A 57,671-nucleotide genomic window follows, 5' to 3' on the forward strand; every position below is an offset into this window, starting at 1 on the left:
TTCTAAAACGTTTGACAGCCCATGGCCGATCCCCGATGATTGACGGGTTCGCCATCGGTGCGCGGCTGCCGCATGGTGACGTTCAGATAACGCTGAACCATTCCATGTCGCTTGCATCATTTTAAAATAATCACGGCGGCCTTCCGGCCGCTGTCAGCCCTGATCGATTTCCATTCATGAAACCAGAAGTTGCCCGTTCCGCCCCGCTCGATACCAGCGCAGGCGCGGCTATCTATTCCTCCTTTGTGCTGAAACTCTACGATGCCTGGGTACTGGGCGTTTCCAACCGCTGGGCCTGGTTATGCCCGACTGCCAGCGTGTTGCTGCCGTTTTATCGCGAACACGCCGGCCAGCGCCACCTGGATGTCGGCGTCGGCACCGGCTTTTATCTGGCGCGCTCCAATTTTCCTCAGGGACAAGAAGTTTCCCTGCTCGATTTAAACGAAAACAGCTTGCGCGCGGCGGCGCGGCGCATGGGCCGGCCCAACAGCGGCCTGTACGTGGCCGACGTGATGCAGCCGGTCGCGGCCCTGGACGGACAGCAGTACGATTCGATCGCACTGTTTTATTTGCTGCATTGCCTGCCTGGCAATATGTCGGACAAGGCCAGCGTATTTGCCAACCTGAAGCCGCACCTGGCCGCTGGCGGCGTGCTGTACGGCGCCACCATCATCGGCGATAGCGCGGGCCATAACGGCCTGGGGCGCAAATTGATGAAGGTGTATAACGGCAAAGGCATCTTTGGCAATCGCAACGATACCGTCGAATCGCTGACTGCGGCATTGCGACTGCATTTCAGCAAGGTGCAGATCAAGCTGGTTGGCAAGGTGGCGCTATTCAGCGCGCGCGGGCCGATCGCGTAGCATTGAGCGGTGTTGCATCGATGGCAAGGCCGGCACGCTGGCCGCCTTCGCCGACGATTTCGGGCGCCGCGTGATCTTATAACTTCAGCACTGCCTTTTTCGGGAATTCCAGTGAAAACGTGGTGTGGTGGCCGAACTCCGATTCGACCCGGATGCTGCCGCCGAACGCGGTCAGCACGCGGTGGCAAAACGCCAGTCCCATGCCGGTGCCGCCGCCGGCCGGGCGTGTCGTGAAGAAGGGATCGAAGACGTGCGGCAGCACGTCGCGCGGGATGCCGTTGCCGGTGTCGGTGACCAGCAGGCGGTTGCCGCCGGGGCCGCAGTAGAACGCGATTTCGATGATGCCGCGGCCGGCCGCCTGGATCGCGTACAGCGCATTTTGCAGCAGGTTGTACAGCACATAGACCAGCAGCACATCGGAACCGTAGAACCAAAAATCGCGCTGTTCGCCGCGCGCCACCTTGGCGCGCGCGCCGGCATCGAAGGGATAGCGGGCCAGCGCATCGTCGACGCATTGCTTGATCGAATGCAACGCGAACTTTTGCTTGTCGAGCGATTCGATGCGGGCCGAGGCCAGCATCATGTCGACGATGAAGTTCGAGCGCGTCACTTCGGCGTCGATTTCCTGCGCCAGCACCAGCAGGTGGGCCAGCTGGCAAGGCTGCAGGCTGGCCGCGGCGGTGTCCGGCGCATCGCGTCGCGCGTGCTGGTAGCCGGCGATCAATTCCGGCAAATGGCGCTTCAGCAGCCGCGCCTGGGCGCGGATGGTCAGCAGCGGGGTGCGGATTTCATGCGCGATGGTGGCGGCCGCCAGCAGCGGGTTGGCCAGCAGGTTGTGGCGTACCATCGCCTGGGCGATCAAGGCCATGCTGATGGCCACCAGCAGCACCCCCGGCGGATAGATTTCCAGTCCGTAGTTGCACAGGTAATCGACCGAGGCGAAAAAATAAATCAGCAGGCTGACCAGGCAATAACGCAGCCTGGCCCGCTCGGTCGACAGCGCGACGCGCTGGCGCAGGTACAGCAATTGCAGCGCGCGCACCATCACCACCAGTGTTTGCAGCAAGTGCAGCGGATGACAGGGGCCGGCTTGCGGATAGTAGCCGAAGAAATAATGGTGCACGCCAGAAATGAGCTGGTCGCTGCTGAGCAGCAACACCGCCAAGGCCAGCGCCGCGCCGTACGACAGCCGCAAGCGTCTCCGTTCGCCCTGCGCGCCGGTCAGTTCGATGACGAAGTGATATAGCGTGGTCGGCAAGAACAGAATCAGCACATAGGCGAATTTAACCACCAGCAAGGCCAGCGCCGGCTCGCCGACCTGGAATAGCGCAGCCCACGCCAGCTGCCAGAAAAAGGTGGCGCTGCAGACCATGAAAAAAGCCAGCGTGACGCGGCTGATGCCGCGCGACGCGAGTACATAGATGCCGTTGCCCAAAAAAAGCAGGGACACCAGTGCTGGCAAGATCGAATACATGAATAGGATGGGTAGATGCAGCCGATATTGGCATGTGAAAAATATAACAAGCCGTATTGCGCGTGTCTATGTTTGAGGTGGGTATATCTGATATTTGTTTGAGATATATCAGATGAGCTTGATTCATTTGCGCTTTTGATGACGATATGCCCGGCATATTGCCGGGTTGCGTATGCCTGCTTGACTGAGCAGACGCACTCACGTCTTTTTGAAAACGGAACAAAACATGCATCCATACTCGAATGCCGTCATTGATACGCCAGCCCCGGTCCCGGTCCCGGATCAGCCCGCTGCCGCCAACCTGCATGACGGCAGCGCCGATAAAAAAACCGGACTGACCTTTCGCCATAACCTGACGATATATCTGAAGGACTCGAATGCCTACGGCAATACCTACTTTGCCCGTTATTTCGAATGGCAGGGGGTGTGCCGCGAGCGCTGGTTTTACGAATGCATTGCGCGCGACATGCTGCAGGCGCATGGCGTGTTCATCACCAAGCATGCCGAGCAAGACTATTTGCAGGAAACTTTTCCCTTCCAGGAAATCAGCTGCGAAGTGAATGCCTACCGCATCAAGCGCTGTTCATTCTGGCTGGAATTCCGCTTCTTCGCCGACGGCCAGCAAGTATCGAGCGGGCGCCAGCACATCGTGTTCGCCAACCATGACAAGCGCATCACGGCCTTGCCGGAACTGGTGATCAAACGCATCGAGCGCTATCAATTGGCGGGGACGGAAATCAGGAAGTAGGGAGGACCGCCCGGAGTGACCCGGGTGCGGATGCGGCCGCCGCGATCAGGGCGGCGGCCAGCAGGGCGGAAGCGTGGGGAAATTAAGCGAACGGCGCCAGCAAGGTGACCAGTTGGCCGAAGATTTTCGGGCTGGCGGCGATCACGTCGCCCTTGTACAGGTACTCGGATTCGCCGTTGAATTCGCCGACGATGCCGCCCGATTCGGTGATCATCAGCGCGCCGGCCGCGATATCCCAAGGCTTCAAGCCTTTTTCGTAGAAACCGTCGAGGCGGCCGCAAGCGACGTAAGCCAGGTCCAGCGCGGCCGAACCGGCGCGGCGCACGCCTTGGCTGCGTTCGCCCATGATCTGGTACATCTTCAGGTATTCGTCGAGCGCTTTGACGCTGCCGGCCACGTAGCCGGTGCCCAGCAAGGCGTTGGCGATGCGGTCCAGCTTGGTGACCCGGATGCGTTTTTCATTCAGGTAGGCGCCGGCGCCCTTGGTGGCGGTGAACAAGTCGTTGCGCACCGGGTCGTAGATCACGGCTTGCGTGACGACGCCGCGCTGCGCCAGCGCGATCGAGACGCAATATTGCGGAAAGCCGTGGATAAAGTTGGTGGTGCCGTCCAGCGGATCGATGATCCACTGATATTCATTCTCGTCGTGGGTATTGGCGGAAGCTCCCGATTCCTCGCCCAGGATCGCGTGATCCGGGTACGCTTTGGACAGCACTTCGATGATGGCCTGTTCGGCGGCCTGGTCGACGTCGGTGACGAAATCGTTATGTTGTTTTTCGGTCACGGTGACGCGATCGAGGTCGAATGAGGCGCGATTGATGACGGCGGCGCCGCGGCGGGCGGCTTTGATCGCCGTATTGAGCATTGGGTGCATGTGAGCTTCCGTTAAAAGCACGCGAGCGCCCAGCCGAACTTCGCGGGACCGGAGCGATAGCGTGCAAGAATGAATTAAAGAGCGTAGCGGTCGCGAAGTGGTTAAAATCCCGGGCTGGAGCTGGCGTTGTGCACCTCCATATTCCGTTATTCCTTGTATCGATACCGCGCAATAGCGCTATTTTAAATGAATCTGCCCGAAATCAACACGTCTCTTGCGTCTCTTTTTACGCGCCTGCGATTTATTCTGGTCGAAACCAGCCGCCCGGGCAATATCGGCGGCACCGCGCGCGCCATGAAAACGATGGGTTTTTCCGAACTGGTGCTGGTCAATCCGCGCTTCCCCGATGCCTTGCAAGACCCGGAAGCGGTGGCCTTCGCCAGCGGCGCGCAAGATATCCTGGCCGGCGCGCGCATCGTCGGCTCGATCGGCGAAGCGCTCGACGGCTGCAATTTCGCCGCCGCCGTGTCGGCCCGGCTGCGCGAATTCTCGCCCCCGTTGCTGACGCCGCGCGCGCTGGCCGGGCAACTGGCGGCCAGCCCGGACTTGCATGCGGCGCTGATTTTCGGCAATGAACGTTTCGGCTTGCCGAATGAAATCGTCGAGAAATGCAATGTGCTGATTAACATTCCCGCCAATCCCGATTATTCGTCGCTCAATTTATCGCAGGCGGCGCAAGTGCTGGCCTATGAATGCCGGGTCGCGGCGCTGGGCGATGAAACAGCGGTCACGCCGATCGGTTTCCATGGCGAGTCGGCCAGCCTGACGCAAGTCGACGGCATGTATGAACATCTGGAGCGGGCGCTGGTGGCGATCGATTTCCTCGACGCCAACAATCCGAAAAAGCTGATGCCGCGTCTGAAACGGCTGTTCTCGCGCACCGGGCTGGAAACCGAGGAAGTCAATATCCTGCGCGGCATCGCGCGGCAAATCCTGGCCAAGGCCAAATAGCCAGGCGCGATATCGCACTCCGCCTGCGGTGCGCGCAGTTGCTGGTCCAGCATCGCTGCCGGCTGGTGTTTTTCCATCGCTTGGTGCCATCGGAACTTAATAGATATAACACTCTATTGTATAAGTTTTTTGTGGCGTACACTGCTCAAGGAACAAGCTGGAGGGAGACATGGGCAACCTCGTGCAGCGCTTTCTTGAACGCCGGGCCGGCCGCAACGCTGGCCGCCATATCATCGCGCGCCTGTTAAAACTGCTGTTGCTGCTGCAGGCGCTGGCCGTGCTGGGCTTGTGGTGGCTGATTGACGGTTATGCCGATTTGGCGCGGACTGAGTTGGCCTTATTGCTGGCGCTGCTGGCCGTGCTCGGCTTGCGCGCGGTTCTCTGCGGCCAGAATTTCTGGCTGAGCCGCCATTTCGGCAGCGCCGCGCCGCCGCAATTTCGTCCCGGCCCGCTGCGCTGGCTGCGGCTGGCCAGCCAGGAATTCCTCGCTAATTTGCGGATGTCGTCGCGCGACATGGCGTGGCCGCGGCTGGTCCCGCCGGCCACGCGGCGGCAAGGCGGCTTGCCGCTGCTGCCCGTATTGCTGGTGCACGGCTACGTGTGCAACCACGGTTGCTGGAACCGGTTCAGCGCACGGCTGGCGCGGGCCGGCATCGAACACGACGCGGTCGACCTGGAGCCGCCCGGCGCGGACATCGACGACTTCGTGCCGCTGCTGCACGACGCCGTGCAGCGCCTGTGCGCCCGCAGCGGCAGCGCACGAGTCATCATCGTCGCGCACAGCATGGGCGGGCTGGTGGCGCGGGCGTATTTGCGGCGCCATGGCGAAGCGCGCATCGCCCGCGTGATCACGCTCGGCACGCCGCACCATGGCACGGCGCTGGCCGGTTTCGGGCTGGGCCGCAATGCGCGCCAGATGAGCCGCAAGCAGCACCAGCCGAGCCCGTGGCTGCAGCAATTGGCGGCCGCCGAAACGCCGCGCCGGCGCGCCTTGTTCACGTCGATCTTTTCGCATCACGACAATATCGTCGCGCCGCAAACCTCGGCCTGTTTCGAGGACGCCAAAAATATAGCCTTCGGCGCCATCGGCCACGTCACGCTGGCATGTCACCCTATCATCTTGCAATGCGTTATCGATGAAATAAGCAGCGTTTCCATAGCCGCCGCTTACACCGATTTCACGGCGTCTCACTCGGCAAATTTGCCGTGTCGCTTTTAAGTCCGCTATTGTAATTATTTAACATGACCCGCGATGGACAGTGCTGTTTTCTATCGGTAGACTAGATTAAATAGAAGCAATACATAGTTTGATTATCAATATTTAACCGCTGGGCATCCGTTGCCGAATGAGCGGCGGGTGGCGTGAAATTTGGTGAGTTTGTGCCGTGCGGCTTGATGTATTGTGATGATGGTGTTGTAGGATTGTTATCTGAATGTCAGGGTAGTTGCGCTAAATAAACCGTCCGACCTGGGCCGGACATGGTATTAATGCTGCTTTTTTTGCTGGAGCCTTAATTGTCGGCACGCATACTGATTATTGAAGACAACGCCACCAATATGGAATTGATGGTGTATTTGCTGCGCGCCTTTGGCTACACACCGCTGACCGCCTACGATGGCGAGGAAGGGGTACGCATGGCGCGCGAGGAAATCCCCGACCTGATCATTTGCGATGTGCACTTGCCCAAGCTCGACGGCTACGGCGTGGTGGCCGAACTGAAAAAAGACCCGCTGACCAGCAAGATTCCAGCCTTGGCGGTGACCGCGCTGGCCATGCTGGGCGACCGCGAACGCCTGCTGGAAGCGGGCTTCGACGGTTATATCGGCAAGCCGATCGAACCCGATTTGTTTGTCGCGGAGCTAGAATCTTTTTTGCCAGCGGCGCCGTCAGCGCCAGTTAAAAATGACATAGCCACCATACTGATCGTCGATGATCATGTATTGAACCGCGAATTCCTGATGGCGCTGCTCGGTTACGGCGGCCATCGGCTGCTGGAAGCGTCGAACGGCGCCGAAGGCCTCGAGATCATGCGCGGCGAGTGTCCCGATCTGGTCATCTCCGACATCCTGATGCCGAATATGGACGGTTACGAATTCGTCACGCGGATACACCAAAACCCGGCCACCGCCGACGTGCCGATCATTTTTTATACCGCCACCTACCGCGAACAGGAGGCGCTGGCGCTGGCCGAGGCATGCGGCGTGCGCTGGGTGCTGCCGAAACCGTCGGACCCGGAAGTGATCATACGCACCGTCAACCAGGCGCTGGGGCTGGCGCCATCGGCCGCGCCGCCGTCCTTGCCGCCGCCGGCGCAGAGTGAGGGCCAGTTGCGCGGCATCGACAACAAGGTCAGCGAATACCTCGATGAACTCGAATCGAGCAGCCAGCTGATCACCAGCCTGGCCCAGCAGGACGACCCTGCCGCGCCGCCGGAGCACCTGTCGGTGATGACCGAACGGCTGTCGCGCTCGCTATCGAGCCTGCAGGCGGTCAGCTTGCGGCTGACCGCGCTGATCGAGCTGGGGATAGAGTTGGGCGCGGAACGCGATCCGCAGGCGCTGATCGAAGTCGGCTGCCGCGTCGCGCAAAATATCTGCGTGTCCAAATATGCCTGCATCGGCGTGCTGCAGGAGGGCGCCGACAAGCTCAGTTATTTTTCCAGCTGCGGTTTGGAACAGCAACTGGACGCGATCAGTCTGGAACCACGGGCCGGCCTCCTGAATCAACTGCTGCAGGAGCGCCAGCCGCTGCGCATCAACAATCCGGATGGCGATCCGGCCGCGCTGGGCTTGCCGGCCAGCCACCCGCCGGTGCATTCCTTCCTCGGCGTGGCAATCGCGTCGCGCGAGCGCAGCCATGGCTGGCTGTACCTGGTCGACAAGCTGGGCGCGGACGAATTTTCCGAGGTCGACGAGCGGGTCGCCGCCACCGTCGCGGCGCAGATCGCGGTGGCCTACGACAATTTGCATCTGTATGACGAAATCAAGCGCCACCATGAACAACTGACGCAAGACATGTCGGCGCGCATCCGCCTCGATGAAGACTTGCGCCGTTTCCGGCTGGCGATGGATGCCACCGCCGATGCGATTTTCCTGGTCGACCGGGCCGGCATGTGCTTCGTCGACGTCAACCTGACCGCGTGCCGCATGCTCGGCTACCAGCGCGAGGAATTCCTGAAAGTCGGGCCGGGCGGCGCGCACGAGGGTGCCGATGCCAACGCCGACGCCAATCTGGAAGAGTTGTATGACAAGCTGCTGGCCGGCGACCAGGGCGGCGCGATGACGGAGCTGCTGTTGCAGCGCAAGGATGGCTCGCCGCTGGCGGTGGAGGTGCAGCGCCGCACGCTGCGTTCCGGCCAGAGCTGGATACTGGTGGCGGTGGCGCGCGACATCACCGAGCGCAAGGACGCCGAGCAGCGGCTGATGAAGCTGGCCCATTTCGACACGCTGACCGGGCTGCCGAACCGCACCCAGTTTTACGAATCGCTGAGCCATTCGCTGGACCAGGCCGCCGAGCACCACTGGTCGGTGGCGGTGCTGTTCCTCGATATCGACCGTTTCAAGAATATCAACGACACGCTGGGCCACACCATCGGCGACGAATTGCTGCGCCAGTTTTCCAGCCGGCTGGTCGATTGCCTGCGCGTGCGCGACACCATCGGCCGTTTCGGCGGCGACGAATTCGCCGCCATCCTGGTGCTGCCCGACGGCGCGCAGCACGCCACCTCGGTGGTCGACAAGATCCGTGAAGCGATGCGCCGCCCGTTCGACTTGAAGGGCCATGAAGTGACGGTCACGTCCAGCATCGGCATTTCCGTCTACCCGGACGACGGCCTCGATCCGGATGTGCTGATCCAGTACGCCGACACCGCCATGTACCGCGCCAAGGAAGCGGGCAGCGACGCGTTCCGTTTCTTCACCGCCGAAATGAACCTGCAGTCGCTGGCCCGGCTCGACCTGGAGAATGCGCTGCGGCGCGCCATCGACAATGAAGAATTCGTGCTGTTCTTCCAGCCCAAGGTGCATATCGTATCGGGCCGCATCAGCGGCGCCGAAGCGCTGATACGCTGGCGCCGTCCCGGCCACGGCATGGTGTCGCCGGCGCTGTTCATCCCGATCCTGGAAGAGACCGGCCTGATCGTGCGGGTCGGTACCTGGGTGCTGAACGAAGCGTGCAAGAAGATCAGCGAATGGGGCGCCGGCGGCATCGGCCCGGTGCATTTGTCGGTCAACGTTTCGGGCATCCAGTTCTTCGTCGGCGGTATCGAGGAAGAGGTGCTGAAGGCGATCCGCACCCACGATATCGCGCCGGACTTGCTGGAACTGGAATTGACTGAAAGTTCGCTGATGTCGAACGCGGAAGAAACCATCACCGTGCTGCGCAACCTGAAAAGCCTCGGCATCCAGATCTCGATCGACGATTTCGGCACCGGTTATTCCAGCCTGGCTTACCTGAAGCGCTTCCCGATCGACAAGCTGAAGATCGACATCGCCTTCGTGCGCGAAGTGACCAGCAACCCGGACGACGCCGCCATCGTGCTGGCGATTATCAGCATGGCGCACAGCATGAAGCTGGAAGTGATTGCCGAAGGCGTCGAAAACGATGCGCAACTGGCCTATCTGCGGCGCCACGGCTGCGATGAAATGCAGGGCTATTACTTCAGCCGGCCGGTGGCCGAAGAGGAATTCCAGTCGATGCTCAAGAATGGCAAGCTGCTGCAGGCGCCGCAGGACGACGACGATCAGCAGGAGCAGCAAACCCTGCTGATCGTCGACGACGACAGCTTCATGCTGGACGTGCTGAGCGATTTCCTGGCGCAGGACGGCTACCGCATCCTGACCGCGCAAACGGCGGCCGAAGGCTTCGACATCCTGGCGCGGCACCGGGTGCAAGTGATCCTGTGCGATCAGTGCATGCCGATGATGAGCGGCACCGAATTCATGGAACGGGTCAAGCACCTGTGCCCGGACACCTTCCGCATCATGCTGTCGGCGTACGCCGACCTGACGCCGATCATGGCCGCCATCAACCGCGGCGCGGTCGACCGTTTTTACACCAAGCCATGGAAGGGCGCCGTGCTGCGCGAGAACATCCGCGAAGGATTCCGCCTGCACGGACTGTTGCACGGACCGGTGCAGGCGGCGGCGTGAGGGCATCAGCGCATTTAGAATGCCGGCTCTAGTTTTGCTGTCTAAAATGGATTTGTCGCATGGGCATATCGCATGGACACATTCAAGCGCAATCCACCGGAGCCTGGCATGGTAAAGAAATTAAAAGCACAGCTGAAAGACGAAGAAAAACAATTGGCCAGCGCCGTGCGCACGTCGGCGCAGCAGATCTGGCAAGCGGGCCTGGGCGCATTCGCCAAGGCGCAGGAAGAGGGCGGCCGGGTATTTTCGAAGCTGGTCAAGGAAGGCACCGAATTCCAGAAGCGCGCCGAAGACAAGGTCTCCGGCGTGGGCGATACCGTCGGCAAGATCGCCGACGGCGTCAGCCAGCAGGCGTCCGGGTCGTGGGACAAGCTGGAACAAGTGTTCGAAGAGCGCGTCGCGCGCGCGCTGGCTACCATCGGCGTACCGACCCGGAAGGAACTCCAGGCGCTCAACAAGCGCATCGAGCAATTGAGCAAGGCGGTCGCCGAATTGTCCGGCGCGCAGGGGGACAAGGCGGCCAGGCCGGCCAAGGTCAAGACGGCGGCGGCCAGGCCGGCCGCAAAAACCGCGCAAAAAGCAGCCGTCAAGCCTGCGCTGAAAGCCAAGCCGTCAGCCAAGGCCGCCGCGCCAAAAGCCGCGATCAGGAAGCCGGCGGCGAAGAAGCCGGCCAGTCCAAAATAGCCATTGGCATGCGCGCTACGCATGGCACGGGCTTGTGCATGGCACAGGCCCTTTTTTATGCGGCGCGATGTGGAAAACGCGCAGGAACATGGCTGGATTATGGAATCAGGCGGAGAGTTTCATAACAGCGTTTTTCAGTGTTATGCTTGCGGCAGAAGAACAGGACAGAGACCGCCCCCATGCTACAAAAAGCACCACGCCGTACCCGTGAACGTATTCTGGAATTATCCTTGCGCTTGTTTAATGAGTTTGGAGAGCCGAATATCACGACCACCGTGATTGCGGAAGAGATGAATATCTCGCCGGGGAATCTGTATTATCACTTCAGGAACAAGGACGATATCGTCAATTCGATCTTTGTCCAGTTCGAAGCCGAAATCGAACGCATCCTCACCGTGCCGGACGGGCGCCGCTCGAATATCGAGGACGTGTGGCTGTATCTGCACCTGATGTTCGAATTGATCTGGCGCTACCGCTTTTTCTACCGCGACTTGAACGACCTGCTGTCGCGTAACCGCAAGCTCGAACTGCATTTCAAATTGATCCTGGCGCACAAGATCAAGGTGGCCAAGCAATTGTGCGAAGACTTGCGCACCGAGAAATCGCTGGAAGCGTCGGACATGGAAATCGATGCGATGGCGACCAATATGGTGGTGGTCGCGACGTATTGGCTGTCGTATGAATATGTGCGCAATCCCCGTAAATACACCGAGCAGCAATCGATGTCGGATGCATTGGCGCGCGGCTGCTACCAGGTGTTGTCGCAAATCGGCCCGTATCTGCGCAATGAAACCCATTTGCTGTTCCAGAAACTATCCGAAGAGTACTTGAAGAAATTAAAATAGAGGAGGGTGCCGCCATGGCCTGGAATACATTCCGCTATCCTGAATCCGCGTATCTGCATACGCCGGCCAGCCTGGAACAAGCGTGGGCCAGGCTGCATGCGGGCGATGCCGAACCGTTCCCGGTCCATGCGGCGCTGGTGCAGGCGTGGATCGCCTTCCATGCCGGCGATTTTGAAAAAGCCACCAGGCTAGGCCTGGCCGCCGGCGTCAAGGGTTACTCGGTGGCGCACAAGGCGACTTGCGTTTACGCGAGCTGCCTGGAAACCAGCGACAAGGCGCGCATCGCCACCTTTGAGGAAGTGGCCGAGCGCTGCGAGCGCCAGCAAGCCGAGCAGCCGGACAATCCGGCCGGTTTTTATTGGCACGCTTACAGCCTGGGCCGCTATGCGCAAGGCATTTCGGTGGTCAAGGCGCTGGCCCAGGGCATCGACATCAAGGTGCGCAACAGCCTCGACACCGCGTTGGCACTGGCGCCGTATCATGCCGATGCGCATATTGCGTTTGGTGCGTATCATGCGGAAATTATCGACAAGGTCGGTGCGCTGATCGGCGGCCTGACGTATGGCGTCAAGAAGGAGCAAGGCTTGCAGCATTTCAAGACCGCGTTGAAACTCAATCCCGATACGGCGCTCGGCCGGATCGCGTATGCGAAGGCGTTGCTGATGTTGGATGGCAAGAAGAAGATGGCGGAGGCACTCGCCTTGTACCAGGAAGCCGCCGCATGCGTGGCGGTGGACGCGATGGAGCGCCTCGATGTTGAGGCGGCAATTGAAGAACTAAAGGAGTAGCGTGATTAAATCGATCTGTGTGTATTGTGGCGCCAATGGCGGCGTCACGCCGCAATATGCGGCGGCGGCGCGCGAATTGGCGCGGGTGTTGGTGGAAGAGAATATCTCGCTGGTGTATGGCGGCGGCAATGTCGGCTTGATGGGCGTGATCGCCGATGAGGTACTGCGCCTGGGCGGTGAGGTGACCGGCGTGATCCCGACCCAATTGGTGGAGCGCGAAGTGGGCCATACCGGCTTGACGCGCCAGTTCATCGTCAAGGACATGCATGAACGCAAGGCCATGATGGCGCAACTGTCGGACGGTTTTATCGCCATGCCGGGCGGCCTGGGTACGCTGGAAGAATTGTTCGAGGTGTTGACCTGGTCGCAGCTGGGCATCCACAGCAAACCGATCGGCTTGCTGAATGTCGACCATTTTTATGATGGCCTGGTCAGCTTCATCGAGCATGCCAAGGGCGAAGGTTTTGTGCGGCCGCAACACGCGGCGATGCTGCGGGTCGAGGCGGACGCGCTGGCCTTGGTGCAGCGCCTGAAAGGTGGCCAAGGCTAAGCTGGACTTGGCTGTAATAAAAACGGGCCATGCAGTGATGCATGGCCCGTTGTCTTGGCGGAAAAGGATTCCGATCAAGGCGTTCGGCTACGGCCGGGTATCGCGTGAAGGCTTGAGTGGCGATACGCTGCAACTGACCCAATCCGCTTCGATGCGCATGCAATTGGCGGGCAAGGTCGGCCGGCTCGATGTCGAGCGCACTGGCTCGGGCGATATTACGCTGACCGCGAGCCGCAAATTGCAAGCCCGTGCAAATGGTTCTGGCCGCATCACGGTACGCGGCAACCGGCCTCAGCGCAGCGTCATCGGCTCGCGCGTCAGCATCATCGAGTAAACGCGGCGCGGCGCCTTACCACAGGCGCTGGCTGGACATATCGAGCTGGGTCAGGTACAGCCGCAAATCAAATTCATACTGGTGGTAATTCGGTTCCATGTAGGAACACAGCTTGTAGAACGCCTTGTCGTGCTGCTTTTCCTTGACGTGGGCCAGCTCATGCACCGCGATCATGCGCAGAAATTCCAGCGGCACGTCCTTGAAGATGGTGGCGACGCGAATCTCATGTTTCGCCTTCAACTTTCCTCCCTGCACCCGTGAAATCGAGGTGTGCAAACCCAGCGCGTGATTGATCACGTGGATCTTGTTGTCGAACGCCACTTTGTTGATCGGCTCGGCATTGCGCAGGAATTCGTTTTTCAAATCCTGCACGTATTGATACAAGGCCTTGTCGTTACGGATGTCGTGCGCCGCCGGGTAGCGCTTGAGCAATACCTCGGCCAGTTTGTTTTGGTCGATCAGCAAGGACACTTGTTGGCGGGTTTGCTCGGAATAGGCGCTCAGGTACTTCAGGGCATGCATGGCGGCGATGGTTCGGAAAAGGACAGGCCGGAATGTAACACAAACGCGCCAGCCGGTCCGGCTGGTGTTGCGGGTCTCACGCATAGATCGGCGGATGTCGGCTTGTGAGGTTGGCGGCATTCTGGCATGAGTGCGATTCAGCCAGCACCAGGGCATTTAACTTTCCGAACTGCTGAATTTTAAAATAATTGCCTTTAAAATATCATTACTTGTCCTGTTCTGATAAACCATGGCTTGCCTGTGGATGAGATGGATAACTTGAAATTGACACACTACGGACTTGCCGAAATGACCGGGTGGATTAAGCATTTCATTCATTCTTATTAAAAACATGCAATATAATTTTAATAATTAAATATGATTTTCATCGCTGCTTATATACTTTATTCTTTTGGAAATAGTCACGAATTGTAACAAAAATAAAATTTCTAATAAAATAATGATTTACCTTGCTTTGACATTGTAAACATGGAATTATCTGCATCGGTTCAGAGGCTGTAAATAAATCAGAAAGTGGCAACCGGAGAAGCTTTTCTTTGCCAAATGAAATGGTTGATTGTTTTGATTTGTATTGTGGGGTGATGAGGCGTTGATATTCGAAAATTGACATTGCTTATGCGATTTTTAAATGAGGTCCGATAAATATGGCATGCCTGGCAGCTCTGGTAACGCCGGCAGCGACGGTTCCCGGTGGCGCCTCGCGCTGCAGAGTCGCGTCGCAGCGCATCCGCTCATATGCTTCAGCAGTTCACGGTGACATGATGGGAATAAGCTCTTCGTATTTTAATTTTTTCTAAACCCCCTTTATTCATTACTAAAAAGGCTCAGCGAGTCTTTGGCGGAACTCGTCTAATGGAATTCGATGAGCCGTCGTCTGGTCCGTGCGGCGCCATGTATTGTCACGGAATTTTTTAATCATCAAAGGAGTCAGGATGGCATCAGAAGATTTACAGCAAGACGAAGTGCTTTTCCAGGTAGTCGTCAATCACGAAGAACAGTATTCGATCTGGCCGCAGCACAAGTTGGTGCCGCATGGCTGGTCTGGCGTCGGCACTTCCGGCGATAAGGCGACTTGTCTCGAATGGATACGGAAAGTTTGGGTCGATATGCGTCCGCTCAGCGTACGTTAGTCCTGCCGTGCTAAGTCTCAATGCCCTTGGCTTGCGGGTATATAAACACAGCGAGCTCTCATATTTAACAATTTCGGGATTGGCATGGCAGTCGATAAAGAGTTGGGCGGGTTATTGAAAACCTGCAAGGTTGGGCAGTTTATTTATCTTCAGAGCTTTTTCAACGTCAATTTTGAATCCCCGCTGTGCATTGAAACACTCACTGGGGCTTCTGGCCGGCAGTCTTTTTCCATAGAACTGCCTGATGCCTGCCCGGCACGCCCAAGGCGCCGCAGCCAGCCCGAAAAAATCCGCCGTGTAGCCGCTCTTGTCCAGCGCTTTTGCCAGGACGAGCGCAGGCATTCATCCGACTTTCCCATCATCGGTTTGCAGGCTTGAACCATGGAGAAATGCATGATCATCGATATTCCACGCTTCAGCCATGACCAGTATCCAGACTTGCGTCACGTGTTGAAAGGAAGGGACCGGCCAGCAGTGCTGGAAGGATATTTGGAGCATTGGCAAGCATCGGGACGCTGGACGCCGTCCTTTTTCGCGCAGCAGCACGGGGAGTGCGTGGTCCAGGTCGAAAGGTCCAGGATGTCGCCGGTGCCGACAGACCCGGCCGAGTATCTCGGGCAACGCCACTATGCCAAGGAAAAACTGGGCACGACGATATTGGGCATGCTGGAACTGGGAAGCGCTTATGGCGGCTATATCACCTATGCGTCGATTTTTTCGGAGCTGCCCGAGCTGAAGGCGGAGATCGCGCCATTGCATGAAGACTCCGGTTTTCCGCGCTGGATGCCGCGCTGGCTGCGCAAGAAATTGGTGCTGCGTCCCGGTTTCTGGCTCGGACCAAAGGGGATGTCGTCGCCGATGCACTTCGACCGGCACGAAAACCTCAATGTCCAATTACACGGCAGCAAGCGGTGGGTATTGTTTTCACCGGATCAGTCCGCCAACGTCTATTACGGGCAAGGCCGCGACATACCGGTCATTTACAGCCCGGTCGACATGAGCGCGCCGGATCACGAGCGGTTTCCTCTGCTGGCCGGCGCAGAACGCTACGACTTCGTGCTGCAAGCCGGGCAAGTCTTGTATCTGCCCCCGGGATGGTGGCATTACGTCGAATCGCAAAGCGACGCGATCAATGTCAACTATTGGTGGTGGTCGCCGCGCGCGGTGCGCACCGTATGCCGGGTCGAATGGGCCAGCTTGTGGCGCACGCTGCGCGACAGGCTGGCACGTCGAGCAGACCCGGACGGCGGCAGAAACAAGCCAACCTCGATGCCGTTGTGACGCCGGCGGCAAGCCGGCCGGCGCCTTTGGCTCATCTTGAAATTGTCTGAGTAATTATTTTTTGTGGAAAACTTTAATGCAGAAAAAATTCGATTTTACGGTCATTGACAGCTTGTATGAGTCGGGATACCACGGGCCGCGGGCGCTGGACCAGCCGGAGTTCTATTGGCGCTCGATGCTAGGCGCCCTGGTGCCGTACCGCGACAGCTATTTCAGGCCGCTGGGCGAGGAAATCGCGCCCAAGGATGCGCGCGAAGGGGTCGACATCGAGGGCGTCCGCTGCAACTACGAAGGCAGCCGCCACCATCACGAGCTGCCGATGAATCTGACATCGCTGCGGCAGTTTGCCAATCATTGGGATGCGGTGCTGCCGACCATCTCGGCGATTCGTGAAAACTACTGCGCCAGCCGTGGCCGCGACGGCGTGGTTTCCACGCTGGACCTGTGGTTCATCAGCAAGCTTTGCCAATTGCTGCCGGCCTATCTGATCCGGCGCCGCGACGATACCATCGACCCCGACGATATTCCGGTGGTGCCGTCGATTATTTATCGCATGTCGCTCGGCATGCACCGCATTGTCCATATTTCGCTGGTCAAGATGATGGCCTCCGGCGGCGATCCCGGCGCCGCGTGCCTGGAGGCGGGTAAGTATTATCACATTGCCGAAGGCGCCGGCCTGCTGATCGGCCGCAACTCGGTGTGCGCCGGCCCGCAGGCCATGGTCGGGCAGGCCTATGGCGCCATGATCGGTCCCGGCGCACGCAGTCCGGCGGAGAGTTCCGCCGATGATCCGGGTTTTTATCGTTACTGCGCGCTGTTCATGAAGCTGGAAGCGGAAAAATACATGTTCGCGGTACAGGCCGCAATTCAGTTGAATGGCTTGATCGATGCCTTGAAGGACTTGCCCGACAGTCCGCGCGCTCAGCCGTTCCGTGAGGAATTGCTGCGCTTCGAGTCCTGGTCGGCGGCCAATACCAGCCCCTTGGCGCATGAAATCGCCCGTGAAGATTTGCCGATGCTGCTGCAAGGCGACCGTGACGCATGCGATGCGGCATCGCAGTTGCCGGCCGGTGCAGTGCGCGAGCGCATGCTGGCGGGTCTTGCGCACATCGTTGAGACAGCCGATCAATTGTGCCGCGCCAATCTGGGCGCCGAAGGGGACAGTTTGCTGGCGCGGATAGACGAGCTGAGAAACCGTCCGGCGCAGACCGGCTTGTCCGAGCTGGGCGATCTGGTCGGGATGGGTCTGGAGCGGGCTGCCGCCGACCTGGCGATGACGGCCTTGCGCACATACCGTCAAAGTGAAAGTGCCGCGATGCAGATATTCCAGCTGTTGCAAAACCAGTTGAACCAGTCGCTCGGCTACCGCGACGACGCGCTGGTGTTTGACGAACGCGATATTGCCGCCGTCTTCGGACCGCGGCTGACCCATTGTTACGGCGATTTCTTCAAGCCCGCATTTTCCCGGCAAGACGCGGAGATGACGGCGTGACGGCGCACGCCTGATCGGGCCGATATGCAAGGGCACCCCGGAAAACCGTCACGAGCAAGCTCAATGCCGGGTCGAGTAGCGCAGCTGTACGGAGGTACAGCGAGCAACACAGACCCGGAAGTGGGCTGCGCAGCAGGTTTTTCGAGGTGCTTTCAACGCATCCATGTGAACTAACCTCAGGGCTTACCCATGCGTATTACCTTACCTTCCACTTACCAATATCGTTTTTGGCTCGAATGGTCGTTAAATCCAGCGTCTTCGGCTTACACGACGCCGCTGGTCTTCCGTCTTTCCGGCAATTTGCAGCAGGAGGCGCTGCGCCAGGCGCTCGATGCCTTCGTCCACGACTACGATGAAGGATGCCGCTCCATTTTCAAGGCCGACGGCGAGCAGCTGCTGCGCCATGTGGCGGAGAAGGTCGACGTCGCGATTGAGTTTGTCGACGCCAGCGCCGAAGCAAGGCGCGGGCAACTGGCGGAACAAGCTACGCAACAATGGATAGCGAACAAGACTTCGGAAGTATTTGCCCTCGACCACGCACCGCTGTTCCGTTTTTCATTGCGCCGCATCGCCGACCAGCAGCATATTCTGGTATTGGCTTTTCCGCATATTATCTCGGATGCGTTTTCGGCAGCCTACATCATTCAATGCCTGGCGCTGCTGTATAACCACTACGCGGCCGGCGGCCCGCTGCCGGTGACGGAGCGGGCGGATTTCTCCGATTACCTGGCGCTCGAAGCGCAATACCTCGATTCGCCGCAACAGCGGCAGGATATTGCGTATTGGCGCAATGCGCTGGAGGGACGCCAGCTGGGCGTGGCCCTGCCATCGCCCGGCGCCGAGCAGGAAGGAGGCTGGAGCAGCCATCGCTTTGCCCTCGACGCCGGCACGCTGGCGGCGCTGAAAAGCAGTACCAAGCAGAACCGCACCACCTTGTTCCTGGTCATGTCCAGCCTGTATGCGGTGACATTGGCGCGGGTGTACGACCTGAATAACTTCATCGTCACCTATCCGGTCAACATGCGGCCGCGCGGCTTCAAGGGCGCCAGCGGCTGCTACGTGAACAACCTGCCGATGTGGGTTGCGCTGCAGCGCGGACAGACGCTGGCCGAGGTGGTGGCGCAGATTACCGCCCAGCGCGGGCAAAGCAAGCTGCACCAGCAATTGTCGCTGACCGAAATGGTGGCGGCGCTGCGCGGCGCCGGCGCGCTGGCGGAGACGACGATTTTCAATGTCAGCATTTCCGAAGCCTTTTTTGTCCAGGATGCGCCGATTACCTTCGATGGCCTCGGCGCGGAACTGCTGCCGGTCAGCAGTAACGAGCGCCCGTTCGACCTGAACCTGGCCTACCAGGTGACGGATGATGGCATTGCGCTCAATATCGAGTTTAACCGTGCCCGCATGTCGGGTGAGCAGGCGGCGGCTTTCGCCGCCAGCTTCGAACTGGTGGTCGCGGCATATCTGCGCGAAGAAGCGAGCGGCGTGTATGCCATCGAGGTGCAGCCTGTGGCCCAACGGGCGCTGCTGGAGCAGTATTGGCGCGGCGCCGACAGCACCGCCGACGGTTTGAACTGGGTCGAGCGGTTTATCGCACAGGCGGCGCGCACGCCAGACGCCCGGGCGCTGGGCTTTGGCGGCGAATGGCTGAGCTATCGCGAGCTCGATGAGCAGTCGGCACGGCTGGCGGCTTACTTGCGCCAGCGCGGCGTCGCGGCGCATGCGCTGGTCGGACTGTGCTGCGTGCGCTCGATTGAAATGGTGCTGGGCATCGTCGCCATCCTGCGCGCCGGCGCCGCCTACGTGCCGCTGGATCCGGAGGCGCCGCCGGAACGGATCCGGCAGATCGTCAGTGACGGCGGCCTCAGCGTCTTGCTGACCCAGGCGGATTGCCCGCCGCATCTGGCCGGTCTCGGACTGGCGACGTACGCGATCGGCGACCGTGGGCAATGGTGCTCAAGCGAGCCGCTGGAGTACCAGCCGATTCATCCGGATAGCTTGGCCTACGTCATTTATACCTCCGGCTCCACCGGTACGCCCAAGGGCGTGGCGAATACGCATCGGGCCCTGATCAACCGGCTCGACTGGCATGGAACGCTGCTGGAACCGGGCAAGGCGCCGCGGGTGCTGCAAAAAACGCCGTATTACTTCGATGTCTCCGTATGGGAATTCCTGTGGCCGCTGCAAAATGGCTTTGAGCTATTGGTCGCGCCGCCGGCGATCCACAAGGATCCGCAAGCCTTGCAGACTTTAATGCTGGAGCAGAACATCGGCGTGGTGCATTTCGTGCCGTCGATGCTGAGCGCCTTTCTCGATGCGCTCGATGGCGAAGGCGCGCATGATTTTCCGCATTTGCAACTGGTGGTGTGCAGCGGCGAGGCGCTATACGCGGAACAGGCCGACCTGTTTTACCGCAAATTGCCTGACTGCCGGCTGTACAACCTGTACGGCCCTACCGAAGCGGCGATCGATGTCAGCAGCTGGGCTTGCCTGCCCAGCAGTACGGCGACGCTGGCATGCGTGCCGATTGGCCGGCCGATCGACAATGTTGCGCTGTATGTGCTCGATTCCAATTTTGATCCTTGCCCGCTGGGCGTGCGCGGCATGCTGTATATCGGCGGCGCCGGCCTGGCGCGCGGCTATGTCGGCCGTGCCGACCTGACGGCCGAGCATTTCATGCCCGACCCTTACGCGGCGCACGCCGGGGCGCGCATGTACCGCTCCGGCGACCTGGCGACGCTGGACGAAAACGGCGTCATCCATTACCTCGGCAGGCTCGACGAGCAAATCAAAATCAATGGCAACCGGATCGAGTTGCGCGAAGTCGAGGCTTGCCTGCTGGCGTTCCCCGGCGTGGCCTTGTGCGCGGTGGTGCCGGTCGAAATCGATGGACGCATCCGGCAGTTGCATGCCTACGTGGAAACGGTGCGCGATACCTCAGGCTGGCATCCGGAGCACTTGCACGACCACGTCGCCGCCTGCCTGCCCGACTATATGCGGCCGCAGCACATCGAGGTGCTGGACAGCATGCCGATGCTGCCGACAGGAAAAATAGACCGTGGCCGCCTGCGCCGCACCTCGATGCCTGACGACCGCCAGGCTGCGCCGCCGGAGCGCGCCATGACGACGTTCCAGAGCGAGGTCGCCAGCGAATGGGCGGCCGTGCTGAAAACCACGCAGATTGTTTATAACGACAATTTCTTCATGCTCGGCGGCAGTTCGATCCAGGTCATCCAGATGACCGGCAGGATCAACCGCCGTTACGGCCTGCTGCTGTCGCCGCAAGCGCTGTTCGCGTCGCCGCGCCTGAACGATTACTGCACCGACGTGCTGATGGCGATTGCGATGGATGCAAAACAGCAACACCGGCTTGAAAGCTTATTCCAGCAACTGGCTCCGGAAGAGATGGATGCCTTGCTCAAAATTGTGTCACCTTCGGGAGTATCGGTCTGATGTCGTTGAATGAATCCATCGAAGCAAAACGCCAGAAATTACTGGCGGCTTTTTCAAAAATTTCCTCTGATCAAACAACTGCCGGCATTGCTCGCCAAGCGCGCCCTGCGGCGATTCCCGCCTCGGACGAACAAGCGCGTTTATGGCTGCAGATCGCCATCAGCGGCGGGTCCAGCCATTTCCATATTCCGCATATCCTGGATGTGCGGGGCAGCCTGGACCGGGCCGCGTTCGGCGCCGCGGTGCAGGCTATGGTGGCGCGCCACGAGGCGCTGCGCAGCAGCTTTAGCGAAACCGCGGGCGCGCTGCATCAGGTGGTGCGGCCGGCGCTTGAGCTGACCATCGCCGAACATCATCACGACGCAAGCGTGGACGAAGAACAGATCGCGCGGCATATCGCCGCCGACGTCGCGCTGCCGTTTGACCTGGCCGCCGGACCGCTGTTGCGGGTAAGCCTGCATCATCTCGGCGAACAGCGCCGCTTCATCGTGCTGACCGTGCATCACCTGGTCGCCGACGGCTGGTCGCTCGACCTGATGCTGGAACAGCTCTGGAGCAGCTACGATGCGCTGGGGCAGGGCGCCGCATTGGCCGCGCCGGACCAGCAGGCATTGCAGTATGCGGATTACGCCCTGTGGCAAAAACAGGCGCTGAAAGCCGGAACATTTGATGCCAGCCTGGCTTACTGGGGGGGCAAGCTGCGCGGCGCGGCGAGCCTGAATTTGCCGTTCGCGGCCAGCAGGCCGAAAGTGCAGTCGCATCGCGGCGACCTGTCTTTCTTTCAGATCGCCTTGCCGCTGCGGGGCCAGGCGGATGCCCTGGCGCGCCGCCATGGCACCACCCTGTTTACAGTGATGCTGGCGGCCTGGCGCCGGCTGCTGGCCGATTATTCCGGCCAGCAGGATTTTTGCATCGGCACCACCGCCTCCAACCGCTTGCGCCCCGGTAGCGAGCAGATCGTCGGTTTTTTTGCCAATTTGCTCGCCTTGCGTACCACGACCGCCGATTGCCTCTCGTTTGCCGATTTGCTGCAACGCGAACACCAGACCGCGCTGGAGGCGCTGCAGCATCAGGAACTGTCCTTTGACCAGGTGGTGGCGCATATCGATCCTGAACGGGACTACAGCCGCAGCCCATTGTTCCAGATTAATTTTGTATTGCAAAACACGCAGGACGCGACCGCGGCCATGCAGCCGGCGCGGCCGCAGGATCGCGCGCTGACCATGGTGCGGCGTAACGACCTGTACCGTTATGCGCAATACGACATCAGCCTGTTTGCCGAGCAGACGGCGGCCGGACTCGATTGCTGCCTGGTGTTCAATACCGACTTGTTCGAACCGGCCGACATGGCGCGCCTGGGACAAGCCTACAGCCACTATTTGCAGGCGCTCAGCGGCGCGCCGGAACTGCCGATGCGCGATATCGGACTGTTGCCGCCGGCATTGCGGCCGCTGCTGGACGGCTGGCAGCACAACGATCCCTGGCCGCTGTTGCCGGCGTCGGTCGGCAGCGTCATCGCGCAACTGGCGCAGTCCCAAGGCGGACGTATTGCGATCCGCCAAGGCGCGCGCCAGCTCGATTACGCCACGCTGGACCGGACGGCGAATCAACTGGCCGCGCATATCCTCGACCTGGGCATTCCGTGCGGCAGCCATATCGGCATCTTGCTCGATCCCGGCATCGACCAGGTGGTCAGCATGCTGGCGGTATTGAATGCCGGCTGCGCCTACGTACCGCTGGATAGCCGCTATCCGTCCGACCGCCTGCAATATCTGATCGACGACAGCAATGCCGGGGTGATTATCACCAGCGAAGCCATGCTCGACCGGGTGGAGCTACTGCAGGATGGTTTTCTCAACCTGCTGGTGCTGGAAGAGCAGCGCGAGGAAATTGCCGCGCATGCCGGAACGTTGCCCGATATCGTATTGAAGCCCCAGGCTGCCGCCTACCTGATGTATACCTCCGGCACCACGGCGCTGCCCAAAGGCGCGCTGGTGCCGCAAGTGGCCATCCTGCGCCTGGCGTATCGTCCGGACTATGTCGAGGTCGGCCCGGACGACGTATTCCTGCAGTTCGCGCCGACGGCGTTCGACGCTTCCACTTTCGAGATCTGGGCAGCACTGCTGAACGGCGCGTCGCTGGTGGTGCCGGAAGCGCCGGATACGCCATTGGACAAGCTGGGGCAATTGATCGAGCAGCACGGCATTACGGTCTTGTGGCTCACCAGCGGGCTGTTTTCGACGATGGTGGACTATGCGCCGGCCTCGCTGCGCGGACTGCGCTATCTGCTGTGCGGCGGCGACGTGCTGTCCGCCGACCATGTCGGCCGGGCCCAGGCGCTGCTGGCCGACGGCACGGTGGTCAACGGTTACGGGCCGACCGAAACCACCACGTTTGCCAGCACGTATGCGGTGCGCGAAAAGACCGGCGCCGCCACGGTGCCGATCGGCGCGCCGATACGCGGCACGTCCGTGTATGTGCTGGACGATGAGCTGGCGCTGGCCTTGCCTGGCGCCGCCGGGCACATCCATATCGGCGGTGCAGGCCTGGCGCACGGCTATTTCAAGCGGCCGGAACTGACTGCCGGCGTCTTTTTGCCGGACCCCTTCAGCGCACAGCCGGGCGCGCGCATGTATGCCAGCGGCGATCTCGGCATGTGGGGCAACGACGGCCAGCTGCGTTACCTGGGGCGCGGCGATCGCCAACTGAAGGTGCGAGGTTTTCGGATTGAACCGGCGGAAATCGAAGCAGCCTTGCTGCAATGCAAAGGCGTACAGAGCGCGGCCGTGGTGGCGGATGTCACGCCCCAGGGCGACAAGCAACTGGTGCTGTACTGGAGCGCCGGCGCCGATGCCGCCGTGGTGCCGGAAGAGGCGGTATTGCGCCGGCATATGCAGGGCATGTTGCCGGAATATATGCAGCCGGCGCGCTATTGCCAGGTCCAGGCCATGCCGCTGACGCCGAACGGCAAGATCGACCGCTCGGCATTGCCGCGCCTGTCGGTGGCGCAGCCGGAACGAACCGTGCCGGTGCGCGAACTGAGCGGCTTGCAGCAACGCCTGTATCGATTATGGGAAGACGTGCTCGGGCGCGGCGGTTTTGACATCGGCGAGGGCTTTTTCGATCTCGGCGGAGATTCCCTGCTGGCCATCCGGCTGAAGGCCAAGGCCCAGGAACAGGGCATCGAATTCGATATCCAGGATTTATTCGCCAGCCAAAGCATCGAGGCGCTGAGCGCCTTCATTGAGGCCCGCCAGCCGCTGCCCGCAGCGGCTGCGATCGACAGTGCGCCGCAGGCAGCCTTGCTCAGCGCGGCTGATGCGGCGCGGCTGCCGGCCGGGGTCAGCGACGCTTATCCGCTGAGCCAGCTGCAGCTGGGCATGCTCTACCACAGTCACCTGCACAGCAACTCCAGCCTGTACCACGACGTGATCGGTTACGTCGTGACGCATCCCTGCAATGAAGACCATCTCGCCGAGAGCCTGGCGCGGCTGGCGGCGCGCCATCCTTTGCTGCGCACCTCGCTCGACATGGAAAATTTCACGGTGCCGCTGCAACTGGTGCATGGACAGGCGACCATTCCGCTGACGGTGGCCGACTTGCGCCAGCTGGACCACGCGCAGCAGGCGGCCCGCATCCGCGAGTTCATGGATCAGGAACGCTTCCGGCGCTTCGATCTCGGACAGGCGCCGCTGTTCCACGCTTTCGTCTTCAAGCTCGACCAGAGCCGCTTCAAGCTGGTCTGGAGCTTTCATCACGCGATCCTGGACGGCTGGAGCGAAGCGACGCTGACCACCGAATTCCTGCAGCAGTATTTGTCTTTATTGACGGGAACGCCGCTGTCCTGGCAGCCGGTACAGACCACGTATCGCGACTTCATCGCGCTGGAAAGCGCCGCGCTTGCCAACCACGCGCACCGGGATTTTTGGCGCGACATGCTGGCCGATGTGCGGCCCACGTCGCTGCGCCGCAAGCCGCAGGCTGCGCTTGCAGCGCCGCGGCAGGAGGAGGCGGTCGCGCACCTGCAGGTCGCCATCTCCGCCGAACTGGCGGCCGCGTTGCAGGAACTGGCGCGCAGCGCCAATGTGCCGCTCAAAAGTGTGCTGTTGACCGCGCATCTGCATGCGCTCGGCGTATTAACCGGACAGGACGATGTCGTCGTGTCGATGGTGACCCACGTCCGGCCGGAAACCGAGGATGCGGACAAGGTGGTCGGCCTGTTCCTGAACTCGGTGCCGCTGCGCGCCGTCTGCAGCAAGGACGCGCCCGCCATCGAACAGGCGCGCATGGTGTTCGCGACCGAATCGCGCATCTACGGCCACCGCTTCTATCCCTCGCAACAAATCCGCCAGGCGGCCGGCGGCGTCGAGCTGGGCGAAGTGCTGTTCAACTACACCAGTTTCCACATACTGCGGCAACTGGCGCCGGCCGACCAGCTGATGCTGCAATCGCGCGACGGCCATGCGGTGAACAGCTTTCCGATCCAGTTCGACTTTTCACTGTCGGCCAGCGACCAGCAACTGGCATGCTGGATCAGCTACCGCAGCGATGCCTTCGATGCGCAGGATGTCGCCGAGATCGCCCACGTGCAGCAGCAGGCCTTGCTGCGGCTGGCGGGCCAGGCGCATGCGCCGGCCTGGCTGCCTGACGCCAGCGAACGGCAACTGGCCGAGTGGGGCACACCCGGCTGCGCGGTCGACGCGACCAGCCTGGGAGAGCGGTTGCTGGCGGTCGCGCGCCGCCAGCCGGATGCCGTGGCGATGATCGAGGGCGCCGAGCATATCAGTTACGCGCAGCTGGCCGAACGCAGCGGGCAGCTGGCCGCGGCATTGAGCGCCATGGGCGTGCAAAAAGGCGCCACGGTCGCGCTGTGCGCGGAGCGTTCGGCGCTCGGCCTGCTGACGGTACTGGCGCTGTTCCGGCTGGGCGCGGTCTATTTACCGCTGGATCCGGCATTGCCGCAGCTGCGGATGGACTACATGCTGGCCGATGCGCAGCCCTGCCTGATCGTCGGCAGCGACGCGGCGCCGCCGTTCCTGCGGCAGCATGCGATCCGCTTCGTCAGCTGCGCTGCGCTGGCGCTGGCGCCGGACCTGGCAGCGGTCGCGCCGGCGCCGGTGCAGTCCACCGACCTTGGTTATATCTTGTATACATCGGGTTCCACCGGTGCGCCGAAAGGCGTGCTGTGCCGGCAGGATGGCGTGCTGGCCTTGTTCCAGGACCTGCAGCAGCACTACCCGCTGTGCAGCGCCGACCGGGTGCTGTGGAAAACCTCGGTTTCCTTCGATGTGTCGCTGACGGAAATGTTATGGCCTTTCCTGGCCGGCGCCGCGGTGGTGATCGCGCGCCAGGATGGCCAGTACGATCCGGTCTACCTGGCGCGGCTGATTGCCGACAGCGGCGTCACGGTGGTCAATTTCGTGCCGTCGATGCTGCACCTGTTCCTGCAGGCGAACCAGCTGGACGGGGACGGTCCGCTGAAAGCAATCTTTGCCGCAGGGGAAGCATTGCTGCCGGCGACGGCGGCGCTGGCCAGGCAGAAATTGCCGCAAGCCGTACTGTTTAATGCCTACGGTCCGACCGAGGCCAGCATCTACGCGACCATCTCGCGCTGCAGCGGCGATCAAGTGCTGATCGGCAAGGCCGTGGGCGACATCGGCACCCATATCCTGGCGCCGGATCTGTCGCGGTTGCCGATCGGCGCGGTGGGCGAGCTGTATTTGTCCGGCCGCGCGCTGGCCAGCGGCTACCTGAACCAGGCGGAATTGACGGCTGAACGTTTCCTCGACAATCCTTACGGCGGCGCTAACGACGGCCGCCTGTACCGGACCGGCGACCTGGCCCGTTTCGAGCGCAACGGCGAGATCGAATTCCTGGGCCGTGGCGACCAGCAGGTGAAATTGCGCGGTTTCCGCATCGAGCCGGGGGAGGTCGAGTCCGTGCTGGGCCGCTACGCCGGCGTGGCCAAGGTTGCCGTGGTGGTCCGTGCGCATGGCACGCAAGCCGCGCAACTGTGCGCATTCGTCGAGCGCGGCGGCGTGCCGGCCTTTGCCGCGGGCGAACTCAAGGCCCATGCCGAGCAATATCTGCCGGCGTATATGGTGCCGGATGTGATTGTTGAAATGGAATCCTTGCCGTGCAGTTCCAGTGGCAAGATCGATCGCAAGCAATTGCTCACTTGCGTGATCGACGGCCCGTCGGCGGCCGCCAGGAAATATGACTTGAATGCCGCGGAAACGGCGATCGCGGCGATCTGGTGCGATATCCTGGGCCTGGCCGACGTGGATCCGGACGCCAATTTCTTTGATATCGGCGGCCACTCGCTGGCCCTGATCCAGTGCCAGATACGGCTGCGCAGCCATTTCGGCAAGGACATCGGGATCGACCAGCTGTTCCGCCACACGTCGGTGCGGGCCCTTGCCAAGTGGTTGTCCAGCGCCGAGGTCGCCGCCGCCGTCGCTGCCACGCAGCCGGTCGCCGGCTGGTCGACCGGCAGCGCGGCCGACGTCGCCATCATCGGCATGAGCGCCAGCGTGTCGGGCGCCGCGACGCTGGATCAATACTGGTCGATGCTGATCGGCGGACGCGATGGCATTACCCGCGCCGACAACGCCACGCTGCGCCAGCAAGGCGTGCCTGACAGCCTGCTGGCCAATCCGCGCTTCGTGTCCGCCAAAGGCGTGATGGCCGATGCCTGCAATTTTGACGCCGCTTTCTTCGGCTATACGCCGCGCGAGGCGGAAATCATGGATCCGCAACAGCGCAAGCTGCTGGAGCATGCCTATCTGTCGCTGGAAAATGCCGGTTATGCGCTGCCGCAAGCGGGTATCGACGTCGGCGTATATGTCGGCAGCGGCGCCAGCAATTATCTGCTGAAGCATGTGCTGGGCAATGAACAGGTGGTGACCGCGCTGGGACATTACCAGATCAATGTGCTGAACCAGCCGGCCACCCAGATCGCCTACCGGCTCAACCTGACCGGACCGGCGATCACCTTGAACACCGCGTGTTCGACCTCGCTGGTGGCGATGCACATGGCCAGCCGGGCGATCCTGAATGGCGACTGCCAGATGGCCCTGGCGGGTGCGTCCTCGATCAACACGGATGACGTGCCGGGCTACCTGTACCGCAACGGCGGGATTTTTTCGGCCGATGGTTATTGCCGCGCCTTCGACGCGCAAGCCAGCGGCACGGTCGAAGGCAGCGGCGTCGGCATGGTGCTGCTGAAGCGGCATGACCAGGCACTGCGCGATGGCGATCATGTGTATGCCGTCATCAAGGGCTCGGCGATCAACAATGACGGCCATCACAAGGTCGGCTATACGGCGCCGAGTCCGGAAGGCCAGACCAGGGTGATCCGGGCGGCGCTGGCGCAGGCCGGCGTCGCGGCGGAATCGATTTCCTATGTGGAAACCCATGGCACGGGAACCGCGCTCGGCGATCCGGTCGAAGTGGCGGCGCTGAAGGCCACCTATGGCCAGCGCGGCGCGGACGGTGCGCCGTGCCTGCTGGGCGCGGTCAAGAGCAGCATCGGCCATCTGGACAGCGCCGCCGGCGTGGCGGGCGCGATCAAGGCGGCCTTGGTCCTGCAGCGGCGGCGCTTGCCGGCCACGCTGCATTTTGAATCCTTCAATCCTTTACTGGGCCTGGAGCCGGGGAGCTTTGCGATTAATTCCGAGCCGCACGATTTCGAGCCCGGCGCCACGCCGCTGCGCGCCGCCGTCAGTTCCTTCGGGATCGGCGGCACCAATGCGCACCTGATACTGGAGGCGGTCGAAGCGGGCCCCGCCACGCCGTCCGCGCAGCGTTTCCATTGCCTGCGCCTGTCGGCCCAAACCCCGCATGCGCTGCAAGGCATGGCGGCCAACCTGGCCACCGCCTTGCAGCGGCAGCCCGGCCTGGAGCTTGCCGATGTCGCTTACAGCCTGCAGGCCGGACGGCGCGATTTTTCATGGCGCGCTTATCTGGTGGCCGATACGCTGCAGGCGGCGCTGGAGGGCTTGTCCACCATCGAGCTGGCCGGCAGCGAAACCGTCGACCAGGACTTGCCGGTGGTATTCCTGTTTCCCGGCCAGGGCGCGCAAAAGCCCGGCATGGGACGCCGGCTGTACCAGGAAGTGCCGGCGTTTCGGGTGGCGCTGGACCAGGTGTGCGCGTTGTTCGACGCGGAGCTCGGCACCCAGCTCAAGTCGATCATGTTTGCCGATACCGCGGCGACGGAAACCCGCATCGTGCAGCCCTTGCTGTTCGCCTACCAGTACGCTTTGTATCAAGCCTGGGACGCGCTGGGCGTGCGGCCCGACTACCTGATCGGCCACAGCCTGGGCGAACTGGTGGCGGCCTGCTGCGCCGGTGTCTTCACCTTGCCTGACGCGGTCAGGCTGGTGGCCTGGCGCGCCGCCGCGATGCAGGCCCGGCAGCCGGGCGCGATGCTGGCCGTGGCGCTGCCGGAAGCGGAATTACTGGCCCGCCTGCCGGCCGAACTGAGCCTTGCCGCCGTCAACGCGCCGTTGCAATGCGTGGTTGCCGGCAGTGTCGAGGCGATCCAGCGCTTTGCGTCGCAGCTCGGCGCAGAAGGCATAGGCCAATCGCGCCTGGTCTCGGAGCATGCGTTCCACTCGCCGCTGATGGCGGACGCGGCGCGGCAACTGGCGGCCTACTGCGCCGGCATGACGCTGGCGCAGCCGGCGATTCCGTTTATCTCGAACCTGAGCGGAAAACTGATCACGGCCGGGCAGGCCACCGATCCGGATTACTGGGCCGCGCACATGCTGGGCACGGTCCGTTTCTCCGACGGCGTGCGGGAACTTGCCGCGATGGGCAAGGCGCTGTGGCTTGAAATCGGCCCGGGCGAGCTGTTGGCCGGCCTGGTCCGGATTCATCGCCTGGTTCCAGCCGAACTGGTGCTGACCAGCGTACAGCGCGGTGTCGAAAGTGCGCAGGCGCTGAGCGAAAACCATGGCTGCCTGTGGTCGCGCGGCGCCCGCCTGCATACGCGCCATGCGTATCGGGACGAGCCGCGCAAGCGGCTGCCGCTGCCCGGCTATCCTTTCGAGCGCAGCCGCTTCTGGCTGCCGCTGCCGCCCGAGGATAAACAGCCGCTGCCGGCCGTTCAAGCGCAACCGGCCGCCGCTGCCGCCGCCGTCGCATCTCACGCCAGCGCGGCGGCGGTCCCTGCGGCCGCCAGCCTGGCACGACCGCTGTCCGCGACGGAACGGGTGCTGCAGGAAATCTGGACCGAATGCCTGGGACACCGCGATATCGCGCCGACCAGCGATTTCTTCGAATTGGGCGGCGACTCGCTGCTGGCGGGACGCATCCTGGTGCGCATCCAGGAGCGCCTGCGGATCGAATTGCCGCTGGTGACATTCTTCGATCACCCGACCATCGCCGGCCTGGCTGCCGCGCTGGCGGCAAGCGCAAATCCGCCGCCCGCGCCGCCCGCGCTGGAAGCGACGCTGGCCGGGCCCGCGCCGCAGGCAGCGCCGTCCTATCGCCAGGCTCCGCTGTCTTTCCAGCAAGGGCGTTTGTGGACCTCGGAGCGGCTTGGCATGGGCGGAGCGGTGTTTCATCTTCCGCAATGCATCCATTTGCGCGGCAACGTCGACCGGCGCGCGCTGGAATGGGCGCTGGGCGAACTGGTAAAGCGGCATGCGGCGCTACGCACCTCGTTCCATGTCGGCCATGGCGAAGCCGACTATCAGTGCGTGCATGGCGCCGTCGCGCTGGAATTGCCGATTATCCGCTACCCGGCGGAGTCGCAAGAATCGGCGCAGGCTTTCCTGGCGCAGCAATTGTCGCAACAGATGGCCATGCCTTTTCAGCTGGATCGCGCACCGTTATTGCGTGCCGTATTGCTGGAGTTTTCCAGCGACCATTGTTGTTTGTTGATGGTATTTCACCACCTGGTGGTGGACGGCTGGTCATTCAAGGTGATCGCACGCGACCTGGGCGCCTTCTACCACGCCATCAGCCGCGCCCAGGCGCCCGCTTTGCCGCTGCTTGAATGGGACTATGCGGACTACAGCGGCGCCCAGCGTTCCGATTTTTCCGACGGCCGCTTCGCCGCCCACCAGGCGTTCTGGCAGCGCCAGTTGCAGGACTTGCCGGTACTTGAATTGGGGGCCGAGCGCGGCGCAGGCAATTCCGCTATCGGGCGTGAACATCGTTTCACTATCGACGCCGCCCAGTCCGCATTGCTGGAGCAACTGTGCCGCGAACTGCGGACCACGCCGTATGTGGTGTTCCTGTCGGCATTCTTGCTGGTGCTGTCGCAGCATGGCGGGCAACGCGACCTGGTGCTCGGTTCGCCGGTCGCCAACCGCGCCAGTCGCAAGATCGAGGAAATGGTCGGCTTTTTCGTCAACATGATCGTGCTGCGGGTCGATCTGGCCGGCGCCGCCGATCTGCGCCAATGGATCGACCTGGTGCGCAGCAGCGTGCTGGCGGCACAAAGCCATCAAGACTATCCGTTCGAAAAACTGGTGGAGCAGCATGGCGGCCAGCGTAACGCCAACCTGACGCCCTTGTTCCAGGTGGTGTTTTCGATGCAGGACGAACCGACCCGCAATTTCGCCGTTGGCGATGTGGATATTTCTTTCGAGGAAATCGGCGAGGCGGTCGCCGAATACGACCTGACGCTCAATCTGTATCGCCAGGGAACAGGTTTTTCCGGCGTGCTGCAATATCGCTCGGGCCTGTTCGATGACCATGCGATGTCGCAAATGGCGCGCCAGTTCCAGCAGGCGCTGATGCTGATGACCAGCCGCGGCGCCTTGCCGCTGCATGCCGTCTGCCTGTTGCCTGAAGCCGAGCGGCAACAGTTTCTCAGCAGTTGCGACCCTGTGCCGGCCAGCCTGCCCGCGGCGCATGACTTGCTGAGCTTGCTGTCCGGCAGCGTGCGTCCGGATAACGGCGCCGTGGCGATCGTCGCCGGAAATCAGTCCGTCACTTATGCCGAACTGGCGCATGGCATGGATGTCGTGGCCGGCAACCTGCTCGCGCGCGGTATTCAAGCCGGCGAGCGGGTCGCGCTATGCCTGCCGTCCGGGATACCGGCGATCACGCTGATGCTCGGCATCCTGCGCTGCGGCGCCAGCTACCTGCCGCTGGATCCTGGCGCGCCGCAGCCGCGCCAGGAAGCGATCCTGAGCCAGGCCAGGCCGGTCTTGCTGGTGGCCGGCCCGACCGCCGCGCCATCGTGGCAAGATTGTCCGCTGCTGCCTGCCGAGGAATTGATGGCGGACGGCGGCGCGGCGGCGCTGGCGCGATTGCCGGCGCAATTGCCGGCCGCGGCCTGCGCCTACACCCTGTTCACCTCCGGTTCCAGCGGTACGCCGAAAGGCGTGGAAGTCAGCCATCGTGCGCTGAGCCATAAAATACAGGCCTTGCATCTGGCCTACCGCATGACGGCGGGCGACCGGGTGCTGCAATTTTCTTCGCTGGCGTTCGACGTCTCGCTGGAGGAAATCTTCACCGCGCTGCACGCCGGCGCCTGCGTGCTGATAGGCGATAAGGCCGGATGGCCGTCGATGGCCGCTTTCAGCGACTGGCTGGAGCAATATGGGACTACGGTGGCCAATCTGCCGGCATCGTTCTGGCGCGCCTGGGTCGCTGAAATGGCGTCGGGAAGGGCGCGCCTGCCTTCGGCGCTGAGGTTGCTGATCACCGGCAGCGAACGGGTCGATCCGGCGGCGGTCCGGGAGTGGCGCACGGTTGCCGGCAGCCGGGCGGAACTGGTCAATGCCTATGGCCTGGTCGAGAGCGTGATCACATCGATTGTGCATGCCTGCGACTTGCTCCAGCCGGTTCCGCCTGGCGAGGTGGCGATCGGCCAGCCGCTGCCGGGCAGCTACGCCTATATTCTGAACGAGCATTTGCAGCCGGTCGCGGCGTCTTGCCGCGGCCAGCTGTATCTGGGCGGCAGCGCGCTGGCCAGCGCTTACCTGGGCCGGCCGGACCTGACGGCTGAAAGTTTCATGCCGGATCCCTTCCGCAGCGAAGCCGGAGCCAGGATGTACCGCACCGGCGATATGGTCAAACGCAACGCCGCGGGCGATATCGTGTTCCTGGAGCGGCGCGACCGCCAGGTCAAGGTGCGCGGCATCCGCGTCGAGCTGGCCGAGGTGGAACGGGTGCTGCTGGACTTGCCGGCGGTGCGCGAAGCGGCGGTGCGCGTGGCGCCAGGCGAGCCGGATCAACGAGGCCAGACCCGCATCGAAGCATTCGTGGTGCTGGAGGATGGCCATCTTGCCGACGTGCGTCAGCTGATGCGGCAATTGCGCGGCGCCGCCGCGGCCCATCTGGTGCCGCATGCGCTGGTCATCTTGGCGGCATTGCCGAAAACGGCCGGCGATAAAACGGATTATCAGCAATTACCGCCGATCGAAGCTCGCGCCGAGGTCCATCGGGATGCGCCGCTGACGCCCGCCATGCAGGCGCTGGGCACGGTGTTGCGCAGCGTGTTGCAGCTGTCCCATGTCGATCTTCGCGACAATTACTTCGGCTTGGGCGGCGATTCGATCCTGGTGCTGCGTGCGATATCCCAGTTAAATCACCACGGCTGGTCGCTCGATCCGCGGGAATTTTTCAATAGCCCGACGCTTGAGGATCTGGCCGGCCGCATGCAACCGTGGACCAGTCCCGCTTCGGCACAGCCGGGCGGCATGGATTTTCCGCTGAGTCCTTACCAGTTGCGGCAGTTGCAGCGCGATAGCGCCGCCCACTGGAACCGTTCCTTGCTGGTGCGCGCGGCGGGGCAATTGCAGCCAGAGGTCTTGCTGGGCGCGGTGCGCGACTTGTTGCAGCGGCATGCCGGCCTGCGTTGCGTGTTCGACCGCGGCGCCGGATACGGCCGCATCCAGCCGTTCGATGAGGCCATGCCGCGGACGGTGTGCAGCAGCCACGACCTGCGCCAGCTGGACGACCCGGCAGCCTTTATCCTGGAGCACAGCGGCGCCTTGCAGTTGTCGTTTGAACTGGACCAGGGGCCGTTGCTGCGGATTGCGCATCTGCGTTATCCGGACGGCAATGATCGCCTGTTTATCCTGATGCATGGATTGCTGGCCGATAGCCATGCCTGGTCCGTGCTGCTGCAGGACTTGTCGCGCGGCTACCAGCGGCAACTGAACCATGCCGGCCTGCCGCAAGTGCAGGGACAGGCGGTGACGGCCGACCACGCCTATCCGCACTATATGCGGCAGCTGGACCAGCAACTGGCCAATAGCCTGCGCAACGGCGCGACCTTGTCATATTTTGCGGACATGACGGAGAACGTCGCGTTGCCGCGCGACCGCGCTGGTGAAAATAGCGAAGCGAGCCAGCGCGTGATTCACCATGTGCTCGATGCCGAGAGTGCCGGCGCGCTATTGCTGGAACTGCCGGCCCGCCGCGGCGTCAAGGCGGCGACGGCGGTCATCGCCGCCGCCGCCGGCGCGCTGCGCGCCTGGGCCGGCGGCGCGCTGGTCGCCGATCTCGGACGCCATGGCCGCGACTGGCTGGACCAGCCGGAGGTGGCGGCGACGGTCGGCTGCTTTGTCTGCGACGTGCCGCTGTACATCGCTGCCGATGGCGACTACCGGCGCTTGCCGGGCTTGCTGGCGCTGGAACAGCGGCTGGAACGGATGCCGCTGGCCGCGCTGGGCTACGAGCGCTTGCCGGCGCCGGACGACGACAGCCGCAAGGACGCCTGGCACCGCATGACGCATCCGGAAGTCAGCATCGATTTCGTGTCGGCGCCGGCGGCGCATGCGTCCGGCCTGTTTTCACAGGCGCCGGAAAGCGTCGCGGAAGACCGGGCGCCGCTGGCCCGGCGCTCGCATTGCCTCAACCTGGTGGCGCTGGTGCGCGACGAGCAAGTGCTGCTGGAGTGCCGCTACAGCGCGGCGCTGCATGACCAGGCCTCGATCGAATCCGTGATGCTGGCATGGCGCCAGCATTTGTCGGCGATTCTGTTGCAGGCCGCCGAACAACAATCCCTTGTAAACGAGCATCATGATGAATAAGAAAATATACCTGAAACCTAATGTCGTATTCGAACCGCTGATTAACCAATGGTATGCCTGGACCTTCCTGGTGCAGCCGGCAACCTATGCGATGGTGCTGAAGAATTCGCAGCTGCGCATCATGGAATCGTTTGTCAAGGCGCCGGAGTTGCACAAGCGTTCAGCCGAAAAAATGGCGGGCGGTCCGTTCCTGAATGGTGGCAAGGAAATTGTCGCTGTGATCGAGGAGTTGATTGCGAGCAGCAAAGTGAAATGCACCGCCTTGCTCGAACTGGCAGAGGCGATGCGCGAGCTGGATGCGTTGCTGGCCGAAAAGGGCGACGGCGACAGCCTTTCTTCCCTTTATCCGGAAATTCCCGCCGGACTGCGCGGACTGGTCGAACTTGGCTACGACCTCAGCGGTCACCCATCGTTCCGCTTTATCGAAAGCCTGTTATACGAGAGCGAGTATTATCTTCCGGCGCTGCAAAGCGTGAATGGATTCCTGGCCAGCAGCGATACTCGCAGTTTCATGATGAGCACGCCCAGGATCGCACAGCCGCATATGGCGCAGATAAGGCTGCCGTTCAGGGACGCGCTGTACGATGAGTTGTTTGCCTCGCGCATCGATGGCGCCAGCCCGGCGTTGATCGATGCATTGCTGGTCCATGTGGAAGGCGGCGACAGCAAGCGGGAGCAGGTCGAGGCATGGTTCACCGATACCCCGCCGGAGGCGCGTCCGGCCAGCGCCGGGCGTGCTGCCGGCCAGGTGCGCGTGCGCTATTTCAATCATGCCACCGTGTTGGTGGAAACCGACGGTTTCAGCCTGATGACCGATCCTATCGTCGGTTATCCGCTGGAACCGGGCAGCGATCCGTTTACGTTTGCCGACCTGCCCGAACGCATCGACTACGTCTTGCTGACGCATAACCATCAAGATCACATCGTCCTGGAAAGCCTGCTGCAACTGCGCCACCGCATCGGCACCTTGATCGTGCCGCGCAGCCATGCCGGCTTCATGCAGGATCCATCGATCAAGCTGGCCTTGCAGGCGTGCGGCTTTGAACGCATCATCGAAGTGAGCGAATTCGATACGCTGGCTGTTGCCGGCGGTGAAATTACCGCGCTGCCCTTCCTCGGCGAACATGGCGATTTGCATATCGCCTCCAAGGCGGCGTTCGCGCTCAAGGTTGCCGGCAAAAGCATGCTGTTCGCCGCCGATTCGAATAATTTACAGCCGGAGCTGTATCAGCGCGCGGTGAAGATTATCGGCCGCATCGATACCATCTTCCTGGGAATGGAGTGCGAAGGCGCACCGATGTCGTGGTTGTACGGCGCATTGCTGAAGCAGCCGCTGAGCCGGAAATTCGACCAGAACCGCCGCCTCAACGGATCGGACAGCATGCGCGCCTGGCCATTGATCCAGTGCTTCGGACCGCGCCAAGTGTTTGTTTATGCGATGGGCGCCGAGCCCTGGCTCAAGTTCATCTCCAGTATCGACTACACCGAGCAGTCGTTGCCTATCGTCGAATCCGACAAACTCATCGAACGTTGCCGCGAGCACGACATCTGGTCCGAGCGCCTTTATCTGAAAAAGGAAATCAGCTTGTGACCGCCAGCGGCCGAGCCCGGCCCAGCGTCGTACTTTGTACCATTACTTATCAAAAGGAATTACATGTCTGAGTCTTACCCTCGAAAATGGCGGTTTGTTTCCGTGCTGTGGAAAAGCCTGGCGGCAGTCGTCGTGCTGCTGTTGCTGGCCGGCGCCGCGGCGCTGTACTGGGCCATGCCGGTGGCTAGCGGCTATGCCGCCCATTATCTGTGCACCCAGGCACTGGTCGCGGGCCGCGATGCCGACGTGGTGTTCCGGCGCGAGGTCGCGCCGATCAATCCCTTGCTGCGGATGGTGAGCTATCAGGTCGACCGCAGCCTGGCAACCGTGCGCGCCTCGGGCCTGGGCTTCATTCGCCCCGTCAGCGCCTTGTACCGGCCTGGACTGGGCTGTACCCTGATGGTGGATACCGATGTCGCGACATTGATACATCAAGCCACGGGCATCGCATTGTCGAAAGTTCAACATCAAGCCGAGCCCGCGGTTGCCGGCGAGGCCGCTCAACAAGATCGTTTGCAACAGGTGCTGGACAAGGCGATGCAAGAGCCGAGCGCCACGTCGCTGAGGAATACCCAGGCGCTGGTGGTGATGCGCAATGGCCGCTTGCTGGCCGAACGTTATGCGTCCGGCATCGGCCCGGATACGCCGCTGCTGGGCTGGTCCATGACGAAAACGGTCACCGCGCTGCTGGCCGGCGTGCTGGTGCAGGATGGCAAACTGGCGCTGGGACAAGATGCGTTGTTGCCGGACTGGTCGGCGCCGGCCGACCCGCGGCGCCGGATACAGCTGCAAAATCTTTTGCAATGGACTAGCGGCCTGGATTACGAAGAACACTATATGCCGGGAACCGACACCACCAATATGCTGTACCAGTCGGCCGACATGGCGCATTATGTTTCCAGCCGCCCGCTGAAAACCCAGCCAGGCAGCGAGATCAGTTATAACAGCGGCAGCAGCGTGCTGCTGGCGAAAGTCATGGCGCAGGCGATCTCGGCAAAGCCGCTGGACATTGTCGGCTTTGCGCGCCGTCGCCTGTTCGAACCGCTGGGTATCCACAGCGCCAGCATTGAGCCGGATGCCGCCGGCAACCTGGTCGGCGGCAGTTATATGCTGGCCTCGGCGCGCGACTGGAGCCGCATCGGCCAACTGATACTGCAGCAGGGGAACTGGGATGGACAGCAGATCGTCAGCCGCGACTGGATCCGTTTCATGTCGACAGCGCAATCGAATCAGCCGGAAGGGCTGTATGGCGCCCATCTGTGGCTGAATCAGCCGCTTGCGGGCAAAAAGCATTTCATGTCGCTGCCCGACGATATGGTCAGGCTGGACGGGTTTAATCATCAACTGGTGGTGGTGATTCCTTCCCGCCAGCTGGTCATCACCCGCTTGGGCGCGACGGTTGACCGTAGCTGGGATACCGAGCGCTTTGTGGCCGATGTGCTGGCCAGTCTGCCGATCTGAGGCGGCCATGATCTTGCATCGGAAGGGTGGCTATGCAACACATTAATGTCCGTCCGGCGACTGGCGCCGATCTGGCCGCGTTGCGCGAGCTGTTCCTGGCCACGCGCCGCCAGGCGTATACGTGGATGGCCGGCGCTACCTTCGAGCTGGCTGATCTCGAACGCCAGACGCAGGGCGAAACCATGCTGGTCGCGCAGAATGCCGAGGGTGCGCTGGCCGGTTTTGTGTCGGTGTGGGAGGCCGATCATTTCATCCACCACCTGTACGTCGATTACCGCCAGCACAGGAGAGGGATAGGGCGTGCCTTGCTGGCCGCGCTACCCGGCTGGCCGCTGCAGGCATATTCATTGAAATGCCTGTGCCGCAACCATGCCGCCGCCGCTTTCTATCGCGCCTGCGGCTTTGTACAGACGGGCAGCGGCACGGCCGAGGATGGCGACTATCTGGTCTTCCAGTCCGGCGGCGGCGCGGGCCGGCGCTCATGAGCATTCATCTGCGCTTCCGTTGCCAGCAGGCCTTGATGTGGGGCAGCTTCGGCTTGATCTTGCCGGTGTTGACGCTGCTGCTGGTTCACGCGGGTTTTTCGCTGTTCGAGATCGGTTTGTTCGCCGCCTTGTTCAGCTTGTCCACGGTCATGCTGGAACTGCCGTTCGGCGCGCTGGCGGACCGGCTCGGCCGCCTGCGCGCCTATCGCTGGTCGCTGCTGACCAATGGCGCAGGCTGCGGCATCATGCTGCTGTGTGATCAAAAGCCATTGCTGTTTCTGGCCGCGGCCTGCTTTGGCATGGCCCGTGCGATGAATTCGGGGACCGTCGACGCCTGGTATGTCCAGCTGTTGCGCGACAGCGGCATCAGCGAGCGGATTCCCTATCACCTGGGTTTTGCGGAATTGTCCGCGGCCCTGGGCATGGCGCTATTTTCCCTGATCGGCGGCTTCTTGCCGGACTTGCTGGGGCGGCATCTGTTCGCCAATCCGTACAAGGCCGGTTTCGGCTTATCCGGCTTGCTGTTCCTGCTGCTGCTGTGGCTGACGCCGCGGCTGTTTCCAGAGTCGGAGCGGATCGGGGGCGGTCCCGCTTCCGTCAAGCTGACCGGCCATCTGCGCCAGTTGATCCTGTTTGCCTGGGGAGAGCTCAACATCCGCCAGCTCCTTTTACGCTTCATGCTATTGGGCGGCGTGATCTCCATCCTGGAAAGCTACTGGCCGGTGGTGCTCAAGAATATACTGCCGGCGACCGGCAGCACCTGGGTGTTCGGACTGTTCCTGACCTTGATGCTGGTCGTCAAAGGAGTGGGCGGCTGGCTGTCTTTTATTGTCTTGCGGATATTTTCAGCCCGGCCCGCAGCGGCTGTCGCCTTTTCTTTATCGGGCCTGGCAGGCGGACTGTTCATGACGGCCAGGGTGCATGAAGCGGCGCACCTGGGGATTTTCCTGGTGCTGACCGCATTATTCCTTGGCATCGCCGGCGGCGTGATCAACGCACTGCTGCACCAGCACGCGCCGGATCATTTTCGATCAACCGCCTTATCCTTCTTTTCCGTGGCGTTTCAGTTGGGCAGCGTGCTTTCTTCCTTGCTGCTTGGCTACCTGATCGGCATCGCAGGCGTGCAGGCCGTGTGGGCCGGCGTCAGTGTGCTGGTGGCGCTTACCGCGCTGTACGGCCTGTGGCCGGTACGCGTGGCTGCTGCCTGCGGCAACCCGGCGAAGCGCTGATATGACGATCATTACCTTCAACATGACGACTATTTCGAATGCCATATTGATACCGGTGAAGCGCCCCGCCGCGCAGATCCGCCTGCTGGTGTTGCATCATGCCTGCGGCTCGGCGTCGGCTTACTTTCGCTGGGCCAGCGCTTTTCCCGAAGACATCGAGGTGTGGCTGATCGACCTTCCCGGCCGCGGTCGCAGCGCCGGTGCGCCGGCTTTGCAGACATTAAACGCAGTGCGCAGCTATCTGGTGCAATTACAGGCGCTGTTGCCGGGCCGTTATGCGGTATTCGGCCATAGCATGGGCGCGCTGCTGGCGTATTGCTTTGCGCTCGATATGGCGCAGCGCGGCCAGCCGCCTGCATGGCTCGGGGTTTCCGGCACGGATGCGCCATGCTGTCCCCGGCCAGCCGTGTCGCAGCCGATATACAAGCAGGGCAGGGAGCCGATTCTTGGCTATCTTAAAACACTGGGCGGCACCCCGGACGAGATTTTCAGGCATCGGGAACTGAGCGATATGCTGGTCCGCATGGCGCAAGCGGATTTCCGGCTGGTAGAGGAATATTTTCCGCTGGAGCCGAGCGGGCAGCTTGGCGTGCCGGTCAGCGTCTTCGCTGGCCGCCAGGATAATTTGCTGAGCGCCGGGGGGCAGCAGGCATGGTCACGGCTTACGCGGGCGGAGACCGGTTTTCGCTCCTTTGAAGGAGGACATTTTTATCTCTTCGACGAAGCGAATCAGGTACAGCGATCCATTGCAGATGCGCTCAGAGTTGCAGTTGGCGATGGTGTCGCGGGATGATGTGCGCTGGCAGTGCAGCCCGGATGCGTTGAATTGCCACGGGCTGGCATCGCTGGTGCGCTTGGCGGAGGGCAAGGCCGGCGCCGACGGCATCATTGCCGCACCGCCCGGCGCCGATGCGTCGCTACTGTTGCCGATGAATGACAGGCTGGATAGCCTAAAACCGGCCAGGGCTGGCTTGTCAGGCCGGAACGCGGGTCCCGGCCCGATCAGGCATTACTGCTTGTCATCGGTCTTGCTGCTTTGGCGGGATGGCTTGGCGGCTTGCTCGGAACTGCCGCTGCTGCCGCTGCTGCCGCTGCGGCTGGCGCTTTTGTCTTCGCCGCGATTGGCGGCTTGACGGCTTTCGCCGCCTTTGCGGCCAATTTCAGCCATGTGTTCGCGGTCGCGGCTGACGGCTTCGCCGCCTTTTTGTCCGGCCCGGCGTGCTTCTTCCGAATCGAACTCGTGGGCGGTGCCTTTTTGATGCGCCGCCTGGCCGCCCTTGCTGGCTATTTCACGTTGCTGCTCTTCATCCATTGCAGCAAAGCCGCGCTTGGCGGTACTTTTTGCCGGCGTGCCCTGGCTGCTTTGCGTGTCATCCTTCTGGCTGCTTTGGCTCGTTTGGCTACTGGAACCGCTGCTGCCTTTTCCTTGGTCATTTGTGGCCATGTCCATCTCCTTGTGCTTGGTGCTGGTAAGGGTTTTTGATGTCCCCGCCACCGCGATAGCGGGGCGGCGGGGTGCGTCGAGCTTGTGTCTGGGGCATGCAAAAATGTTTCACGGATTTGTTGCCCCCGCTTGTTAGAGGAGCAAGGCTGACCTTAGTTCCTTCCTGCTTGCATGAATCGCAGCGATTCCGCCATCGTTTCAGGGACGTCCCGGATGCGGTTCGCGGGGCGCGCCCCGCGACGTCGCGGCCGAGGCCGGTGCGCCGCTGAAGTCATTTTCGATGGCTTCCTTGCGTTCCTGGATTTGATGGCCCAGTTGCGCCGTATCAAGCTTGGTTTGCTTGACACGGATGAACATGTCGCCCTCTTCCTCCTGCACATGATGTTCGATTGCTTGCGACAGCTGGTTCACCGTGGCGTCGAGCTGGCGGTCGCCGGCTTCCATTTCTTCCAGCTGCTTGATCAGGTTCTTGGCGTTGCCATGTTCGGCTTCGGCTTCGTCCATCAAGGCGTTATCGTTGATCGCCTTGCGTACGGCGGGGTAAAAGATTTCTTCTTCAACCAGCGCATGCACGGTCAGTTCGAAACAGATTTGTTCGACCAGTTCGGCTTTCAAATCGCTTTGTTCCGTGTCATCCTTGATGTCGTCGAATGCGCGGAACAGGCTGCGTACTTTTTGATGGTCGGCGGTCAGCAATGCAATCGCATCGCTTGCGGTGGTTCCGGTTTGCTTGGTGGTGTTCATGTTGTTCTCCTGGTTGGATGCGCCTTGCCGCAGCCGACATGCTGCTTTCCCCCCCGGCCGGCAAAGCGCCCTGTTGCGGGCTTTTAATGCGTTGGCGGCGCCTTGCCGTTTTGCCGTTGCGGCAAAACGTCAAAACCGCGCCGCGCCGCTTCATTCATTTGTGTCATGACATCACGCTGGCGCTGGGTGGCTTTTTCCGTTTCGGCCGATGCGCTGCGGACAATTTCATCGGCCACCGCGGCGGCGCTGCGGCTTGCCTGAGAAATATGCGTTTCCGCGGTCTTGCTGATTTCAACGTTGCTGTCAGCCATCAACTTGGCCATTTGCTGCTGGTACTGGCGCAGTTTTTCGCTGGCCGGATGCAATTGCGTGGTGGCGGCCGACGCGAATTCATTGAGGTCTTTCGCGGTCATCATTTGCTGGCTGGTGTGGTTGGCGGTGTCGACCAGGTCTTGCGCCAGTCGCAGATTCAATGCGCTGACGCGTTGCATCGTGTCATACATCTTGCGCGACAGATCGGTGATGAACGACAGTTGTACTTCCATATGGGATTTAATCGCTGGCGTAATGGCTTGCATAAACATATCAATACCTCATAAAAATTCTTGAATGTAAAAGACCATCCGAACAAGGGATGAAGCGGAGCTTGAAACAAGCAAAGGGGTAGACGTAAGCTGGTTCAGCAAGTTCCGCGAATGCTCACGGTTCTGTCGTATCGCTGCGAAGGCGGGGCAGGGGGGGATGATGTTTTGCGCCGTATCAAGCGCAACACCGGGAGGAAGGGAAGGGGGCAAGCAAGCCCGGCAAGGCCGGCCCGCAATCGCTGACGCATCGCGGGCCGGCTAACAGCGCAAGAAATTATTCGTCGGCTACTTGCAACACCAGTTTGCCGAAGTTCTTGCCTTCGAATAGCATCGCCAGGCTTTGCGGGAAGTTTTCCAGGCCCTGCACGATATCGACCTTGTTTTTCATCTTGCCCTCCTGCAGCCATTGGCCCATCGCCTTGATGCCTAGGTGGAAGCGGTCGGCGTAATCGAATACCACGATGCCCTCCATGCGTGCGCGGTTGACCAGCAACGACAGGTAGTTGGCCGGGCCCTTGACCGGCGTGGTGTTGTTGTACTGCGAAATGGCGCCGCAAATGACGATGCGCGCTTTCTTGTTGATGCGCGTCAGCACGGCATCGAGGATGTCGCCGCCGACGTTATCGAAATATACGTCCACGCCTTGCGGGCAATGTTGTTTCAAACCATCCTTGACCGATCCGGCCTTGTAATCGATGCAGGCGTCGAAGCCCAGTTGGTCGACGACGAAATCGCATTTGTCTTTACCGCCAGCAATGCCAACCACGCGGCAACCGAGTTGCTTGGCGACTTGGCCGACCGTCATGCCGACCGCGCCGGCCGCGCCCGACACCACCACCGTTTCGCCGGCTTTTGGCTGGCCCACTTCCAGCAAGCCGAAGTAAGCGGTCAGGCCGGGCATGCCGAGCACGTTCAGATAAGTCGGCAGCGGCGCCAGGCCGGCATCGACCTTGATGAAGGCGCCGGCCTTGTCGTCGGCCGCGCCGGACCAGTATTGCTGCACCCCGAGCGCGCCGGAAACGTGGTCGCCGACGGCGAACTTGGGCGATTTGGACGCCACCACCAGGCCGATGCCGGCGGCGCGCATGACTTCGCCGATCGCCACCGGGCGGATATACGATTTGCCGTCGTTCATCCAGCCGCGCATGGCCGGATCGAGCGACAGGTACAGCGTCTTGATGATGATGTCGCCATCGTTGATGGCTGGCACGACTTGCGTCATTTGCTGCCAGTCGCTGGCCTTGGCGGGGCCGACCGGACGCGAAGCGAGGCGGAATTGCAGGTTCTCCAATACTGTCGTTGTCATTTTAATCCTTTGAGAAGGTGTATATATGACACTATACCGCAAAATTGAACGATCGTACTATTTTTCAAAAACCGTGTTTTTTTCTCCAGCCATGCGACAATACGGCCCCGGCCGAGATGATCGCGCCGTTCCTTTACGCCGTCCCTTTATTTCATACTGCCGCGACCATGACGCATCCCGAATATATTCTGACTCTGTCTTGCCTGGACCAGCGCGGTATCGTGCATCGGGTTTCCGGCTTCCTGGCCGAACACGGCTGCAACATCATCGATTCGGCGCAGTTCGGCGACCAGCAATCGCAACTGTTTTTCATGCGCGTGCATTTTTCGCTGGAAGACAGCGCGGTCAGCGACGTGCAATTGCGCGCCGATTTTGCCGAGTTGTCGAAAGCCCTGGGTTTTAGCGCGCAATTGCACGATGCGCACTACAAGCCGCGCGTGATGCTGATGGTGTCGAAGATCGGCCATTGCCTGAACGATTTATTGTTCCGCTACAAGAGCGGCTTGCTGCCGGTCGACATCCCGGCCATCGTGTCGAATCACATGGATTTTTACCAACTGGCGGCCAGCTACAACATTCCATTCCACCATTTGCCGCTGGCTACCGGCGCGCCGCAAGAAGCCAAGCTGGCCCAGGAGGCGCGCATCATCGACTTGATGCAGACCCACAAGGTCGACCTGGTGGTGCTGGCGCGCTATATGCAAATCCTGTCGCCGGGCCTGTGCAGCGCGCTGGCCGGCAAGGCGATCAATATCCACCATTCATTCTTGCCGAGCTTCAAGGGCGCGAAACCGTATGCCCAGGCGCATCACCGCGGCGTCAAGCTGATCGGCGCCACCGCCCATTTTGTCACCGGCGAGCTGGATGAAGGCCCGATCATCGAGCAAGACGTGGAGCGGGTCGACCATGCGATGGACGCCGACATGCTGACCGCGATCGGCCGCGACGTCGAATGCGTGGTGCTGGCGCGCGCCGTCAAATGGTTCGTCGAACACCGCATTTTGCAAAATGGCGACAAGACTGTCGTCTTCAAATAATCATTCATATTCATACCAGTTAGGCAGACGTACACGATGGCCCTCAAAGCAACGATTTTCAAAGCCGATTTACAAATTGCGGACATGGACCGCAATTATTACCAGGATCACGCGCTGACGCTGGCGCGCCACCCGTCGGAAACCGACGAACGCATGATGGTGCGCCTGCTGGCGTACGCGATCCATGCCGACGAGGCGCTCAGTTTCACCAAGGGCTTGTTCGACACCGAAGAGCCGGACTTGTGGCTGAAGGATTTGACCGGCGCGATCCAGTTGTGGATCGAAGTCGGCCAGCCCGATGAAAAGCGTATCCTGAAGGCGTGCGGGCGTTCCGAACAGGTGATCGTGTACAGTTATGGCGCGACCAGCCATATCTGGTGGAAACAGATCGCCAATAAGCTGGAGCGCGCCAAGAACCTGACCGTCATCAACTTGCCGTCCGATGCGGCGCAAGAGATGGCCAGGCTGGCGCAGCGCACCATGCAATTGCAATGCACCATACAGGATGGCCAGATCTGGCTGACCGACAGCGTGACCACGGTGCAAATCGACCGCGAGCCGGTCAAGACACAGCGTTAAGTTTGGGGAGAGCAGGGCATGAAAAAACAGATACTCGCCTTTTTGGGCGGCATGGCGCTGGCCACGTGCGCGCTGGCGCAAGTGACGGTGACGGCGCCATGGATACGCGCTACCGTGCCGCAGGCAAAATCGACCGGCGCCTTCATGCAGCTGGTGGCGCGGCAGGATGCGCGGCTGGTCGAAGTGCATGCCGAGGTGGCCGGCAGCGCTGAAATCCACCAGATGGAAATGAACGGCACGGTGATGAAGATGCATGCGGTGCCGGGCCTTGACCTGCCTGCCGGCAAGACGGTGAACCTGGCGTCGGGCGCTTATCACATCATGCTGCTGAACTTGAAGCGGCAGTTGAAGGAGGGCGACAACGTGCCGTTGACGCTGGTGGTCGAAGACCAGAACAAGAAGCGCGCAAGCATCGCGCTGTCGGTGCCGGTCAAGGCGTTGACCTATTTCCCGCCGGCTGGCGCCGTAGTCAGCCACTAGTTAGAGCCTATCCCAGTAGTGAGCGTCTTCTGCTGGCCGCGCATCGGTAGCGCGGACCAGGCGTGAGGAGGACGCGTGGCGGGCCACGCGACGACGATCAACGCAGTCCCCGCTACTGAGGAGCGCCAGAAGAGGGCGTATCCATCTACTGGGATAGGCTCTTAGCCGCCAGGGCCGCTCCGCAAAGTTTAATTCGGCGCCTCGCCAAGCTTGCGCACGCGGCCGCTGCCGTGGGTGCTTTGGCTCAGTCGCGGGGCGCCGTAATAACTGACGTCGCCCGAGCCGCCGATGCTGATGTCGAGCGCTTGCCTGGCCCATACGGTCGTTTCGCCCGAGCCGCCGATGCTGATATTGACCGTCCTGGCTTCCAGCCGGCCGGCACTGACGCTGCCGGAACCGCCGATGGCGACCGAGAAATCATTGCTCCGTCCAGCCGCCTTGAAGTTGCCGCTGCCGCCTATCGATACCGACAGCGATTCGCTGTCCAGCTGGCCCACGTCGACCGAGCCGGAACCGCCGACTTCAACTTTCAGGCGCGGCGCGCGCAATACCTCGGCGTGTATCGAGCCGGAACCGCCGACCGTGATACGGTCGATATTTTTCGCCTGCACCACGATACGCAGCGCAGTGGGCGAGAAGTTACTGTTGCGCTTGGCGCTGCGGATGCGCAATACGCCATTTTCCACCGCGGTGTCGATTTGGGATTGGATATTGTCATCGGTTTCAATCGTCACGCTTTCGGTATTGCCAAAGCGGAGTTCGAGCTTGCCCGGCACGCCCAGCGCCAGCGCGGAAAAATGGCCGGGCTCGCGAGTTTGCTTTTGCAAGTTGCCGCTGCCTTTGATGCGGCTGCCGGAAAACCAGTCCAGTGGCGACGCCGACACGGAAGCGGCCGGCAAGGTGACGGCGAGGGCGCCGCAGGCCAGCATGATGCCGGCCAGGATGCCGGAGCGCGAGAGGGTGGTTGCCATGGTCATATCCTGTATGTGAATGAGTATATGGTAAGGCAAGCTGGGCCGGATAGGAACGGCGCTGCGACAGAATGCACGCCAGGCCGGACAGAATGCGGGCTGCTGCGACAGGACGGCATGAGGTATCATGCGGCATTGACACACCGACCGGCAATACCGGTCATTATCACTGGAATTACATGCTGATCATCACCATCAAACAGGGCAAGGAAAAAAGCTTGCTGGCCGGCGAGCGCTGGATCTACGCGTCGGCGATCGAAAAAGTCGACGGCAAGCCGCAAGAGAAAATGAAGCCGGGTTCGACCGCCATCGTACAAACCTCGGCCCAGAAATTCATTGCCCGTGCCGCCTATAATTCGAAGTCGCAAATTCGCGCGCGGATCTGGACCTTCGAAGAAAACCAACCGGTCGACCATGCGCTGATCAAGCGCCGGGTCCAGGCCGCGCTGCAAAAGCGCGCCGCCGGCATCCAGAAAGCCGGCGCCAACCAGTTGCTGACGCTGGTCAAGGGCGACGAAGACGGCTTGTCCGGGCTGGCGGCGGAATTGTTTGGCGGCCCCGATGGTTACTTGATCTGCGAATTCCAGGCTGGCGGCGTGGACGCCTGGAAAGTGGCGATCGTGCAAGCGTTGATGGCTGGCACCGGCTGCAAGAATGTCTACGAACGCTGCGACCCGCTGATGCGCAAGGGCGAAGGCTTGCCGGTGATTTCCGGCACGCTGGCCGGCGAAGAACCGCCCGATGAAGTGATACTGAGCGACAATGGCGTGCGCTTCGCGCTGGACTTGAAGACGGGTTACAAGAGCAAGTTCCGTTAACGTTTTAGAGCGCCGAACAAAACGCTCAGGGCAAGGCGCATTGCCGTAGGCAGTACAAATGGTCGACAAGGCAATGCAACGCCGCCATGGATGTTTTGAGGAGCGCCAGAAGAGGGCGTATTCATCTACTGGGATAGGCTCTTAATGTAAGGGCACGCTGCGGTAGCGGTTCACTTGCAATGCGGTGACCGGCGGCGCGTTATTACCCCACGATGCGCGCAGATAAGTCACTACCGCCGCCACTTCCTGGTCGTTCAGCACCGGCCCGAAAGCGGGCATGCCGTACGGCCTTGGGTTGCCGGCCGTGCCGGGCGCAAAGCCGCCGTTGAGCACGATGCGGATCGGGTTCACCGCTATTTCGGTGGTCAGCGCGCGGTTGCCGGCCAGCGGCGGATAGCCAGGAGGAAAACCGCTGCCGTCAGCCCGGTGGCATGCGACGCAATGGCTGTCATACAGCCTGGCGCCGGCCGCCAGCACCGCTTGCGCTTTCGGCGTATCGTCGCGCGGCGGCGGCGCTGTCGGCTGTTGCGGTCCGGGCAGCGTTTTCAGGTACACCGCCATCGCGGTGATGTCGCTGTCTTCCAGATGCTGCAAGCTTGCGCGCACCACTTCGGCCATCGGCCCGAACACGGTGGCGCGCGGCGATACGCCGGTTTTCAGCAAGTCGACGATGTGCTTCGTTTGCCAATTGCCCAGGCCCGCCTCGGCATCCGAACGCAGCGACGGCGCATACCATTCCAGCACCGGGATCAAACCGCCGGACAGGCTGTCGTCGGACGCGCCGAGCGCGCTGCGCGGGCTGTGGCAGGCGGCGCAATGGCCCAGGCCCTGCACCAGGTAGGCGCCACGGTTCCATTCGACGGTTTGTCCGGTGTCTTCGCGGAACACGGCCGGCGTGAAGTACAGCGCGCGCCAGCCGGCCAGCATGATTTGCTGGTTGTACGGGAAGCGCAACTGGTGCGGCCGGTTGGCCTGGCGCTGCGCCGGCAGCGACTGGAAGAAGGCGTACAGCGCATCGCTGTCTGCGCGGCGTATCCTGGTGTAGTTGGTGTAAGGGAAGGCCGGATACAGCAGGCGGCCGTCTTTCGACTTGCCGTTATGCAGCGCGCGCCAAAAATCGTCGGCGTTCCAGCTGCCGATGCCGGTTTCCTGGTCCGGCGTGATATTGGGCGACATGACGCTGCCGAACGGCGTTGGCAGCGCGCGGCCGCCGGCATATTGCACACCGCCCCGGGTGGTGTGGCAGGCCATGCAATCGCCGGCCTTGGCCAGGTAGGCGCCGCGGGCGATCAATTCGGCCGGCGCCGGCGCGGCGCTGCTGGTGGTGGGCGGGATCGGATCGTCGGCTGGCCACAAGACGCGCTTGGCGGCGCCGGCGGCCAGCAACAAAATAGCGGCGCTGAGTATCAGTTTTTTCATTGGATGGCGGCTCCCGCTGATGGCGGCACGCTGCCGCAGTGCATCGGCAGCGGCAGGGCGATCGCGTTGGCTGGACGCATGTCGGCGCTGGTTGCCTGGCTGCCCAGCCAGCTCGACACGGCGGCGATGTCCGCTTCCGACAGCCGGGCGGCGATCTCGGCCATGCAATCGGGCGCGTCGGCGTGGCGTACCTGGTTTTTCCACGCGCCGAACTGGGCGTTGATGTAATCGCGCGGCAAGCCCAGCAAGCCGGGAATCGCCGGCGCGACGCCGGTCAGTTGCTGGCCATGGCAGGCGATGCAGGCCGGAACTTTCTTGGCGGGATCGCCCAGCATGGCCAGTCTGCGGCCGCGCTCCAGCGTGCCGGCCGAGGCGCCGCTGGCCTGGGCCGGCGGCGGCGCCGGATGTTGTGCGGAAAAATAGTCGGCGATTTCGCGCAGGTAGGCGTCCGGCAAGTGGTCGACCATATAGGTCATCAATGGATATTGGCGGCGGCCGTCGCGGAAGTTGAGCAACTGGTTATACAGGTAGCCGGCTGGCTTGCCGGAAATGCGCGGGAAGAAGGCGTCGTTGCGCTCCTTGGCCGCATGGCAGGCGATGCAGGCTTGAAGGCGCTGTTCCATGGTGTCCGGCAAGACGGCCGGCGCCGGCGCGGCCAGCAGCAGCGAGGGCAAGCTTGACGCCATGGCGAAGCACAGCATGGCGCGCCCGATGGCCGGGCTGGAAAAAAATACCATAGAAAGACCGCCTGTAATGTAAACAACCCCATCAAAAAAATGCGCCGCCGGCCCGGCGTGCGCAAGCGCGAGAATATACTGCATGACAACATAAAAACAGGCTCAGTTGTGCAATAGAAGTACGGATCAGATGGGACGGCCCGTGTTACGGCTTGTCGGCGATGATGATGGCGGCCGTAGCGGGTGCCGTAGCGGGCGCCGTAGCGGGTGCCGTAGCGGGTGCCGTGGCAGGGACGCGCTGCGCCTTGGACGGCGCGACCTTGCCGCCTTCGGCCAGCCAGCGCCGGTAGACCCGCAACGCCACTTGGGCGTCGTCGGCCGCGTACAGGATTTGCTTTTCGCTGAGACGGGTGGTGGCCCAGTTGGTGGTCGAGATTTTTTTCGATTTTTGCAAGCGCATGCCGAAGAACTTGGCGACGGCTGTCTTGGCGCCCAGATCGTTGCGCTGGCCGCCGCGCAGCGCGACCGACAAGTCCAGCACTTGTACCGGTGAAATGCCAAGCTTGTGGCGCAAGCGCTTGACGTCGTCGGACAGGCCGAAGCCGACCTTGAGCGTGATGGGCGACTCAAGGATGGCCTTGAGCGCTTTCAATACATCGGATGGCGGATTCGGGCCGACCTGGAACAGGTAGGCGGTGTCGTCGGTGGACAGCTGGATCAGATGCGGGCCGGTCGAGGTTTCGCCCTTGACGAACGTCGGCTTCGATTCGGTATCGAAGCCGACCGCGTCGGCCGCCATCAGCGCAGCCAGCGCGGCTTGCACATCGTGGCCGGATTTGACCAGCCTGACCTGGTCCAGTTGGATGCCCTGGTAGGGCGGCAAGACGACTAGAGTCTCCGGTTCCGTATTCATCAAGCCGTATCAGCCCTTGCGGGAGAATTTCGCCGTCAGTTGGTTCAGCTTTTCAGCGCGCAGGCGGTTGGCTTCCTCGGCGGCGGCCGCTTCGCGTTCGGCTTTCTTGCGGTCGGCTTCCTTCTTGAAGCGTTGTTGCAATACCTGGGTCGCGTGGTCGCGGTGGGTTTGCGTCACTTCCGCGCCGGCCGTGCCGTCGAGGTCGTAGCGCACCTTGGCTTTTTCCATCACTTTCAGGTAGCGCAGCGAACCGGTGTGGATGCCCAGCGCGGTGCGCATCAGCTTGCGGTCCAGTTCCGGCAGGCGCGCCAGGATTTGCTTGTCGATCCCGATCGACAGCGGCAGGAAGTCGCGGAACGGCGCAAACTGTTCCTGGAATTGTTTCAGCAGGGCGCGCGCGGTCGGCGCCGCAGCGGCGGAAGTGGTCACCGCAACGGTTGGGGCGGCGGCGGTTGCTACAGGTTCTGGGGCAAGGCTAGGCGTGTTCATCGACTTCATTGGTTAAGCTGTAAAAAGGGAGCATAGCACGCGGCACAGGCAAGTGCATTGTCTTTTTTGACAACATGACGCTATGCTCATGGTCAAGAAGCTACTGCGGCGGGCAGGAAATGTGTATAATGTCTGCTTGCGCTGATCACTGGTTTGCGCCAGCTCAGTTTTGCAGAAGATAAAAGTAGTCGCTAGGTGATGTTTGTTATTGATGTTTGTTGTGGTGCATTATTCGGTTGATTGATACCCGCTATGCGATCTATTAATTATCCAAATAACTGTCCGTCAGGCATAATCCAACTCTCCTCTGTTCTTGACAGAACAATAGATTCAAGCCCGTCCTGGTAGCGGGCTTTTTTTCATTCCGCAATCGCAATGCCACTATATATCGACGATTATTTGCGTACGTCTTGCGTCAGCATGCGCCCTGTCCAGGTTGCGCGGCGCGCAAACGTCCCCATATACCGACGATGCGGCCCTTAGCCGGCAGCCGCAACAACACGCTCCATCGAGTCCGGTCAGCAGGCTTAGGTGGAATCATTCACTTCGCGCCGAAACCGTCTGGTCTCGCATTAAGAGATATCTAATGAAGAATACGCCAAAAACATTAACGTTGTCCGCAAAAGTTCCCCGTCCTGCTTCGGCGCAGCTGGCTGTACCGAAAACAACTTTATCTTACTTTATCGATAATGCGCAAGCGAATCCTGAAGCGCCCAGCGGTACTGTGACGGTGGTGAAAAAAAGCCGTTCGCGCCTGATCGTCGCGCCTGGCAGCGAAGCGGCGCCGGCCGAGCCGGCGGCTGAGGCAGTCGAGACCGCCGTGCCGGCGGAAGAAGCCGCGCCGGTCAAGACGCCGAGCGTCAAGATCGCGCCGACGGTGCGCAAGGTGACTGAAAGCGCCGCCACCGCCAAGGTGGTGGTGGCGGCCCGCTCGAAGGTGGTGCGGGCCAAGGCCGAGCCGGCGCCGGTGGTGATCGTCACCGCCGGCCCGGCCGTCAGCAAGACCACCGACGCCGACGCGCTGGCCGCGATCGACACGTCGAATTACTTCTTGCCTACCGTGAAAGTGCCAGGCCGCCGTGGCCGCAAGCCGAGCGAATTCACGCCGGAAAACGATGAAGTGGCGGCACTGAACGCGGTCGAACGCGCCGAACTGAAGGCCGTATCGAAAGCGCGCGACCGCAAGGCCAAGGGCGGCCTGGCCGACGCCCTGGCCGGCGATGCCGAAGCGACGGCAGCGGACCTGGAGCGCCGCCGCCAGCAAATCAAGGGCTTGATCAACATGGGCAAGGAGCGCGGCTTCCTGACCTATGCTGAAATCAATGACCAATTGCCTGAAAATATTATCGATCCGGAAGCGATCGAAGGCATCATCGCGACTTTCAACGACATGGGGATCGCGGTCTACGAACGCGCGCCGGATGCGGAAAGTTTGTTGTTGACCGACAACGTCGCGACCGTGACCAGCGACGACGAAGTCGAAGCCGCCGCCGCGACCGCCTTGTCGACCGTCGATTCCGACTTCGGCCGCACCACCGACCCGGTCCGCATGTACATGCGTGAAATGGGCGCCGTGGCGCTGCTGACCCGCGAAGGCGAGATTGAAATCGCCAAGCGCATCGAAGGCGGCTTGAAAGACATGATCCAGGCGATTTCCGCCTGCCCGACCACGATCGCCGAAATCGTCGCGCTGTCGCAAAAAATCGCCCGCGACGAAGTCAAGGTCGATGAAGTGGTCGACGGCTTCGTCGACCTGAATGAAGCCGCCGCGCCGGCGCCGGTGGTGGTGTCGGCCCCGGCCACGCTCGATGGCGACGAAGAGGAAGAAGAGGAAGAAGAGGAAGACGGCGACGCCAATGGCGGCGCGGCCGGTTTTTCGAGCGAGCAGCTGGCGCAATTGAAAAAGAATGCGCTGGAAAAATTCGCCACCATTTCGACCCAATACGAAAAAATGCGCAAGGCGGCCGACGGTTACGGCTCGAAAGCCTATATGAAGGCGCAGGAAGCGATTTCCCAGGAATTGCTGGGTATCCGCTTCACCGCCAAAGTAGTCGAAAAGCTGTGCGACACCTTGCGCGGCCAGATGGAGGAAGTGCGCCATATCGAACGCGCCGTGCTGGAATTGTGCGTCAACAAATGCGGCATGCCGCGCGCCCACTTCATCAAAGTGTTCCCAGGCAATGAGTGCGACCTGGACTGGGTCGATGGCGAAGTCGATTGCAAGTATCCGTACAGCGCCATCCTCGGCCGTAACGTGCCTGCCGTCAAAGAATTGCAAAAGAAAATGATCGACTTGCAGGCGCGCGTCGCCTTGCCGCTGGCCGACCTGCGCAAGATCAACAAGCAAATGGCTGCCGGCGAAAAACGCGCCCGCCACGCCAAGCGCGAAATGACGGTCGCCAACTTGCGCCTGGTCATTTCGATCGCCAAGAAATACATCAACCGCGGTTTGCAATTCCTCGACTTGATCCAGGAAGGCAACATCGGCTTGCTGAAAGCGGTCGATAAATTCGAATACCGCCGTGGTTACAAGTTCTCGACCTACGCCACCTGGTGGATACGCCAGGCGATCACGCGTTCGATCGCCGACATGGCGCGCACCATCCGCGTGCCGGTGCACATGATCGAAACCATCAACAAGATGAACCGCATCTCGCGCCAGATCATGCAGGAAACCGGCAGCGAGCCGGACCTGGCGACGCTGGCGGTGAAGATGGAAATGCCGGAAAACAAGGTTCGCGAAATCATGAAGATCGCCAAGGAGCCAATCTCCATGGAAACGCCGATGGGCGAAGATGGCGATTCGCAACTGGGCGACTTCATCGAAGACAACACCACGCTGGCGCCGCTGGATGCCGCGTTGCACGCATCGATGCGCAACGTAATCAAGGAAGTGCTCGATTCGCTGACCCCGCGCGAAGCCAAGGTGCTGCGCATGCGTTACGGCGTTGAAATGTCGAACGACCACACGCTGGAAGAAGTGGGCAAGCAATTCGACGTGACCCGCGAGCGGATTCGCCAGATCGAAGCGAAAGCGATGAGCAAGCTGCGCCAGCCGTCGCGTTCCGACAAGCTGAAAACTTTCCTGACCCAGAACTAAGGGTTGGTAAAGATGAAATGAAAAATGGGAAGCTGCGGCTTCCCATTTTTTTGCGTTGGTAGTGCGTTCGCCTGATTTCGCTGATGCGGTCTTATACGACGCGAACTGGTCCGGCGTATTGCGCCAGTACGGTATCGACCGTCAACAGGGTAATTCCTTCGATCATCGCCTGTGCGATCAGGATGCGGTCGAACGGGTCTTTATGTATGAGCGGCAAGCTATCGATGGCAATCGCATGTTCGCTCTTGATGGCCAGTTCTTGATAGTGATTGTCCAGCAGCCCCCGGCGCAGCAGCCTGGGGTCGGCTTGAAAGTCCGGGCGGCCCAGTCCACGCTTGATGCTGATTTCCCATAGACTTGCCGCGCTGAAGAATAGCGTGTTCTCCGGGCCTTCGATCAAGCCGATGGCAAGCGGACTCAGACGTTTCGGATCACCCGCAGCCCATAACAATAAATGCGTGTCCAGTAATAATTTCATTCCTGTATGCCAAACATCGACGCAATTTCGGCGCTGCCCAAACTATCGAAGTCGTCTGGCACGGCGATTTGCCCCGCCATGAAGCCGAGACGTTTGGTCTTGCCTGTTTCCGGGGCGTCCAGCGCCATGACCTTGACCATCGGCTTGCCGGCCTTGGCAATGATGAATGGTTCGCCTTTGGCCGCTTGCTCGATCAGTTTCGACAGATGAGTTTTTGCCTCATGAATATTGATCGTAAGCATAAGATTACCTTTGTGAACTAAGTTTGTTTAGTTTAGTCCTGCCTGGTGATCGATGCAAGCCATCCTTGATTCAAGTGCCGCGCCGTAGATCGCCGCATCGATGCGCTGCCCGGTGCGAGGCGCCAGGCCGTTTCAGTGCGGCTGCTGCCGGAATACCGGCAGCAAGATCGACAAGATGGTGCCGTCGCCCTGGCGGCTGTCGATCACCAGTTCGCCGCCGAAGGCGTTGATGCGTTCGCGTATGCTTTTCAAGCCATACGAGGCCGCCTTGCGCTGGTCGTCCGGCTGCATGCCGATGCCGTTGTCGGCAATCACGATGGCGATGTTGCTGGCATTGATGTTCAGCGATACCTCGACCTTGCTGGCCTGGGCGTGGCGCATGATGTTGCTCAGCGATTCTTGCACCACGCGGAAGATCGCCAGCGTCAGGCGCTGGTCGAGGCTGGCGCTGGCGCTGTCGTCCAGGATCGCCAGACGGCAACGCAGCGAGCTGCGCTGCTCCATCTGGCGCAGCAGCCATTCGATGGCGGGGCTCAAACCCAGTTCCAGTGTGCTGGGATGCAAGTCGTTAATAATGGTGCGCACCGACTTGATGGTGGCGTCGATGGTGTCGAGCGCGCGCTGCACTTGCCGGTTCAGGCGCGGATGGCTGTCGGTGGTGCGCGCATGCAGCATCGACACGTCGATTTTCAGGGCCATCAGGTTTTGTCCCAGGTCGTCGTGGATATCGCGCGCGATGCGGCGGCGTTCGTCTTCCTTGATGCTTTCCTGGTGCGCCGACAATTCGCGCAGCTGGATCACCGATTGCTGCAGCGCCTCTTCATTGCGGGTGCGGTCGGTGATGTCGATGCCCATCGCGATCAGCATCAGCGGCGCGCCGGACTTGTCGTAGATCGGCTTCTTGTAGGTCTGCACCAGGCGGTTTTCTTGCAGCTGTTTATTCCACACCAGTTCTTCGCGCACCAGCAAGCGCCGGCTGGCAAACGCGGCGCGGTCATTGGCCCAGAAGACCTGCATCTGTTCGGGTGGGAAATGCAGCGCCTCGCGTTTGCCGCTGAGGTCGACAAAACTGACGCCCCACTGCTGCTCGCAGGCGTCATTCATCAGCATGATGTTGGAGTCGGCGTCTTTCAGGAACAAGGCCAGCGGCATCATCGAAATGATTTCCTGCAAGCGTTCTTCGCTTTGCGCCAGCGCCTGCTCGGTATCCTTGCGCACCTCGATTTCCGCCCGCAAATGATTATTGGCGTCGAGCAGTTCGGCGGTGCGCAGGCGGATGCGATTTTCCAGTTCGGCGTGGGCGATCGCCAGCGCCTGTTCGGTCAGTTTGCGCTCGGTAATGTCGGTGGCCATCACCAGCTCGCCGCTGATGGCGCCGTATTCGTCATACAGCAGGCGTCCGCCGATGATGACCCAGGCCAGCGTGCCGTCCTGGCGCCGGTATTCCAGGTCGCGCATCGGGCTCAGCGCGGCCTGGCGCTGGAGCGGCGACACCCGCAGCAGCGTGGCTTTATCGAAGAAATCGCTGGCCAGCCGCCCTGGCAATTCGGCCGCCGGCAGGCCGAGAATGTCGCCCATGCGGCGGTTGGCCAGCAGTACCCGGCCCTGCGCGTCGGTCAGCCAGATGCCTTCGTGGGCGGTGTCGACGATTTGGCGGTAGCGCGTTTCGCTCATTTGCAGCAACTGGTGGGCGGCCTTGCGCGAAATCGTCACGTTGCGGATCTTGAGCAGGAAATAGGCGCTGGCTAACGCCAGGCTCAGCAGCAACACGGCGAGGTTGTAGCGTAATTGCCGGCCTTGTTTGCTTTCATTGTATTTCAGGTGGGTCAAGCCTTCGCGTTCATTGTCGATGATTTGTTCGATCATCCAATTGGCTTGTTCCAGGTAGGCGGTGGTGCTGAGGTGCAGTTCGCTGTCGTGATCGGAGTAGGTGGAGCCGGGCTGCTGGAGTTGCAACTGGTGGTGGATATGGTTTTTCAGGCGCAGCAGCTGGGCGTGGCTTTCCGGTAAATCGGTGGCCAGCCAACTGCCTTCCGCGAGCCGCTGGTCGAGCAGCGCCAGTCTGGCGTCGCGGCGTTTCAGGCTGGACGGGCCCGGATGGTTCAGGTAGTGGTGCTGTTCGCTTTCGGTGCGGTACAGCTCGGCACGCACTTGTTCCAGCCAGGAGACCCGTTCATGCAAGTGATCGACTTGCAGGCCGGCCCGTTTGGACAAGGCCGTATCGTGCCAGACCAGCGCCGCAAGCATGGTCAGCAGCGTCAAGACGATACCGACGCCAACCAGGCTCAATGTTTCAATGGACCATTTCCGCATCAACTTTCCAATAGAGCTATCGCATGCGCTCATGTGATAGCGCTATAGAAGCCCTATTGTAATGCGAGTAATGCGAGTTTTGTCACTTTGAGTTTCTTTTTGAGTAATAAAAAACGGCGGAACCGTCAGGTTCCGCCGTGGCGGTAATACGCGGCGGCGATCGTCAGCCGG

The 57,671-nt window shown here is 61.4% G+C and carries 42 protein-coding genes (1 of these 42 running past the window's edge); 26 read left to right on the top strand and 16 right to left on the bottom strand.

The genetic code is table 11. The features are described 5' to 3' along the window. The first annotated feature begins 176 nt into the window (after positions 1 to 176). The gene (locus tag GJA_RS06420) at positions 177 to 863 is read left to right on the top strand and encodes a class I SAM-dependent methyltransferase (protein WP_051780374.1); all 687 of its coding nucleotides are present in this window, start codon (positions 177 to 179) and stop codon (positions 861 to 863) included. 76 nt (positions 864 to 939) lie between these two features. Here GJA_RS06420 and GJA_RS06425 read toward each other — a convergent pair whose 3' ends face one another. Then, positions 940 to 2,313, bottom strand: a complete 1,374-nt coding sequence (locus GJA_RS06425; protein ID WP_242404460.1) for a sensor histidine kinase — start codon at positions 2,311 to 2,313, stop codon at positions 940 to 942. Between the two features lie 250 nt (positions 2,314 to 2,563). Between GJA_RS06425 and GJA_RS06430 the strand changes: the two genes are divergently transcribed. Beyond that, a complete protein-coding gene (locus tag GJA_RS06430; RefSeq protein ID WP_081905269.1) occupies positions 2,564 to 3,085 on the top strand; it encodes an acyl-CoA thioesterase in 522 nt (173 codons plus the stop codon). 82 nt (positions 3,086 to 3,167) lie between these two features. Here GJA_RS06430 and GJA_RS06435 read toward each other — a convergent pair whose 3' ends face one another. After that, complete coding sequence (locus GJA_RS06435) at positions 3,168 to 3,950, bottom strand: inositol monophosphatase family protein (protein WP_038490082.1); 783 nt, start codon at positions 3,948 to 3,950, stop codon at positions 3,168 to 3,170. A 195-nt stretch (positions 3,951 to 4,145) separates the two neighbouring features. Between GJA_RS06435 and GJA_RS06440 the strand changes: the two genes are divergently transcribed. From GJA_RS06440 to GJA_RS06475, 8 genes are all read left to right on the top strand, one after another. Continuing rightward, entirely contained in the window at positions 4,146 to 4,910 is a 765-nt protein-coding gene (locus GJA_RS06440; RefSeq protein WP_038490084.1) for an RNA methyltransferase, read from the top strand. A gap of 169 nt (positions 4,911 to 5,079) precedes the next feature. Continuing rightward, on the top strand, positions 5,080 to 6,129 hold the full coding sequence (locus tag GJA_RS06445) for an esterase/lipase family protein (RefSeq protein ID WP_242404461.1): 1,050 nt from the start codon (positions 5,080 to 5,082) through the stop codon (positions 6,127 to 6,129). Between the two features lie 296 nt (positions 6,130 to 6,425). After that, complete coding sequence (locus GJA_RS06450; RefSeq protein WP_038490087.1) at positions 6,426 to 10,061, top strand: EAL domain-containing protein; 3,636 nt, start codon at positions 6,426 to 6,428, stop codon at positions 10,059 to 10,061. A gap of 108 nt (positions 10,062 to 10,169) precedes the next feature. Next, positions 10,170 to 10,745 (top strand): phasin family protein, encoded by a 576-nt coding sequence (locus GJA_RS06455; RefSeq protein WP_038498911.1) that lies wholly within the window; start codon positions 10,170 to 10,172, stop codon positions 10,743 to 10,745. A 179-nt stretch (positions 10,746 to 10,924) separates the two neighbouring features. After that, complete coding sequence (locus tag GJA_RS06460) at positions 10,925 to 11,590, top strand: TetR/AcrR family transcriptional regulator (RefSeq protein WP_038490090.1); 666 nt, start codon at positions 10,925 to 10,927, stop codon at positions 11,588 to 11,590. Positions 11,591 to 11,604: 14 nt separating this feature from the next. Continuing rightward, the gene (locus GJA_RS06465) at positions 11,605 to 12,378 is read left to right on the top strand and encodes a hypothetical protein (RefSeq protein WP_038490092.1); all 774 of its coding nucleotides are present in this window, start codon (positions 11,605 to 11,607) and stop codon (positions 12,376 to 12,378) included. A 4-nt stretch (positions 12,379 to 12,382) separates the two neighbouring features. Beyond that, positions 12,383 to 12,928, top strand: a complete 546-nt coding sequence (locus GJA_RS06470) for an LOG family protein (RefSeq protein WP_038498915.1) — start codon at positions 12,383 to 12,385, stop codon at positions 12,926 to 12,928. A 49-nt stretch (positions 12,929 to 12,977) separates the two neighbouring features. After that, on the top strand, positions 12,978 to 13,262 hold the full coding sequence (locus GJA_RS06475) for a head GIN domain-containing protein (protein WP_144241438.1): 285 nt from the start codon (positions 12,978 to 12,980) through the stop codon (positions 13,260 to 13,262). Between the two features lie 15 nt (positions 13,263 to 13,277). Here the strand turns inward: GJA_RS06475 and GJA_RS06480 are convergent, their stop codons facing one another. After that, positions 13,278 to 13,784 carry a YgjP-like metallopeptidase domain-containing protein gene (locus GJA_RS06480; protein ID WP_038490097.1) on the bottom strand — a complete coding sequence of 169 codons (507 nt, stop codon included), beginning with the start codon at positions 13,782 to 13,784 and terminating at the stop codon, positions 13,278 to 13,280. Between the two features lie 932 nt (positions 13,785 to 14,716). On the opposite strand from GJA_RS06480, the gene GJA_RS06485 reads away from it, so the two are divergent. The 11 genes from GJA_RS06485 to GJA_RS06535 all read left to right on the top strand — a co-directional run bounded on the left by GJA_RS06485 (position 14,717) and on the right by GJA_RS06535 (position 40,699). Then, positions 14,717 to 14,914: an MbtH family protein gene (locus GJA_RS06485; protein WP_038490100.1), complete on the top strand. Its 198-nt coding sequence runs from the start codon at positions 14,717 to 14,719 to the stop codon at positions 14,912 to 14,914. Between the two features lie 84 nt (positions 14,915 to 14,998). Further along, positions 14,999 to 15,292, top strand: a complete 294-nt coding sequence (locus tag GJA_RS27155; RefSeq protein ID WP_144241439.1) for a hypothetical protein — start codon at positions 14,999 to 15,001, stop codon at positions 15,290 to 15,292. Between the two features lie 15 nt (positions 15,293 to 15,307). After that, the gene (locus GJA_RS06495; RefSeq protein WP_242404462.1) at positions 15,308 to 16,195 is read left to right on the top strand and encodes a cupin-like domain-containing protein; all 888 of its coding nucleotides are present in this window, start codon (positions 15,308 to 15,310) and stop codon (positions 16,193 to 16,195) included. 76 nt (positions 16,196 to 16,271) lie between these two features. After that, positions 16,272 to 17,687 (top strand): hypothetical protein, encoded by a 1,416-nt coding sequence (locus GJA_RS06500; protein WP_051780376.1) that lies wholly within the window; start codon positions 16,272 to 16,274, stop codon positions 17,685 to 17,687. A 189-nt stretch (positions 17,688 to 17,876) separates the two neighbouring features. Beyond that, a complete protein-coding gene (locus GJA_RS06505) occupies positions 17,877 to 21,137 on the top strand; it encodes a non-ribosomal peptide synthetase (protein WP_038490109.1) in 3,261 nt (1,086 codons plus the stop codon). After that, the gene (locus GJA_RS06510; protein WP_038490111.1) at positions 21,137 to 35,140 is read left to right on the top strand and encodes a hybrid non-ribosomal peptide synthetase/type I polyketide synthase; all 14,004 of its coding nucleotides are present in this window, start codon (positions 21,137 to 21,139) and stop codon (positions 35,138 to 35,140) included. Before GJA_RS06505 ends, GJA_RS06510 begins: the two co-directional genes overlap by 1 nt. Continuing rightward, the gene (locus tag GJA_RS06515; RefSeq protein ID WP_038490113.1) at positions 35,130 to 36,731 is read left to right on the top strand and encodes an MBL fold metallo-hydrolase; all 1,602 of its coding nucleotides are present in this window, start codon (positions 35,130 to 35,132) and stop codon (positions 36,729 to 36,731) included. The genes GJA_RS06510 and GJA_RS06515 overlap by 11 nt, the downstream gene beginning before the upstream one ends. A 63-nt stretch (positions 36,732 to 36,794) precedes the next feature. After that, a complete protein-coding gene (locus tag GJA_RS06520) occupies positions 36,795 to 38,192 on the top strand; it encodes a serine hydrolase domain-containing protein (protein ID WP_051780378.1) in 1,398 nt (465 codons plus the stop codon). Between the two features lie 32 nt (positions 38,193 to 38,224). Beyond that, positions 38,225 to 38,677 carry a GNAT family N-acetyltransferase gene (locus GJA_RS06525; RefSeq protein ID WP_038490119.1) on the top strand — a complete coding sequence of 151 codons (453 nt, stop codon included), beginning with the start codon at positions 38,225 to 38,227 and terminating at the stop codon, positions 38,675 to 38,677. Further along, positions 38,674 to 39,906, top strand: a complete 1,233-nt coding sequence (locus tag GJA_RS06530; protein ID WP_051780380.1) for an MFS transporter — start codon at positions 38,674 to 38,676, stop codon at positions 39,904 to 39,906. Before GJA_RS06525 ends, GJA_RS06530 begins: the two co-directional genes overlap by 4 nt. A gap of 22 nt (positions 39,907 to 39,928) precedes the next feature. Beyond that, the gene (locus GJA_RS06535) at positions 39,929 to 40,699 is read left to right on the top strand and encodes a thioesterase II family protein (RefSeq protein ID WP_038498925.1); all 771 of its coding nucleotides are present in this window, start codon (positions 39,929 to 39,931) and stop codon (positions 40,697 to 40,699) included. A 216-nt stretch (positions 40,700 to 40,915) separates the two neighbouring features. Here the strand turns inward: GJA_RS06535 and GJA_RS06540 are convergent, their stop codons facing one another. From GJA_RS06540 to GJA_RS06555, 4 genes are all read right to left on the bottom strand, one after another. Next, the gene (locus GJA_RS06540; protein WP_038490122.1) at positions 40,916 to 41,350 is read right to left on the bottom strand and encodes a KGG domain-containing protein; all 435 of its coding nucleotides are present in this window, start codon (positions 41,348 to 41,350) and stop codon (positions 40,916 to 40,918) included. Between the two features lie 198 nt (positions 41,351 to 41,548). Then, positions 41,549 to 42,094 carry a hemerythrin domain-containing protein gene (locus GJA_RS06545; protein WP_038490124.1) on the bottom strand — a complete coding sequence of 182 codons (546 nt, stop codon included), beginning with the start codon at positions 42,092 to 42,094 and terminating at the stop codon, positions 41,549 to 41,551. An 83-nt stretch (positions 42,095 to 42,177) separates the two neighbouring features. Next, complete coding sequence (locus tag GJA_RS06550; RefSeq protein WP_242404464.1) at positions 42,178 to 42,639, bottom strand: phasin family protein; 462 nt, start codon at positions 42,637 to 42,639, stop codon at positions 42,178 to 42,180. A 313-nt stretch (positions 42,640 to 42,952) separates the two neighbouring features. After that, complete coding sequence (locus tag GJA_RS06555) at positions 42,953 to 43,984, bottom strand: NADP-dependent oxidoreductase (RefSeq protein WP_038490129.1); 1,032 nt, start codon at positions 43,982 to 43,984, stop codon at positions 42,953 to 42,955. Positions 43,985 to 44,151: 167 nt separating this feature from the next. On the opposite strand from GJA_RS06555, the gene purU reads away from it, so the two are divergent. From purU to GJA_RS06570, 3 genes are read left to right on the top strand one after another with little or no spacing between them, the layout of a single operon-like run. After that, entirely contained in the window at positions 44,152 to 45,021 is an 870-nt protein-coding gene (purU, locus tag GJA_RS06560; RefSeq protein ID WP_038498928.1) for a formyltetrahydrofolate deformylase, read from the top strand. A 36-nt stretch (positions 45,022 to 45,057) separates the two neighbouring features. Next, the gene (locus GJA_RS06565) at positions 45,058 to 45,600 is read left to right on the top strand and encodes a YaeQ family protein (RefSeq protein WP_038490131.1); all 543 of its coding nucleotides are present in this window, start codon (positions 45,058 to 45,060) and stop codon (positions 45,598 to 45,600) included. An 18-nt stretch (positions 45,601 to 45,618) separates the two neighbouring features. After that, positions 45,619 to 46,080, top strand: a complete 462-nt coding sequence (locus GJA_RS06570; RefSeq protein WP_038490134.1) for a copper chaperone PCu(A)C — start codon at positions 45,619 to 45,621, stop codon at positions 46,078 to 46,080. Positions 46,081 to 46,268: 188 nt separating this feature from the next. Here the strand turns inward: GJA_RS06570 and GJA_RS06575 are convergent, their stop codons facing one another. Beyond that, positions 46,269 to 47,051: a head GIN domain-containing protein gene (locus GJA_RS06575; protein WP_038490137.1), complete on the bottom strand. Its 783-nt coding sequence runs from the start codon at positions 47,049 to 47,051 to the stop codon at positions 46,269 to 46,271. Positions 47,052 to 47,230: 179 nt separating this feature from the next. Here GJA_RS06575 and GJA_RS06580 point away from each other — a divergent pair, with 179 nt between their 5' ends. Further along, a complete protein-coding gene (locus GJA_RS06580) occupies positions 47,231 to 47,869 on the top strand; it encodes a class I SAM-dependent rRNA methyltransferase (protein ID WP_038490141.1) in 639 nt (212 codons plus the stop codon). Positions 47,870 to 48,010: 141 nt separating this feature from the next. Here the strand turns inward: GJA_RS06580 and GJA_RS06585 are convergent, their stop codons facing one another. From GJA_RS06585 to GJA_RS06600, 4 genes are all read right to left on the bottom strand, one after another. Further along, positions 48,011 to 49,288, bottom strand: coding sequence for a cytochrome c (locus tag GJA_RS06585; protein WP_038490144.1), 1,278 nt, complete (start codon positions 49,286 to 49,288; stop codon positions 48,011 to 48,013). Beyond that, positions 49,285 to 50,025, bottom strand: coding sequence for a c-type cytochrome (locus tag GJA_RS06590; protein ID WP_051780383.1), 741 nt, complete (start codon positions 50,023 to 50,025; stop codon positions 49,285 to 49,287). Before GJA_RS06590 ends, GJA_RS06585 begins: the two co-directional genes overlap by 4 nt. A gap of 145 nt (positions 50,026 to 50,170) precedes the next feature. After that, a complete protein-coding gene (locus tag GJA_RS06595; RefSeq protein ID WP_051780385.1) occupies positions 50,171 to 50,878 on the bottom strand; it encodes a 3'-5' exonuclease in 708 nt (235 codons plus the stop codon). Positions 50,879 to 50,887: 9 nt separating this feature from the next. Then, on the bottom strand, positions 50,888 to 51,376 hold the full coding sequence (locus GJA_RS06600; RefSeq protein ID WP_038490148.1) for a ProQ/FINO family protein: 489 nt from the start codon (positions 51,374 to 51,376) through the stop codon (positions 50,888 to 50,890). Positions 51,377 to 51,953: 577 nt separating this feature from the next. Here GJA_RS06600 and rpoD point away from each other — a divergent pair. Then, on the top strand, positions 51,954 to 54,467 hold the full coding sequence (gene rpoD, locus GJA_RS06605) for an RNA polymerase sigma factor RpoD (protein ID WP_038490151.1): 2,514 nt from the start codon (positions 51,954 to 51,956) through the stop codon (positions 54,465 to 54,467). 91 nt (positions 54,468 to 54,558) lie between these two features. On the opposite strand, the gene GJA_RS06610 is transcribed toward rpoD, so the two are convergent. The 4 genes from GJA_RS06610 to ppc all read right to left on the bottom strand — a co-directional run. Continuing rightward, positions 54,559 to 54,945 (bottom strand): type II toxin-antitoxin system VapC family toxin, encoded by a 387-nt coding sequence (locus tag GJA_RS06610; RefSeq protein WP_038490154.1) that lies wholly within the window; start codon positions 54,943 to 54,945, stop codon positions 54,559 to 54,561. Beyond that, entirely contained in the window at positions 54,942 to 55,187 is a 246-nt protein-coding gene (locus GJA_RS06615; protein WP_038490157.1) for a type II toxin-antitoxin system Phd/YefM family antitoxin, read from the bottom strand. The genes GJA_RS06610 and GJA_RS06615 overlap by 4 nt, the downstream gene beginning before the upstream one ends. Before the next feature lie 132 nt (positions 55,188 to 55,319). Further along, entirely contained in the window at positions 55,320 to 57,500 is a 2,181-nt protein-coding gene (locus GJA_RS26015; RefSeq protein ID WP_061301623.1) for a PAS domain-containing sensor histidine kinase, read from the bottom strand. 163 nt (positions 57,501 to 57,663) lie between these two features. Next, positions 57,664 to 57,671 carry the end of a phosphoenolpyruvate carboxylase gene (gene ppc, locus GJA_RS06625; protein ID WP_038490159.1) on the bottom strand. The gene runs 2,836 nt beyond the window's last position, so only the last 8 of its 2,844 coding nucleotides appear in the window; its start codon lies beyond the right edge, outside the window — the gene reads right to left on this strand; the stop codon is at positions 57,664 to 57,666.

Source organism: Janthinobacterium agaricidamnosum NBRC 102515 = DSM 9628, from assembly GCF_000723165.1.
Lineage (GTDB): Bacteria > Pseudomonadota > Gammaproteobacteria > Burkholderiales > Burkholderiaceae_D > Janthinobacterium > Janthinobacterium agaricidamnosum.

Excerpts from the sequence above, each read along its gene's own strand:
- GJA_RS06465 (WP_038490092.1), top strand. The coding sequence starts at position 11,605 with ATGGCCTGGAATACATTCCGCTATCCTGAATCCGCGTATCTGCATACG.
- GJA_RS06595 (WP_051780385.1), bottom strand. The coding sequence starts at position 50,878 with ATGAATACGGAACCGGAGACTCTAGTCGTCTTGCCGCCCTACCAGGGC.
- GJA_RS06575 (WP_038490137.1), bottom strand. The coding sequence starts at position 47,051 with ATGGCAACCACCCTCTCGCGCTCCGGCATCCTGGCCGGCATCATGCTG.
- GJA_RS06615 (WP_038490157.1), bottom strand. The coding sequence starts at position 55,187 with ATGCTTACGATCAATATTCATGAGGCAAAAACTCATCTGTCGAAACTG.
- GJA_RS06440 (WP_038490084.1), top strand. The coding sequence starts at position 4,146 with ATGAATCTGCCCGAAATCAACACGTCTCTTGCGTCTCTTTTTACGCGC.
- GJA_RS06520 (WP_051780378.1), top strand. The coding sequence starts at position 36,795 with ATGTCTGAGTCTTACCCTCGAAAATGGCGGTTTGTTTCCGTGCTGTGG.
- purU (WP_038498928.1), top strand. The coding sequence starts at position 44,152 with ATGACGCATCCCGAATATATTCTGACTCTGTCTTGCCTGGACCAGCGC.
- GJA_RS06485 (WP_038490100.1), top strand. The coding sequence starts at position 14,717 with ATGGCATCAGAAGATTTACAGCAAGACGAAGTGCTTTTCCAGGTAGTC.
- GJA_RS06540 (WP_038490122.1), bottom strand. The coding sequence starts at position 41,350 with ATGGCCACAAATGACCAAGGAAAAGGCAGCAGCGGTTCCAGTAGCCAA.
- GJA_RS06505 (WP_038490109.1), top strand. The coding sequence starts at position 17,877 with ATGCGTATTACCTTACCTTCCACTTACCAATATCGTTTTTGGCTCGAA.
- GJA_RS06455 (WP_038498911.1), top strand. The coding sequence starts at position 10,170 with ATGGTAAAGAAATTAAAAGCACAGCTGAAAGACGAAGAAAAACAATTG.
- GJA_RS06515 (WP_038490113.1), top strand. The coding sequence starts at position 35,130 with ATGATGAATAAGAAAATATACCTGAAACCTAATGTCGTATTCGAACCG.
- GJA_RS06445 (WP_242404461.1), top strand. The coding sequence starts at position 5,080 with ATGGGCAACCTCGTGCAGCGCTTTCTTGAACGCCGGGCCGGCCGCAAC.
- GJA_RS06495 (WP_242404462.1), top strand. The coding sequence starts at position 15,308 with ATGATCATCGATATTCCACGCTTCAGCCATGACCAGTATCCAGACTTG.
- GJA_RS06435 (WP_038490082.1), bottom strand. The coding sequence starts at position 3,950 with ATGCTCAATACGGCGATCAAAGCCGCCCGCCGCGGCGCCGCCGTCATC.
- GJA_RS06570 (WP_038490134.1), top strand. The coding sequence starts at position 45,619 with ATGAAAAAACAGATACTCGCCTTTTTGGGCGGCATGGCGCTGGCCACG.
- GJA_RS06530 (WP_051780380.1), top strand. The coding sequence starts at position 38,674 with ATGAGCATTCATCTGCGCTTCCGTTGCCAGCAGGCCTTGATGTGGGGC.
- GJA_RS06420 (WP_051780374.1), top strand. The coding sequence starts at position 177 with ATGAAACCAGAAGTTGCCCGTTCCGCCCCGCTCGATACCAGCGCAGGC.
- GJA_RS06580 (WP_038490141.1), top strand. The coding sequence starts at position 47,231 with ATGCTGATCATCACCATCAAACAGGGCAAGGAAAAAAGCTTGCTGGCC.
- GJA_RS06535 (WP_038498925.1), top strand. The coding sequence starts at position 39,929 with ATGACGACTATTTCGAATGCCATATTGATACCGGTGAAGCGCCCCGCC.
- rpoD (WP_038490151.1), top strand. The coding sequence starts at position 51,954 with ATGAAGAATACGCCAAAAACATTAACGTTGTCCGCAAAAGTTCCCCGT.
- GJA_RS06600 (WP_038490148.1), bottom strand. The coding sequence starts at position 51,376 with ATGAAGTCGATGAACACGCCTAGCCTTGCCCCAGAACCTGTAGCAACC.
- GJA_RS06610 (WP_038490154.1), bottom strand. The coding sequence starts at position 54,945 with ATGAAATTATTACTGGACACGCATTTATTGTTATGGGCTGCGGGTGAT.
- GJA_RS06525 (WP_038490119.1), top strand. The coding sequence starts at position 38,225 with ATGCAACACATTAATGTCCGTCCGGCGACTGGCGCCGATCTGGCCGCG.
- GJA_RS06590 (WP_051780383.1), bottom strand. The coding sequence starts at position 50,025 with ATGGTATTTTTTTCCAGCCCGGCCATCGGGCGCGCCATGCTGTGCTTC.
- GJA_RS27155 (WP_144241439.1), top strand. The coding sequence starts at position 14,999 with ATGGCAGTCGATAAAGAGTTGGGCGGGTTATTGAAAACCTGCAAGGTT.
- GJA_RS06565 (WP_038490131.1), top strand. The coding sequence starts at position 45,058 with ATGGCCCTCAAAGCAACGATTTTCAAAGCCGATTTACAAATTGCGGAC.
- GJA_RS06500 (WP_051780376.1), top strand. The coding sequence starts at position 16,272 with ATGCAGAAAAAATTCGATTTTACGGTCATTGACAGCTTGTATGAGTCG.
- GJA_RS26015 (WP_061301623.1), bottom strand. The coding sequence starts at position 57,500 with ATGCGGAAATGGTCCATTGAAACATTGAGCCTGGTTGGCGTCGGTATC.
- GJA_RS06430 (WP_081905269.1), top strand. The coding sequence starts at position 2,564 with ATGCATCCATACTCGAATGCCGTCATTGATACGCCAGCCCCGGTCCCG.
- GJA_RS06550 (WP_242404464.1), bottom strand. The coding sequence starts at position 42,639 with ATGGAAGTACAACTGTCGTTCATCACCGATCTGTCGCGCAAGATGTAT.
- GJA_RS06545 (WP_038490124.1), bottom strand. The coding sequence starts at position 42,094 with ATGAACACCACCAAGCAAACCGGAACCACCGCAAGCGATGCGATTGCA.
- GJA_RS06585 (WP_038490144.1), bottom strand. The coding sequence starts at position 49,288 with ATGAAAAAACTGATACTCAGCGCCGCTATTTTGTTGCTGGCCGCCGGC.
- GJA_RS06460 (WP_038490090.1), top strand. The coding sequence starts at position 10,925 with ATGCTACAAAAAGCACCACGCCGTACCCGTGAACGTATTCTGGAATTA.
- GJA_RS06480 (WP_038490097.1), bottom strand. The coding sequence starts at position 13,784 with ATGCATGCCCTGAAGTACCTGAGCGCCTATTCCGAGCAAACCCGCCAA.
- GJA_RS06555 (WP_038490129.1), bottom strand. The coding sequence starts at position 43,984 with ATGACAACGACAGTATTGGAGAACCTGCAATTCCGCCTCGCTTCGCGT.
- GJA_RS06510 (WP_038490111.1), top strand. The coding sequence starts at position 21,137 with ATGTCGTTGAATGAATCCATCGAAGCAAAACGCCAGAAATTACTGGCG.